Source organism: Paenibacillus sp. J22P218, from assembly GCF_056269195.1.
This window is the reverse complement of the sequence record NZ_JBWDNL010000003.1, coordinates 748,859-799,046: the sequence shown is the minus strand read 5'-3', so window position 1 is coordinate 799,046 and position 50,188 is coordinate 748,859. Positions and strand designations below refer to the sequence as shown.

Here is a 50,188-nt window from a genome sequence, read left to right as displayed (position 1 = left end):
TTTCCCAGTATGTAAGACCCCTTGAAGACGACGAGGTTGATAGGTTCGGGGTGGAAGCACAGCAATGTGTGTAGCTGACGAATACTAATCGGTCGAGGGCTTATCCTAAAAGGCTTATATGGTCCATACAACCTATAGGCAACAGCTAAAGTTCAGCAGCAACATTCTTTCGTATCCAGTTTTCAGGGCGCAATGCCTGTTGTGTCAAGCTGACTAGTGCGGCTTATACGGCATCATTGTAAAGGCGTTTGGCGACGCCATTACCTGACCTTGTGAACGTCCCCGAACGTTCAGAAGAGACAAGCATTCGGGGGACAAGCGTGGCGGTGTAGCTCAGCTGGCTAGAGCGTACGGTTCATACCCGTGAGGTCGGGGGTTCGATCCCCTTCGCCGCTACCATTACCTTTCTTTACTTGCAACGCCTATTGTGGAGGATTAGCTCAGCTGGGAGAGCATCTGCCTTACAAGCAGAGGGTCGGCGGTTCGATCCCGTCATCCTCCACCATCTAAACTCGGAGCTGTGGTGTAGAGGCCTAACATGCCTGCCTGTCACGCAGGAGACCGCGGGTTCGAATCCCGTCAGCTCCGCCATTTTTTTCTTTAAAGTAAGGCTCGGTAGCTCAGTCGGTAGAGCAGAGGACTGAAAATCCTCGTGTCGGCGGTTCGATTCCGTCCCGAGCCACCACTTTATTTTTTTCTGCTTTTGGCAGACAGAAATAATATTGTGGAGGATTAGCGAAGTGGCCAAACGCGGGAGACTGTAAATCTCTTCCTCACGGTTCGGTGGTTCGAATCCATCATCCTCCACCATTTCCTACATCAAGAGCCATTAGCTCAGTTGGTAGAGCACCTGACTTTTAATCAGGGTGTCGAAGGTTCGAGTCCTTCATGGCTCACCATTTTTACCCAAAACAACAAACGCAACCGGAGATCTAAGATCTCCGGTTTTTTGTGTGTTTATTTAACTGTTCTAGAACTGGAGGTTGAATGGAACAATGGCAACTGGTGTTGAATTTCATTTATCCAGGATAAAAGCTTCAGATCTTGCCCTCTTCCCGCAATAATGGAAAGTCCGATCGGTGGGCCGAAGGCTGATGCTATCGGAATAGAGAGCTGAGGCAAGCCCGTTAGTCCGGCAATGGAAGTGAGCTGCAGTGTACGAAGACGCCAGTCGGCAACTTCCGCGTCCGATGCATTCAGTAAAGGAGCAAGTCCTGGCGTTGTAGGGATGATTAGCACCCCGTCGTCGCCAAGCTTCTCTACCAAAGCGGAAGCAAGTGCTCCGCGCAAAAATGTATGCAGTTCATACTCTTCAGTATTCAAGCTTGCAGCCCATGCGAATCGCTCAGTGGTAGCTTTACCGAAGGTGGGTTTCTCATTCTGGATCCACTCACCGTGCGTGCTCCATATTTCAATACCTTGCAGCTTGCGGAATAAGTTCATCCATTCAACAAGGCCATCACGCGAGACACGTACGTTATCATAATGTTGGATTAGTCCGGTAAGCAAAGAGATAGTCGGTTTCAAGTCCTCCCGCATATGCTTATCCGCAAGGGACCAAGCATCTTGCTCCATATAGAGATGCTTAAAACCATTATGGTTACCCGTGTCGAGCAGAAGCGCAGAGCCGACTTGAAGCATTGTAGCGGCATCTGCGGCAAACCAGCCTACCGTATCGAAACTCGGCGCAAGCGGAATGACGCCGTCCATCGATACGGCGCCATGCGTGGGACGAAAACCGAATATGCCGCAATGGGAGGAAGGGACTCGGATAGAGCCCCCTGTATCTGTTCCAAGCGCAAAGTCGGATAGTCCGGCAGCGACGGCTACGGCAGAGCCGGAGGACGAGCCGCCGGGTATTCGGTCAGGCGTTGCCGGGTTAACCGGTGTGCCATAGTGGTCATTCTGACCGCTAAGACTGAACATGAGCTCGTCGGTATGGGTTGTACCTTCTAAGCGTGCGCCATGAGAAAGCAGCGTATCAATAACGGAGGCGTTTTGGCCGGATGGACTATGCGTACGCAGCCAATCCGGATTTCCGGCTCCCGATTTTTCTCCTCGTATAGCGAATATATCTTTCACAGCGAAAGTACGGCCCAGCAAGTGGCCAGAGTTCGACGGTTCAAGAAAGAGTTCTTGGTCGACGTAAGCGCCGAAATGTTTGATCAACAGAAGCCCTCCCTTATTATGAATGAATGAAGCATTATGACGGCAATGGTAAATGGGTGAGCAAGTAGCGACTATCTTTCGTCGTGAAACGGTAACGATCCTGTGCCAACTGGCTTACGAGTACGGCGGATTCGGCATTAAACGGCATTTGGGAAATAATGCGCAGCAGCATATCCATTTCCCGCGGCTCGTAGAAACGCTGAATATAAGCAAGCAGCTGGGCATATTGCAGCATATTGCCGCTCCCCATCGGATTGAAGAAGTCGCTCATGTTATCGCTCCCCATGCCGATACGCACACCGGCATGGGTTAGCTGCTTAACGCGCGTTATGGCTCGAGTAGCGATTGCGGTCGGGCATACCGTAACATGCAGACCAGCTTCTGCGGTGAGAGCGATAGCTTGCTCGGCAAGCTCATCCGATACGTTAGCGAGCGAGTTGCAGTGGATTGCATAGGTTTTGCCGCTCCAGCCTCTGGCTTTTACTTGCTCGGCTAAGTAAGGGAGCAGAAAATGCTCCGGCTTGCCGCTTTCGTCGGTATGAAATTCAACCCAAGGCGCATTGCCTTTTTCCGCCAGTTCGAAAATACGATTGATATGACTGCGTCCATCCTGATCGGACAACGTATGGCCGCCAATGCCGATGCGACTATCCATCGTAAGTGCTTCTGTCAACAAACCGGCGGAATCCGGATAACGATCAAAGCCCTCTTGGTTAAAGGCGGTGATATCGATTATGATATCGTTCTTGTAATGCTCTCTAAGCTCCAGTAACGCTTCTATGCCCTGCAGCCCGACAAGAGGGTCGACGTCTACATGGGTTCGAACATAAGCCGTCCCATAGGAGAGAAGCTGTTGCAGCGCTTGCTCAGCTCGGCTGTAAATGTCTTGCTTCGTAAAGGACGACTTCGCATCCCTCGTCCAGCCTGCCCGTATAGCTACCGGTTCGTCCTTATAGGATCTTTCAGGTACAAGCATCCCTTTATCCAGGTGGGCATGCTCGTTCATAAAACCAGGTATGGTCCATTGTATTGATTGTGTCATGGTCATTGTTATCCTCCTATCCACGTTGCAGAGTAACTATGCTCGAACAACGGCTGCTATCAGATTGGCTCCTTGCGGACCTTGATGCTCCGAGCCAGCCGAGCAAAGGATGGAAGCATCGCCAACGAAACTGCCCACGACTGCGTTTGCAATCGATTTGGCTAAGATGCCGGCATGCATGCTAAGCGCATCGGAATGCATCGTATGCCGCCTGCCTCTAATGTGCGGAAGCGCGTCCGAACCCGCATTGACGAATAGCTGAACGAAGCGAGCGCGGTCTCCTTCGGACAATGTTGGAGCAGCCGAGATGTTCAAGCTCTCGAACGTAGCGAGCAAGCCGTTCAAATCGAAGGCATCCTTCATAACTCCGGAGCCTACGATAAGCGGGCTTTCTGAGTGAGCGGCATTGCCCATGACAATTACTCGTACCGCATATTGCTCGTTGCCTGCGGAAACCGAGGTTTTGACCGAATACAAGGAATGATCGCCGTTAATGCTGGCTTCGGAGATGAGCTCGCGCTTCACTTCCCTCAGCGCGACAGCCGAGCCAAGAGCAGATGCAGCTTTCGACCTTGTTCCGCCGATGCCCCATGGACACTTAATCTCTACGCAATGAACGTCATCGAGCGCTAACGAACCCGCGTCGGCAATTGCAGCGAGCACGGTCTCGCGCGTTAGATCGACTTGCGCTTGCGTACCGATTTCTTCCGCTAACAATGGGCGGCTGGATGCAACACCGAACACGAATCGTTTCTCTTCCGTAGTAACTGCAGATTCTCCCGACCGTTTAACGAACAACGTATAATGCGGGCTCATCAGTCCGCCTGTCTTTCCGATCATCATCATCGGGATGCGTTCGAATATTTCCTCATGCGTCCATCCTAGGTAACGCGACAGCAATACTTGAAACGCTAGCGTCGAGTATCCGCGGGAATAACCGTCACCCTCCGTTTGGGCGATAATGCCTTTAATCTCTTCTGCTTGTAATGCACCCGATTCCAGCAAAGCTTCAAGCCTGCTTACATCACCGGGGTGATCCATCGATAATTTGATCAAATCGCAATACATAGTTAGTTCTCCTCCAATAGCTTTATAAAGTTGTCCGAAGTGGTAACAAATCCAAAATGGCGTTCGATATTGTTCAAGCTTGGTTCGTAAGCATCCTTATAAGCGCATGCCGTAGCATCTCGTATGACGATGACATGATATCCGAGCAAATGCGCATCGCGAACCGTCGATTCGACGCATGTATTCGTATTAATGCCTGTAAAAATCAAAGTCTGAATCGATTGCTGCTGCAGCCTCTCATGTAAATCCGTGCCGACAAAAGCGCTGTAGCGATGCTTCCAAAACACGGTATGTTCATCACCAGGTGTTAGAGGCTCATAAAATTCGCTGCCCCATGTGCCGGTTCGGCAAGTATCGGGATGGTTGGAGGCTCTGCGGCGCTGCACCCAGGCATTGTCGCCGTCATTAGCTTCGTTATGCGACATTCCGATCATCCAGACGGGAATTCCCGCCTGATTGGCAACGCCTCGCAGATGATCGATGACGGGAACGGCCAGGTGATAATCCTCGACCGAGTACCCTCCCTTAGCGAAAGCGCCGTTCTCGTGGACGAAATCATTTTGCATATCGATAATAAATAATGCGGTTGGAAGTTCCATTACGCTCGCAATGGTGTAAGGCTTATTCGTCGATAGCAAGAGCTACACCTCCGTCAGTACGCCTTGCGACTTGAAGACGCCACGAATGTCTTGGACATGGGCCATGAATTCCGGATCAAGCCTCGTATTAATGGAACGCGGACGCGGAAGCCCGATCGAGATGTCGCGAACGACTTCGCCGGGACGCGGCGACATGACGAATACGCGGTCGGAGAGAAACACAGCTTCCTCGATGCTGTGGGTGATGAATACGACCGTAAACTTGAACTTGTTGTACAGCTTCAGCAGGTCGTACATCATTTGCTCGCGGGTTAGTGCGTCGAGTGCGCCGAAAGGTTCATCCATCATGAGCAGCGACGGGTTCTGGATGAGCGCCCGGCAGATGGAAACGCGCTGCCGCATTCCGCCGGACAGTTCGAACGGGTATTTGTCCGCGAAGCCTTCGAGCCCGACCATGCTGAGCAACTCTAATGCTGCGTCGCGGTTCGTGCCTCGTCCGCCGCGATCGAACCAAGTAATGCCATGCATATCGAACGGGAGCAAAATATTGCCGAGTACCGTCCGCCACTCCAGCAGCACATCCTTCTGAAACACGACGGCGTTGCCGGCTTGAGGGCCGTTCATCGGTGTGTCGTTCAACAAAATGCCGCCGCTGGTCGGCTTATCCAGACCGGCGATGAGGTTCATGAGGGTAGACTTGCCGCAGCCGCTTGGGCCGACCACCGAAATGAAGGAAGATGGCTCGATATCGAGCGTAACCTCCTTCAGCGCTTGCACGTTGCCGCTCCTTGTCTTGAACGTTTTCTCTACACGGTCGAGCGTGATTTTTTTGCCTGACATGGGCTACGCCTCCTTTCTAGTTGCCTGGTACCATGGCATGCACCATCTCTCGAGCAAGCCGACGATGCAGTACAAGCCGATACCCATAATGGCAAGAGCGAATATGACGCAAAATTCCATCGTGACGTCGAGCTTGGAGTTGGCGGTAAGCTGCAAATAACCAAGTCCTTTCTCTGATGCGACGAACTCGGCGACGACCGCGCCTACAACGGCCAGCGTGATGCCGACCTTCAGTCCGCCAAAGATGCTCGGGAGCGCCTTTGGGAGACGGAAGTAGGCGAACGTCTGAAACGTGCTTGCCCGCATCGATTTGGCCAAATGAAGCATATCCTTCTCCATCGACTTCATGCCGACGACCGTATTGATGATGATCGGAAAGAAGGAGATCAGGAAAGCGATCAGCACTTTGGTCAGCGTGCCGAAGCCGAACCAGAGAATGAGCAGTGGAGCGAGCGATACCATTGGTACGCAATGAATACCGATCAAGATCGGGAAAAACGATTGAGAGAAGTAGTTCGAATAAACGATGATGATAGCGATCGGAATACCGATGACGACGGCCATGGCGAATCCGAGCAGAATTTCGCCGAGCGTCACGCCCCCGTGCCTTACAAGAACATCGAAGTCCACGAAGAAGCGGTGAAAAATTTGCGTTGGCCGCGGCATTAAATATTCGGGAACCGAGAATAGCAAGCAAACGATTTCCCAAAGTGCAAACAATCCGATGAGTGTGGCAACAACCGATGCGGCGCGGCCGAGTTTAGCATAGTTCATAGTTCTGGTTACCTCCTCGTGCTAGCCTGGCGATTAAGGCTGCGGGGAATATTCATTCGTGAAGTACTCTGCTGCCGGCAACTGTTTCTTGATCAAGCCGCTTTCGAACAGAACGCTCGACGTGTGCGTAATATTTTCCTCGCTGACCCAACCGAAAGGTTTGCCCTCCAGTACTGCCAGTTCGCCGGTGCGCTGAATCTGCATAACCGTAAGCTCTTCGTCCACTGTATCCGGGAACAGCTTCATGGCAATGGCCGCCGCTTCCTCGGGATTGTCGATCGTATACTTGAAGCCTTCATTCACTGCGGCGAGGAAGCGCTTCGCCGTATTCGGGTTGTCGGCCAAAAATTTATTGTTCGCGGCAAGCGTAAGTCCGGCTACGTCAAAGCCGTAATCGGCCAAGTACATCGGCTGTAGCTCTATGCCAAGCTTCTTATTGAACATCGGGAACTCATTCGTGGAAAATACCGCTACCGCATCAACCTCTTTGTTCAAAAATGCCGTGTTGCGCGCGCCGGTTTCCATTTTGACAAGCTTAACCTTGCTGCCGTCCACCTTGTTATGCTCGATGAATTTGTCGTAGAGCGACGTGAAGGTGGAGGAAATAGACGAAGCAATCGATTTGCCTTCGAGATCGGCAGGTGTTTTGATCGGGTTATCGGGATAGGACAATAAGATGATTGGCGAGCGCGACATATAGGAAGCGATGATCTTCACCGGCATGCCCTGTTCGATGCCCTGCATCGGTTCGGCTGTCGACATGACGCCGATGTCTTCTTTATTTTGCGAAAGCACCTGAAGCGTCTGTACCGAGCTTGTGCCTTCTAGCACTTCGACGTCGAGACCGTACTTTTCGAAAATGCCTTTTTCCTTCGTGACGAAGAAAGGAGCGAACTCGCCTTTGAACTTCCAGTTCAAGCGGAGCGTTACTTTCGTTTTCTCCGGTGCGCCTATCGTAATGCCGTTCTCGTCTGCAGAAACTTCGGCTGCAGCTGGGTTAGTTGCCGCAGGCTTCGGCTCATTGCCGGAATTGCCTCCGCATGCCGTTGCAACAAGCATTAGTGCTAGAAGCGGGAGTGCCAATTTAGAAGTCCATCGTCTCATCGTTAATCCCTCCAAATAAATTGTTAGTTTACATCACTTCATATGTGATGTTTATCTATGAGAATCATGTTACTATAGGCGAAATAGCGTAGCTATGTATAAAGTGCACATTATCGAACGATTGAAACTATTCAAAATGAACATCTCGGTTTGTGAATAGGTGAATGCAGGCACTAGTTTGCTATATGAATGTTAAATATACTAACATTAATGATGTGAATGGTTGATCAGTCTTAGGAAGCTTGATTACAGCCTATTGAAGAGGATGTGAAGTCAGATGGCTCGTACGATGCAATTCATTGTCAAGCTTCCCGTCATGGGAAGTTCGAGACTCATGGGAGGCGCTGGCGGCCTCGGCCGCTCCATCGATTCCGTCAATATTATGGATTCGCCCGATATCGCCAACTGGGTAAGGCCGAATCAATTACTGCTCACGACGGCCTATCATTATAAAGACAATCCGGAGGATATGGTGTCGCTCGTACAGCGTCTGCATCAGAGCAATTGCGCCGGTCTGGCCATTAAGATGAAAAGATATATCCTAGCCATTCCCGACATCGTCGTGCAGGAAGCGGATCGTCTTCGCTTTCCGCTTATCGGCCTGCCGCCGACGATGTTGCTGGGCGACGTGCTAAACGAAATTCTGGAGCATCTGCTGAACGAGAAGCAGGTGGATCTGCAGAAGTCGTTCGATTTGCATCGCAAGTTCACGCAGCTGTTCCTTCAAGGAGCGGACTTGTCGGATATCGCACAGACGCTTGTGGCGATCATTAAGAAGCCGATTCTCATATTGAACGAACATGGCGATCCGGCAGGGATATCGGATGCCATCCGGAAGCGATTAGGCGATCCCGAATTTATGCTATCGATCAAAAAAATGCTTTACGCGGCCGACCTGTCCGTCGATAAGCTGTCCACTCTTACGCTGGGCAATGACGAGGTCATTCGGATTTATCCCGTATCGGTGTCAGGGGTTCTCAAAGGATACTTATGCATGCTGGATAAGGAGTCATCCAGTGATGTTTCACTTATGCCGCTGGAGCAAGCGGCTCATATTATCGCTTACGAGCATATGCGCCAAGAAGCGCTTGCGTTAGGCGAGAGAAGGCTGCGGCAGCAATTCGTTGCCGATATGTTGGACAACAAGCTGTCTAAGGAAGAGATATTGGTTCGAGGCAAAAAGTACGGGATGCCGCAGGAGGGGGGCTACCTGGTATGTGTCTGCAAGTCCGATCCGCTACCAGAGGGCCGGTTGCCCTCTAAGCTGGAACAGTCCTCGGAGCGGGAGAAGCGCAGGGGGGAGATCGAGAAGTACTGGGAAGCGAGAGCCATTCAAGCAATCACAGAGCTGAAGGGCGATGACGTCGTCAGTCTGCTCATGCTGCCGGCACAGCCTTTCTCGGCCGTGCAGGAGAAGGAGTGGGTGGCGGTGCTTGCGGAATTGCAGGAACAGATTGCTAAAGGAAACGACCCAAGAAGCTGGAGCTGTTCGTTCGGCGTGAGCAATTATACAGGCCAGTCCGACAAGATCGCCGCTGCTTACCGAGAAGCGGAGCAGGCGCTTGCAAGCGGTTATGCTATGCGAAGCCGCAGGTTCATCCTGACTTACCGAACTCAACAGGTGCAGGAGCTTATCCAGTCTGTACCGGGCACGAAGCTGAACGACTTCTACCTTTCATCTCTTGGCGAGCTCGTAACGGTAAAGTCAGGGGAGCATGAAGACCTGCTAAGGACGATGGATATTTATTTAAATTATAACTGCTCCGTTGCCGATACGGCGAAGCTGCTGTACATTCACCGCAATACGGTGCTGAACCGGATTAGCCGCTGTGAAGCGCTGCTTCATGTATCCATGAAGGATGTCCATGACACGCTGAAGCTTAGAATCGCCCTTCTTATTCATCAATCGCGGATTTCGGAGAAGGAATAATAATCGCATCTTTTATTTTTGCCTCACTGGGGAACAATGGTACAAAAGCTTCTTCCGGAGGGGTTATCGACATGATGTATGGATTAGCGGCATTAATTAGCTTCGCGATCGTTTTTGTTACAATACCGCCGCTTAGGAAGCTCGCGCTTAGACTTGGCTTCGTAGATCGTCCAACGACGCGCAAAATACACCGAAAGCCGATTCCCCTTATGGGTGGGGCGGCTATTTTTGCTGGCTGCGTGGCGACAATGGTGCTGTTCGTCGGATTCACGCCGCTAAGCTGGACGATCATTATCGGAGGCTTCGTGCTCGTCGCTATCGGTCTGCTCGATGATGCATGGAAAGCGAAAGGCCGCGAATTCCCGGTATGGCCGCGCGTAATCATTTATTTGGCTGCGGCGTCTGTACCATCGATTTTTCACATCCAAATGGCAGGCATCGCAAGTCCGATCAACGGCTATTTCTATTCTTTCGACGGTTGGTTCTCATGGCTGGCGACGACGCTATGGGTGTTCGCTCTCATTAATATGATTAACTTCATCGATGGGGTGGATGGGCTTGCGTCAGGCGTTTGCACGCTTTCGTCATTAACATTGCTCGCGGCAGCGCTTATGACGGGGAGACCCGATGCGGCGATGCTCGCCGTTATCGCTGCGGGAGTGTCCATCGGTTTCCTGATTCACAACTTCTATCCGGCGCGTATCTTTATGGGCGATGCGGGAGCGACCTTTCTCGGATATACGCTTGCAGTCATTGCAGTAGATGGCACATTGAAGCGAGCGACATTCATATCGATGCTTGTACCGTTGCTTGCACTAGGACTGCCAATCCTCGACACGTCCTTTGTGATGCTGCGCCGACTTATGAGCGGCAAGGGGCTTCATCATGCGGACAAGCTGCATACGCATCATACATTAATGAAGTGGGGACTGAATCAAGTCCAAACGGTATCGTTCCTATACTTGATTTCAGCGCTTTTCGCTCTGATGTCAATCATCCTTTTGCTCGCTATTGGCTGAACTTGTTTTGCCATTATGGTACAATGACGTTAAAAAGGCGTTTCGATAGCCGTAGAGCGGCATTAGCCGAGGAGATTGGAGAAGAGCAAAAATGAGCACGACAGATTGGTTGAAACCACTGCAGCACATTTTAAATTGTCCGATTCATGTACATACGATTTCTGTTACGGAATGGGTGGAAGTGGTCAAGGCTGCTGATGCGCTTTGGCCGGATGAGCTTAATGCTCAACATCCAGTGGAGGGGCAGCGTGTCGAGAAGCACAATAAGCTGCATTTCGTTGCTGCGTTGTCCGATCATTCCGTCGAGCTGCTCGAGATTGAACCTACCGGGATCAGTCAAGCTGAGAAGGAACTGATTAGCTGGACGCTTCAGCTTGTGCGCGGTGGAGAGGCCGATTCCAAGAAAGCTTTATCCGTCTCTGAGTCCGAGCGGAATGCGCTCAAGCTAAGTGAGTGGATTCAACAGCAGCTTGAGGAGACCGAGCCGGCATATTCGTTGCCGGATCATCTCGTTGTCGGCAGCCGCCTCTTTAATGAAATGATTCCGTTTCTACTCGTAACCGAGCAATCGAATACGAAGCTAACGACGTTCACTGAGCTTGAGAAGCTGCTTCGTTCCTTTTTATCAGACGACGTACTGCTTATTCCGTTGAAAACCCAGGAATGGCTCATATGGGGGCCGATCTCGCTTCTGCGCGACGAGGATTCAGAATCTTTCGACGAGAATGAAGAGGAGACGTTAGAGGACAGCCTGGAGTCGATCTGTTCGGGGCTGCACGAGATGCTTGCCAGCGAGTGGATCGGGGAGTGTCATCTGGCGGTGGCGCAGCCCGCGACGCCGGCCAAGGGTATCGTCGAGACGACGATCCTGCTTCGCGAGACGATTAATCTCGGCCGCAAGTTCCATGTAGGAACGAATATTCATATGCCTTGGATGCTGCAGCTGGAGCGATTGCTTAACGCTATTCCTGAAACTCAGCGGGCGAAGTATTTGGAGCAATCGCTGAAACGGGCCGATATGTTCGTCGAACCCGAGATGCTAAGCACGCTGGAGACGTTCTTCACACTGGACTGCAATGTGAGCGAGACAGCCAAGAAGCTGTACATTCACCGCAATACGCTGCTGTATCGGCTGGATAAGCTGAAGCAGGAGACAGGGCTTGATGTTCGCCAATTTCGCGATGCCGTTCTCGTCAAAATCATATTGCTATTGTACAAAGTTACGAAAAGGAATTAATTTTTTTGTAGAGTATGTGCATAGTCACAAACGCTTACATCGGATAAGATAAGTGCATAACGAAATTTCTTTCTAGGGGGAAACTTATCATGGCAGGCGTACGTTTAGAGAATATCTACAAGAAATACCCGGGTACCGACAAAGCATCGGTTACTGACGTTAACTTAGACATCAAGGACAAAGAGTTCCTCGTATTGGTAGGACCGTCCGGTTGCGGTAAATCGACTACTCTTCGTATGATCGCTGGCTTGGAAGAAATTTCTGAAGGCAAATTGTTCATCGGCGACCGTCTTGTAAACGACGTAGCTCCTAAAGACCGCGACATCGCGATGGTATTCCAATCCTACGCGTTGTACCCGCACATGAACGTTTACCAAAACATGGCGTTCGGCCTTAAACTTCGTAAATTCAAAAAAGCAGACATCGACAAACGCGTTCGTGAAGCTGCTAAAATTCTTGATATTGAGCATTTGCTCGACCGTAAACCAAAAGCTCTTTCCGGTGGTCAACGTCAACGTGTCGCTTTGGGACGCGCAATCGTACGTGAACCGCAAGTATTCTTGATGGATGAGCCGCTTTCCAACTTGGACGCGAAACTTCGTGGACAAATGCGCGCTGAAATCAGCAAACTGACTAAGCGTCTTGAAACAACTACAATCTATGTAACGCATGACCAAATCGAAGCAATGACGATGGGCGACCGTATCGTTGTTATGAAGGACGGTTTCATTCAACAAACCGATTCCCCTGAACAACTTTACAACCACCCTGTTAATATCTTCGTAGCTGGCTTTATCGGCGCTCCTTCGATGAACTTCATCAGCGGAACGTTGTCTGAGCAAGGCGGAACTGTTAAATTCAAAGCTGCTGGCGTGGATGTTGTTGTTCCTGAAGGCAAATCCGCAGCCCTTCGCTCGAAAGGCTACATCGGCAAAGAAGTTATTCTTGGCATTCGTCCAGAAGACCTTCACGAAGAGCCTGTGTTCTTGGAAGCTTCCCCGAACACAATCGTAAATGCAAACATTGAGGTTGCTGAAAACCTTGGTCACGAAATGTACCTGTACCTGAACGGTATCGGCACTGATACAGTTATCGCTCGCGTAGACGGACGTTCCGGCCTTCGTGACGGCGCAAGCGTTAAGCTTGCTCTTGACATGAACAAAGTTCATCTGTTCGACAAAGAGTCCGAATTGAACATTTTCGAAGTTTAATACTTCGATCTAACGAGAGTTGCCTGGATGTATCCAGGCAACTCTTTTTTGTTTATACATGAAAACCGTTTTTGGCGCTTGCGTGTCTAATCAGTATGGATGTCAGCGCTGAAACGTTGCGTTCGGCGTCTTTTTCCTTTACGATGAAGACATTGGAAACATACTTACATATCAGCTTGCTGCAGTTGTCATAAGAGGAGGCCATACGATGGCGAAAAAAGTAAAGGTGTCTGAGCTAGTCCAGCAATTTCAGCTCGAAATCGTCGCTGGAGAAGATGGGCTGAAGCGAGCAATTACGGTTGATGATCTGTACCGACCAGGCCTGGAAATGGCCGGCTATTTTCATTATTATCCGAGCGAGCGCGTGCAATTGCTTGGACGGACGGAAATATCGTTCCTTAGCACGCTGGAGAGCGATGAACGCAAAGATCGTATGGCGTGGCTATGTAACGAGGAGACACCTTGTATTATTTTGACAAGAGGACTTGAAGCGCCTGAGGAGCTGGTGCAGCAATCGAATGAATCGAAGATTCCGGTGCTGCGCAGCAATGTGGCAACAACGATTTTGTCGAGCCGGATTACGGACTTCCTGGAGAAAAAGCTTGCGCCGACAGCGACGATTCATGGCGTTCTTGTTGATGTCTATGGCGTAGGCATGCTTATTACCGGAGGAAGCGGCATCGGTAAGAGCGAGACTGCTCTAGAGCTTGTTAAGCGCGGACATCGGCTTGTAGCCGACGATGCGGTCGAGATTCGGCAGACGTCCGACGGTCAGCTGCATGGCAGCGCGCCGGAGCTTATTCGCCACTTGCTTGAAATTCGCGGACTAGGCATCATCAACGTGATGACGCTGTTCGGGGCGGGCGCGGTAAGAACGCAGAAGCGGATTGGCCTTGTCATTAAGCTTGAGAATTGGCAGCAGGATAAACAATATGATCGTCTTGGACTTGATGAAGAAACGACGCGCATTATCGATACGGATATTCCGCTCGTAACGGTTCCCGTTCGTCCGGGCCGTAACTTAGCGGTCATTATCGAGGTGGCGGCAATGAACTTCCGTTTGAAACGGATGGGTTATAATGCGGCGCTGCAATTCACGAACAAGCTGACCGAAACGATCGCGGACGATATGGACGATTACGATTGATATTGATAACAAAGGAGATAAGCGTGAATGGAGACTTTGCTCATTAACCCGATTGCGTTCTCGATCGGCACTATATCGGTTCATTGGTACGGCATTATTCTGGGCACGGCGGCTTTGGTCGGCCTGCTGCTCGCGGTACAAGAAGGCAAGCGATTCGGCATTAAGCCGGATTTCTTCATGGATCTGCTGCTGCTTGGCGTTCCATCGGCAATTATCGGAGCGCGGATTTATTATGTGGCGTTTACATGGGATGATTATAAGGATAATTTCCTTGATGTGTTCAAAATATGGGAAGGCGGCATCGCTATCTACGGTGCGCTTATAGGCGCGTTCATTTGCGGATATTTTTATTTCCGCGCGAAGGGTTACAACTTCTTGCGGATCGTTGATATTTGCGTACCGTCGCTGCTGGCGGGTCAAATGATCGGACGCTGGGGCAACTTCATGAATCAGGAAGCGTATGGCGGACCGGTTGAAGAGAGCTTCCTGCGGGAGACGCTTCATATCCCTGCATTTATAGTGAACCAAATGAATGTTGATGGCGTATTCCATCATCCGGCGTTTCTTTATGAATCGCTTTGGAGTTTGGTCGGTATCGCAATCCTGTTCATTTTGCGCCGTCAAAGCTTCCTTCGTTCCGGCGAATTGATGGCAGCCTATTTCATCTGGTACTCCATCGGCCGCTTCTTTATTGAGGCGCTCCGTACGGACAGCTTGGGCTTCGCTGGTCCGAAATGGTTGGCATCGTTCATCGATGCGTTATGGTCGCCAATGACCGTAGTATTCGAGGAAGGTTATTTGGACCCGGCTTACGGCAATATTAGAATATCGCAGGCTCTTGCTCTGCTTCTGATCGTGGCCGCGATCATCTTCGTTATTGTTCGCCGCAGATCGGGACTTGCCATTGCCAGTTATTCCGATCCGATCGTATCGAGCAAGCCGGAGAAGGTTGCTCAGGTGAATGATGGCAAGTCGTCTGCCGCAGGGGCGGAAGGCGATAGCGGAATTTCTGGAGCTAAAGGAAAAGAAGAATAGAAGCAGGCCGGCTGTTAGATGCTGGATGTCTGCGAAAGCGGTTTGGGAGGATTGGATAGATGACAGGCAATACACGTACGATGCTATTCGATCTGGACGGCACGATTCTAGACACTAATGAGCTTATTATACGGTCGTTCGTGGAGGCGCTTAAGGGCGTGGCAGTAGAAGGCTTCGGTAGAGAGCATATTATTCCGACGATGGGTGAACCGCTGATTGACCAATTGAGGCGATTCTCCGGCCTTGAGGAAGTATCGCATCTTGTCGATGCTTATCGCGAGATTAACCTTAGGCTGCACGACGATCTTGTTAAACCGTTTGAATACGTAGTCGAAGTATTGCGCAATCTTCATGGAAAAGGGATTCAGATCGGCGTTGTCACGACGAAAATGCGTCTTACAACGGAGAAGGGGCTTAAGTTCGTTGGCATAGACGAATACGTCGATGCCGTCATTACGATTGACGATGTGAAGAATCCGAAGCCGCATCCTGAGCCGGTCAACAAGGCGATTGCGCTGCTTGGCGCCGATCCCGCGACAACGATGATGGTTGGCGACAGCGTCGTCGACATAAAATCTGCGGTAGCGGCTGGCACGGTAGCAGTTGGCGTCGCGTGGTCGCTGAAGGGTGAGAAGCTGCTTAGCGAAGCAGGAGCGCATCATATCATTCATGATATGCGCGATTTGTACGCATTCGTCGGAATGGAGAGCGAGCCGTTTGCGAAACGTTGACCGATACCCGGTCGAAGGGCCGAACGCTCTTTGGCAGGTGTACAAGACGGTAAGCCGCTTGAAGGCGGTACGCAACTTTATATTTATCCAGCTGGCGCGTTATTGTCCAAGCTTGCCGCTCAAAAACTTCATATATCGGCGTGTGCTGGGCATGAAGGTGGGAAAGAAGACGGCCTTCGCCCTTATGGTGATGGTCGACGTATTTTTCCCCGAGCGAATCAAGGTCGGCGACAATTCGATTATTGGGTATAATACAACGATATTGACCCATGAGTATCTGATCAGGGAGTATCGTATTGGCGATGTCGTGATCGGCTCGAACGTGATGATCGGCGCGAATACGACGATATTGCCGGGTGTTGCGATCGGCGATGGCGCGGTGGTGGCAGCAGGATCGCTCGTTCATAAGGATGTGCCGGCAGGAAGCTTCGTCGGCGGCAATCCGATGCGGGAGATTAAGCGAAGCGTTGTCCAGCCCGATATCGCCGACCCTGCGAAGCATATTATTCATTAGCTAGCCGTCTATTGAGCAATGAAAATAGCGTGAGGAACAGCCCCAGGCGGACGAATCCAATTCGTTCGCAGGGGCTTCCTTGTTGTTATAGCTCAGAGTAGGGGAGGGGCTTTTACTGGCTTGACGGAGCGGCGTTTTTCATGCTAATATTACGACTAATATCTTTAATTTGTTAGAATGGTAACATGGTAATGCTGTAATACACTAAAGCGACCGAAGGTGAGAACGGAAATGTCCAAACCAAAAGTATTTGAGAAGCCGATAGGCGTGAAAGATTATTTGCCGGGAGCGGTGGCGAAGCTTCGCCATATTGAGCGCCAGGTGCTCGCCTGCATGCAAGGCTGGGGCTATGAGCAAATTATGACTCCCACGATGGAATATTACGATACAGTAGGCGTTGCCAGCTCGACGTCCGACCAAAAGCTGTTCAAGCTGCTTAACAATCGCGGAACGACGCTTGTGCTGCGCTCCGATATGACGTCGCCGATTGCGCGTGTAGTGGCATCGTTATTGAAGGATGCCGATTTCCCGCTGCGATTGTCGTACCACTCTAATGTATTCCGTGCGATCGAAGAGGAAGCAGGCCGCGAGGCGGAGTTTTTCCAGACGGGCGTGGAATTGGTTGGCGATTCGTCTGCCGAGGCGGACGCTGAGGTCGTAGCGCTTGCTATTGCGTCGTTGAAAGCGGCCGGCGTAGAACGCTTCAAGATTGCCATTGGCCACGTCGGCTTCTTGAATGGTCTATTCGAGGAGACGCTGGCAGGCCGCGAGGAAGCGCAGGAGCAGCTTAAAGCTTGCTTGCTCGGACGCGATTATGTGGGCTACCGCGAGCAATTGCGCAAGCTTGCGCTTGACGAGCCGGTACAGCGCGAGCTGGAGGGCATCCTTAGGCTGCGAGGCGGACAGGAAATATGCGATCAGGCGCTGCAGCTTAGCGGCAATGAGAAGGCGCGCGAGTCGATCAGCCATCTGTGCGAAATTTGGGATGTGTTGAAGGCATATGGCGTATGCGAGCATGTGCTTATAGATCTCACAATGATTGGAGATTTCTCTTATTACACAGGCATGACCTTCGAGGGATATGCAGCCGATCTCGGATTCCCGGTAGCGAGCGGCGGCCGTTACGACAATCTGCTGTCGCAGTTCGGGCGCAAGGCGCCGGCTACGGGCTTCGCGCTGAAGACGACGCGCATTCTAGAGCTGCTCGGCAACGAGGCGGATGAAGCGGTGGAGAGAACGCTGATCGTCTATGATGCGGTGGGGCGCACGGAGGCGCTGGCAAAGGCGCAGAAGCTGCGCGGCGAGGGCGTTAAGGTTGTGACGGAGCGATTGGCTGATGGAGATCATTCGTACGCAAAAGTAAGACTTCCTTCACAATTACACGATAGATTTACGTTCAAGGGTAATGAATATACGGATTACATCGAATTCATTCAGAAAGGGGGCAGCGCCACATGAGCGGAGACAACAAGCAAATATTGAAAGTGGCGATGCCGAAGGGCCGCATCTACAAGCAGGCTTCCAAGCTGTTCCGTGAAGCGGGCTTGCCGATCCCAAGCGACTTCGACGACACGCGCAAGCTCATTATTGAGCTGCCGGAAGCAAAGATGGAGTTCATTATGGCGAAGCCGGTCGATGTGCCGACTTACGTAGAATATGGCGTAGCCGATATCGGCATTGTCGGCAAGGACGTATTGATGGAAGAGAACAAGGATGTCTACGAGTTGCTCGATCTTGGCATTGCGAAATGCCGGATGTCGGTCATCGGCTTGCCGGATTGGAAGCCGACGATTAATCCGCGTGTCGCGACGAAGTATCCGAACGTAGCATCGGCTTACTTCCGCGAGCTTGGTCAACAGGTTGAGGTCATTAAGCTGAACGGCTCGATTGAGCTAGCGCCGCTGATCGGCCTTGCCGATCGGATCGTCGATATGGTGGAAACGGGACAGACGCTGCGCGAGAACGGACTGGTGGAGATGGAATCGATCTTCGGCATTACAAGCCGCTTGATCGCCAACCGGGTCAGCTATCGGATGAAGAACGACAGTATTCAGAACCTATGCGATCTGTTGCAGGAGACGCTTGCGGCGAAGGCTTAATAAAGGCGAGAGTGCGATAGAGAAGCTTTCGGTACAGGATGGTTTAGGCAAGAGAGCGATAGAGAACGTGTGAGGGAAGGAGCGCTACGTATGCGCATTATGAGAGCGGAGCAGTTTGGGTTGAAGCGCGAGGTCGAGTATGGCTCGCCCGAGCAGAACGAGGTCGTTCGGACCATCGTAGAGGCGGTCCGAACGGAAGGAGACGCGGCGCTGCTCAGGTACACGGAGCAGCTTGACCGCGTGAAGCTGGATGCGGCGTCGCTTCGCGTGACGCAGCAGGAGATTGAGGCGGCGTATGATAAGGTCGACGCCGCGTTCCTCACGGCCATCCGCGAGGCGGCCGTGAACATCAGGGTTTTCCACGAGAAGCAGAAGCGCACCTCGTGGATGGATCTGCAGCCGGACGGGACGCTGCTCGGGCAAATTCTGCGACCGCTGAAGCGGGTCGGCGTATACGTGCCCGGTGGGAAGGCGGCTTATCCGTCGTCCGTGCTCATGAACGTCATTCCGGCACAAGTAGCCGGCGTGCCGGAGATCGTGATGGTAACGCCGCCGGCCACTGGCGGCAAGGCAGGCATCGACCCGTATATTCTCGTTGCCGCCGCGGAATCGGGCGTCAAGGAGATGTACCGGGTCGGAGGCGCTCAAGCCATTGCCGCGCTTGCGTACGGCACGGCTTCGATTGCCCCGGTCGATAAAATATGCGGACCGGGCAACATCTACGTGGCGCTGGCGAAGCGCGCCGTATTCGGCGCCGTCGATATCGACAGCATCGCCGGCCCAAGCGAAATCGTCGTCCTTGCCGATGACACGGCGGACTCATCTTACGTCGCTGCCGACCTGCTGTCGCAGGCGGAGCACGACGAGATGTCGTCGGCGATCCTTATTACGCCATCGACGAAGCTGGCCGAGGCTGTCGCCGCTGAAGTCGAGCGCCAGCTCTCCACGCTGCCGCGCGAGGCGATCGCGCGCAGCTCGGTAGACAACTACGGCGCAGCGCTGCTCGTCGACTCGCTGAAGGACGGCATCGACGTCGTCAATCAGCTGGCGCCTGAGCACCTGGAAGTGCTGACGGCCGATCCGATGAGCCTGCTCGGCCTTATTGAGAACGCGGGCGCGATCTTCCTCGGCCCGTACAGCTCGGAGCCGGTCGGCGATTATTTCGCCGGACCGAATCACATCATTCCGACGAACGGCACAGCGCGTTTCTCCTCGCCGGTCAATGTTGACGACTTCCTTAAGAAGTCGAGCTTGATCTACTACAGCAAGGAAGCGCTAATGGCCAATGGCGACAAGATTATCACCCTTGCGCGCCACGAAGGATTAGAAGGACATGCTCGCGCGATCGAGATCCGTTTGGAGAAGGAACGCGGGCTTTAATAGATTAGATTCTAGGAACTAAATCATGCTGCTCAGGAGCAAAACGCCCCAAGCACTAGATCATTAACCAACATAAAAGGAAAGTAGGAATTACAATGGCGGATACTAGAGTGCGTGAGGCGTCGGTCGAGCGCAAAACAAATGAAACGGATATTAAGCTGTCTTTCGCGGTGGACGGCACTGGCGAGACGAAGCTCGAAACGGATGTGCCTTTCCTGAACCATATGCTTGACCTGTTCACGAAGCACGGACAATTCAACCTGCAAGTCGAGGCGCGCGGCGACATCGACATTGACGATCACCACACCGTTGAAGACATCGGCATCTGCCTCGGGCAGACGCTTCGCGAAGCATTGGGCGACAAACGCGGCATTAAACGTTATGCCAGCGTATTCGTTCCGATGGATGAGGCGCTAGCGCAAGTCATTGTCGACGTCAGCAACCGTCCGCACTTTGAATATCGCGCGGAATATCCTTCGGCGCAGGTCGGAAGCTTCTCTACTGAGCTCGTTCACGAGTTCCTGTGGAAGCTGGCGCTTGAATCGCGCATTACGCTGCACGTTATCGTTCACTACGGCAAAAACACGCATCACATGATCGAAGCGGTATTCAAAGCGCTTGGCCGTGCGATCGACGAAGCGACGAGCATTGATCCTCGCGTACAAGGAGTGCCTTCAACGAAGGGAGTGCTGTAAATGATTGCGATTATAGATTATGGCATGGGCAACCTGCATAGCGTGAGCAAAGCGGTTGAACGGCTAGGGTTCGAAGCGGTCATTACCGCTGATCCGCAGCGCATTCTAGAGGCGGACGGCGCGATATTGCCGGGCGTTGGCGCATTCGGCGACGCGATGCAGAATCTGCGCAACACGAAGCTGGATGAGGTGGCGAAGTTCTACGCCGCTTCCGGCAAGCCGATGCTGGGCATCTGCCTCGGCATGCAGCTTCTGTTCAGCGAGAGCGAGGAATACGGCCGGAACGAAGGGTTGAACCTGCTACCGGGTAAGGTTATCCGCTTCCAAGGCGACTACAAAGTGCCGCATATGGGCTGGAACAAGCTGTCGTTCTTGCAAAAGCAATCGCCGCTGTTCGAAGGACTGGAAGAGGGACATGTGTATTTCGTTCACTCCTTCCATGCAAAGCCGGAGCTGGCGAGCGACCTGCTTGCAACGACGGATTACAATCAGCAAGTGACGGCAATCGTCGGACGCGGCAACGTGTACGGGATGCAGTTCCACCCGGAGAAGAGCGGCGATCTCGGCATGAAGCTGCTCGGCAACTTCTTGGCGCTGACTGGCAGCCCGCAGCTGCAGCAGCAAGCGTAACGATGATATAGCGATAGAAGGCCCGGCCTGGGCATATAAAGGAGAGGGCAACATGCTGGCGAAACGAATCATTCCGTGTCTCGACGTGAAGGACGGCCGGGTCGTAAAGGGCGTCAACTTCGTCAATCTGCGCGATGCGGGCGATCCGGTCGAGCTTGCGGCTACTTATGACCGCGAGGGTGCAGACGAGCTTGTATTTCTAGATATATCGGCGTCCGTCGAAGGGCGCGCGACGATGATTGAGGTCGTGAAGCGGACGGCTGGCGAGATTACAATTCCGTTCACGGTAGGCGGCGGCATTTCGCATGTAGACGATATGAAGCGGCTGCTGCGCGCGGGAGCGGACAAGATCGGCATTAATACGGCAGCGGTGAAGAATAAGGCGCTCGTATCGGAAGGCGCGCGCAAGTTCGGCTCGCAATGTATCGTCGTAGCTATCGACGCGAAGTTCAATCCGGAATGGGGCGAATGGGAAGTGTACACGCATGGCGGCCGTCAGACGACGGGCATTCGCGCGCTGGAATGGGCACGCGAAGTCGAGCGTCTCGGCGCGGGGGAAATACTGCTGACAAGTATGGACGCGGACGGAACGAAGGACGGCTTCGACGTGAAGCTGACTCAGGCCGTATCGGATTCGCTTGGCATTCCGGTTATTGCCTCCGGCGGAGCGGGCAAGGTGGAACACTTCAATGAAGTGTTCCAGCGGGCACATGCGGATGCGGCTCTAGCGGCGACAATTTTCCATTATAAAGAAATGACGATTCGCGAGGTTAAGGACGATTTGCGTCTGAAGGGAGTAGAGGTTCGATGACGGTTAACGATTACAACGAGCTGCTTACACAAATCAAATGGGATGCGGCGGGACTGATTCCGGCTGTCGTTCAAGACGCACAGAGCAAGGAAGTGCTCATGCTTGCGTATATGAACGAGGAATCCCTTAAGCTGTCGATAGAATCCGGCGTTACCTGGTATTGGAGCCGCTCGCGCAGCGAGCTTTGGAACAAGGGAGCGACTAGCGGACATACGCAGCGCATCGTCTCGATGTCCTACGACTGCGACGGCGATACGCTGCTGCTTCGCGTGGAGCAGCAAGGTCCGGCTTGCCATACAGGCCGATACAGCTGCTTCTATAATGCGATCGAGGTGCAAGGTGCATCAACTCCAGCCGCTGAACCGACAGAACAAGCAGTTGAGCGCTTCGCCATGCTCGGTCATCTGGAGAGCGTCATCGCGCAGCGAGATGCAGAGCGTCCGGACGGCGCTTATACGACGTACCTGTTCGAGAAGGGCGTTGATAAGATTCTGAAGAAGATCGGTGAAGAAGCTTCAGAAGTCATTATCGCGGCAAAAAATCAAGACAACGACGAGCTGCGCAGTGAAGCGAGCGATTTGATCTTCCATCTGATGGTGCTGCTGCGCGAGCGCAAGCTGCCGCTTGACGACGTCATGCGCGAGCTAAGCGGCCGCGTAGGCAAGCCAACTACGAACAAAATGAGATAGTCCACAGGCTGTCGAATTTCCGAAACGCCCCATTTTACAAAACGAAAGGCCGGAATGCTCATGTTTATCGATTATCATACCCATCATGCCCGCTGCGGCCACGCGGTTGGCGACCTTGAAGAGTACGTGAAGAAGGGCATCGAGATCGGACTTGCGCAGATCGGCCTTTCCGACCATATGCCGCTGCTGCATGTTGACCCCGCAACTTACTTGCCGGAGATGGCGATGCCGATGGAGGAGCTTCCGCGTTATGTCGAGGAATGTCTCGCTCTGAAGGAGAAGTACAAGGGACAGATCGACGTTCGCGTCGGTCTGGAAGGCGATTATATCGAAGGCTGCGAGGAGCAGATCGAAGCGATCGTTAAGGCTTACCCATGGGATTACGTCATCGGCTCCGTTCATTTTCTAGGTGAGTGGGACATTACCGACTTCCGTCAGACGGCGGGCTGGGAAGGGAAAAACAAGCTTGCGGTGTACGAGCAATATTACGATGCGGTTATCAAAGCGGCAGCAACGGGCTTCTACGACTACATCGGCCATATCGACGTCATCAAGCGGTTCGGCTTCAAGCCGGATGAAGATGTGACTCATTTGGAAAATGCAGCGCTTGAAGCTGTCAAGAAGCACGGTCTTGCGATTGAGCTCAATGCATCGGGTCTGCGGACGCCGGCGAAGGAGATGTTCCCAAGCCGCCGTATGCTCGAATATGCCTACGAACTAGGGATCCCTCTGACGATCGGTTCTGATGCGCACCAGCCTGAGAGACTGGGTCAATATTTGGAAGAAGCACGCGCTGTGCTTAAGGAAGTTGGCTATACGCAGCTAGCGACATTTAATTGTCGAAAAATATTGCTGATTGATTTTTGAATTATCGTAAATTCGATGTATAATAGGATTGAATAAGACAAGATTTGTCGAATAATATTCGACAAGCGACAGTACTTGATAAGTAAAATTTATTGGTTTAAGACGCTCAGGAGGGTATCATGGTAAGCGACAAGGTGCGTATATTTTCGGGTTCGTCCAATCCGGTATTGGCTCAAAAAATCAGTGCAGAGCTAGGTCTATCGCTCGGTGCAATTAAGATGTCTCGTTTCAAAAGCGGGGAGATCTACGTTCACTACGAGGAAACGATTCGTAACTGCGACGTATTTCTCGTTCAATCGTTCTCTCATCCGATCAACGAGCATTTTGTAGAATTGCTCGTGATGATCGATGCGGCGAAGCGCGCTTCGGCGAGAACGGTCAACATCATCATGCCTTACTACGGCTATGCTCGTCAGGAACGCAAGGCAGCTCCGCGGGAGCCGATCTCGGCGAAAATGTTGGCCGACGTGCTTACGACAGTTGGCGCGAACCGCGTCATTACGATCGATTTGCATGCTCCGGCGATTCAAGGGTTCTTCAACATTCCGGTTGACCACATGACGGCGCTTGACTTGATCAGCGATTACCTGAAAGCCAAAAACATCAAGAATCCGGTCGTCGTATCGCCGGATGCAGGACGTGCTTCGACGGCGGAGAAGCTGGCTAACTACTTGGACACTTCGTTTGCGATCATGATCAAGAAGCGTCCTGCGCACAACGAATCCTCCATTACGCACGTTATCGGCGACGTAGAAGGTCAAACCCCGATTATTATCGAGGACTTGATCGATACCGGCACGACGATCGTAAATGTGGTGGAGAGTCTTAAGGAGCGCGGCGCGGAAGACGTGTACGTATGTGCGACGCATCCGTTGTTCTCCGGTACTGCTATTGAGCGTTTGGATCATCCATCTATAAAAGAAGTTATCGTAACCGACTCGATTCTATTGCCGGAATCGACGCCGGAACGCTTCAAGGTGCTGTCTGTAGCTCCGCTGCTTGCGGAAGCGACACGGATCATCTTGGAAGGCGGCTCGATCAGCACGTTGTTCAAGAACAACGGCGTCTAATATTCGGCTGGCCTTGCCAATATGCCCAAAAGAATAGGTTTACCGCGAAAAAATCGCGGACGGCTCGTATGCCGTCCGCGATTTTTTCCCACATATTCTTTCGTGTTAGGATAGGCAGCGCTATGGTATAATCTTAGAAAATCGGAAGTAACGGGAGGTGCCTTGCTAGTGAAAGAGAAGAGACTTGTGGCTGTCGATACGCAAACGAAGGTAATACCGATTCAATGGGACGCTACGTTTTTCTTTGAACGGGCTGTTCGTTCGCTGGATCGATTCCATTACGACAAGGCCCTCAAATATTTTCGGCGCGCCGTTGAATACGAACCTGACAATCCTGTAAACCATTGCAATATGGCCGGCATCCTATCGGAGATGGGCAACTATGAGGAATCGAATCGGATCTTAAACATGATTATGGATGAGCTTGATCCGACGATGACGGAATGCTATTTCTACATGGCGAACAATTACGCGAATATGGAACAGTACGAGGCTGCCGAAGGCGCCCTCATTCAATATTTGGAGGAAGACCCCGACGGACAGTTTCTCGATGAAGCGGAAGACATGATGGATCTGCTTCACTATGAGCTGGAGCGCCCGACCCAATTGAAAAACATTAAGTCGCGCGAGGGCATGATTGAACACGATCAAGCGCGGACGCTGCTGGAGGAAGGCAAGTTTACCGAGGCAGTCCGTATCTTAGAACAAATTACGCAGCAGCAGCCTGATTTTCTTGCAGCGAGAAACAATTTGGCGCTCGCTTATTATTACATGGGCATGTTCGATAAGGCGATGGAGACGATTCAAGAGGTGTTAGACCTTGAAGCGGGCAATTTGCATGCGCTTTGCAACCTTGCGATCTTCTACCAGCATGAGGGCGACGAGACCAATCTGCGCCCGCTCGTCGATCTGCTGATTAAGACGGCGCCTTTTCATCAAGAGCATGCGTTTAAACTCGCTACAACTATGGGTATCTTAGGAGAGCATGGCTCTGCGTACCGTCACTTCTCGAGGCTGATTAAGGACGCTGAGCTGCATCAGGATCCATGCTTGTACCATTACGCGGCTGTAGCGTCCTGCAACATCGGAAGGCTGCAGGAGGCTGAACGGCTTTGGAAGCAAGCGATCAAGCTTGACCCGATGTCAGGCATTCCGCAATATTATATGGAGCAGCTGGAGCATATTCGCAGCGGCAAGCAAACGGGGCATGTGAGCTATCATTACCACTTGCCGTTCGAAGAGCAATTCAAGCTATGGGAAAAGTCGTCGGACGGCATTCCCGATCATCTGAAGCGCGACCCGCTCGTACGTTCCTCGTTCTTCTGGGCGTTGCGCCATGGGGATCAGCATACGAAGCTGCAAGTTATTCAGGCGCTTGGCATGATCGCCGACAGCGAGGTCAAGGACGTATTGCGCGCATTCCTGCTGGAGCATGAAGAGGACGATTACTTAAAGCGAATCGCCATATTCGTACTTCGAACAATCGGCGTTCAAGAGCCGCTTCATGTGGTGCTTGAGGGCAAGGACACGGTTATCGAGCCGAACCGGGTGCCTTCGCGTTTGCCGGTATGGGAAGAGAAGTGGCAAGCCGTTGTCGATTTGGCGATGAGTCTCATGAACAAGCATTACGATCTCGTTCAGCAGCATGACCTAATGACTTTATGGGTGGAGTTTTTATCCCGTACGTACCCGGATGTACCGAAGCTGACGAAGCCGGAGGGCTGGGCGGCAGCGCTCGAATATTTAACGGCCAAGATGCATCGCCGCGCGATCTCCTACCATGAGGTGTCGATACGTTACGGTACTTCCATCGCTACGGTGAGCAAGAACGTGAAGACGATCGACGCCGTATGCGGCATCAAAGAAAAGATGAAGTCGATAAGCTCGGTATTTTCCTCGTCTACGGATGTGTAGCCTGTAGGCTGCGCTTGCGTGTTTGAAGGGAACTGAGGCAAAACTATAGATGAGGTGATTCACATGTACAAATCGATTATTATCGGTACCGGCCCTGCCGGTCTGACAGCAGCTATTTACTTGGCGCGCGCCAATATGGAGCCCCTAATTATCGAAGGACCTGAGCCTGGCGGTCAATTGACGACGACGACGGAAGTCGAGAACTTCCCTGGTTTCCCTGAGGGTATTATGGGACCTGAGCTTATGGAAAATATGCGCAAGCAAGCGGAGCGCTTCGGCGCTAAGTTTATTACGGGCTGGGTGAACAGCGTCGATATGTCCGAGCGTCCGTTCAAGCTGCAAGTGGAAGGCCACGGCGAGCTTGTCGGTGAGAGCGTGATTATCTCGACAGGCGCTTCGGCCAAGTACCTTGGCATTCCAGGCGAGAAAGACAACGTCGGACGCGGCGTGAGCACTTGCGCGACATGCGACGGCTTCTTCTTCCGCGGCAAAAAGATTATCGTGGTCGGCGGCGGCGACTCCGCAATGGAGGAAGCGAACTTCCTTACTCGCTTCGCGTCCAACGTTGAGTTGGTTAACCGCCGCGATGAGCTTCGCGCTTCGAAGATCATGCAGGACCGCGCTCGCGAGAACGAGAAAATCAGCTGGAGCTTGAACCGCACGCCGGTTGAAGTCGTAGCTGGCGGCATGGGCGTTACAGGCCTTAAAGTTCGCGATAACGTGACAGGTGAAGAGGATGTTATTGAGACTGACGGCATCTTTATCGCAATCGGCCATACGCCGAACACGAAGTTCCTGAACGGTCAGATCGACACCGACGAGCATGGTTACATTAAAGTGAAGCCGGGCAGCTCCGAGACGAACATCCCAGGCGTATTCGCATGCGGCGACGTGCAGGACAGCAAGTACCGTCAAGCGATTACAGCAGCGGGAAGCGGCTGTATGGCGGCGCTTGACTGCGAACGTTTCCTAGAAGGCAACGTTACGCATGACTGGAGCAAATCCGTTTAAGCTGTACGGTGGCTGCGCGATCGTTATCGGCATCTAAGGGAGAATACAGGCTGTACCGGCTAAGCGCGACGACGATGCTTGGCCTGGTATAGCTTTTTTGTATGAAGCTTGTTTATTGGATGTCTGCAGTAACTTTTGAGTTAATTGGTTCTATTCGTGTTCTATATTGGATATTTGCATTATAGCCTGCCTAATAGGTGAAGAAATGCCTTTTAATCGCGAAAGTTAGTGCAGAGATCCAACATAGCTGCGAGCAAAGGCCAAAAAGCTATTTGTATCCTGCAAATATCCAATATAGCCCACGGAAGGGCTAGGAGACTTCACCTATGAGCGTTAATTATGAGGGAAATTTCATTTATTGAGGTCTTCCAGCTGGGTAATTGCATTCCGTGGAGGATTCTCACCGATTATGTGGGTCGTTCCTTGAGAATAGCCGTATCTTCTTCTTAATAAAAGTTTCTTAATCGCACTCGATAGAAGGCTGAACAGCTTGTTTTACCAGCATTCTACATTGTTGACGACAGCATGAACAACGCTTATAGTGGGTACAGAGAAGTTTAACATTATTGATGAGGTGGACTAGTGATGTCTGAGAAGATTTACGTTGGCGTCGATGTCGGCGGTACTGCAATTAAAGTAGGAATTTGTAATGCGGAGGGACAGCTGCTCCAAACGTACGAAGGGCCGACTGAGACAAGTAAAGGAACGGACACTATCCTTCATAATATCGCGACATACGCGCGCGCAATTGTTGACGAATCGTCTTATGAATGGGAGCAAGTAGACGGCGTAGGCGTAGGCATCGCTGGTTTCCTTGATATTCCTAACGGTATTATTAAATTCGCTCCTAACTTAAAAATCGAGAATGTCGATTTGAAGTCTTTTTTGGAGAAAGAACTGAACAAAACAATTAAAGTTAATAACGACGCGAACGTTGCCGCGCTTGGCGAAGCATGGGGCGGGGCAGGCAAAGGCATCGACCAATGCGTATGTTATACGCTTGGCACGGGCGTTGGCGGCGGCATTATTATAAATGGTAAAATCGTAGAAGGCTTCGCTGGCATGGCGGGCGAGCTTGGTCATATGGCAATCGTTCCTGATCTTGAAGCGATTCAATGCGGCTGCGGCAAGATGGGCTGCCTCGAGACCGTTTCCTCCGCAACGGGTATCATCCGTATGGCGAAGGATGCCGTAGAGCGCGGCGACCGCACATCGTTGTCGCTGGTAGAAGAGATTATGGCGAAGGACGTTATCGATGCTGCCAAAGCAGGCGACGAAGTTGCATCCCGCATCGTAAGCCGTGCTGCTTACTATTTGGGCAAGTCAATGGCGATGATGGCTATTATTCTTAATCCGCAATACTTTATTATTGGCGGCGGCGTATCGAAAGCAGGCGACTTCCTGTTCGATCAAATCCGTGAAGTATTCGAGAAGTACACGCAAGACCAAGCGAAGGAAAATGTGAAGATCGTTGCAGCTACGCTCGGCAACAATGCTGGCGTTGTTGGCGCTGCTGGACTTATTCTCAGAGGCTAGTCATACCATTTAGATACAACAAGAGCTGCGCCGCCCACGGGCGGCTACAGCCCGTTATTCAGATTGCTTTAAATGATAAGAGTAAATAATTTTTGATTCTTATTTATTGGCTTATCATTCACCGCGAAACGAGCTTAGCCGATCATATGCTCGGCAAGCCGTTTACGCTTTGCGAAGTAGGTTTTGCTAACGAAGTAGGTTTGCTTCGCAAACCTTAGCTTATGCTTACGAAGTAGGTTTGCTTCGCAAACCTTAGCTTATGCTTACGAAGTAGGTTTTGCGGTAGCAAAACCTTTTAGGAGGTTGTACTCATGGAGACGGCAGTTACAGTTGCGAAGCTTGTCATTATTACAGGAATGTCCGGCGCGGGCAAAACGATTGCTGTACAGAGCCTCGAGGATCTTGGCTTCTTCTGCGTCGACAACCTGCCGCCTGTGCTCATTCCGAAGTTCGCCGAGCTGATTGATCAATCGAACGGCAAGATCGGCAAGGTAGCGCTCGTGATCGATCTGAGGGGGCGCGAGTTTTTCGACGCTTTGGCCGAATCGCTGGCATTCATTAAAGATCAATTCACGATTGATTGCGAGATTCTATTCCTGGATGCGACCGATGAGGTGCTTGTTCAGCGCTACAAGGAGAGCCGCCGCCGCCATCCGCTTGCGCCGGAAGGCATGCCGCTGGAAGGTATTCGGAACGAACGCCGAATGCTGGAGGATCTGAAGGGCTCGGCCTCGCAGGTGATCGATACGACGATATTGAAACCAGGCCAGTTGAAGGAACGTATTATTACGCGGTTTACGAATTTGGAACAGAATAGTCTCTCCGTGAACGTAACCTCCTTTGGCTTCAAGTATGGCATTCCTATCGATGCCGACCTCATCTACGACGTTCGTTTCCTTCCGAATCCGCATTATATTGAGCATCTGCGTCCGAATACGGGGCAAAATCCGGATGTATACGAATACGTGATGAAGTGGCCGGAAACACAACAATTTCTAACGAAGCTGCTCGACATGCTGCAATTCCTTATTCCGCTCTATCGCAAGGAAGGGAAAAGCCAGGTAGTCATCGGAATCGGCTGTACGGGCGGCAAACATCGCTCTGTCGCGATTGCCGAATATTTGGGACGCATGCTCGGCAGCAGCGATACGGAACGCATTCGTGTCAGCCATCGCGATGCCGATCGTGACAAGCATTGACGGGGTGAGACGATGCAAAGCAGGCATAAAATTATTAGACGCCCGAAAATCGTCGTGATCGGCGGCGGTACGGGGCTCTCTGTCATGCTGCGAGGCTTGAAAGAGAAACCGCTAGATATTACGGCGATCGTGACGGTTGCCGACGACGGAGGAAGCTCCGGCATTTTGCGCAACGAGCTCCAAATCCCTCCGCCGGGCGACATACGCAACGTGCTTATGGCGCTTGCCGATGCGGAACCGCTGCTCACTGAGGTGCTGCAGTATCGGTTCAATAGCGGGACAGGGCTAGTCGGGCACAGCCTAGGCAATCTGATGCTTGCGGCGATGACGGACATATCGGGCGATTTTGTATCGGGTGTGCGTGAGCTTAGCCGAGTCCTTGCTGTTCGCGGTCAGGTGCTTCCCGCCGCCAATCAAGCGATCGTGCTCAAGGCCGAGATGGCAGACGGCTCGATCGTAACGGGGGAATCGATGATCCCTAAGGCGGGTCAGGCGATTAGGCGTGTATTCATTGAGCCAAGCGACGTGGAGGCGCTGCCTGAGGCAGTCGAAGCGATCGAGCAGGCTGACGCCATCCTGGTCGGTCCGGGCAGTTTGTATACGAGTATTATTCCGAATCTGCTCGTGCCGAAGCTGGCTGAAGCGATCGTTAATTCAACGGCTGTTAAGCTGTTTGTCTGTAATGTGATGACGCAGCCAGGGGAGACGGACGATTATTCCGTCAGCGACCATTTGGAAGCAGTCCATAAGCATATTGGACATCATCTGTTCGATTATGTCATTGTGAATGACGGAGAGATTCCGCCGCAGATCGAAAGCAAGTATGCCGAGATGGGTGCTAAAGCGGTACATCTCGACTTGGACGAGGTAACGAGACGCGGCTATCAGGTTATAGCGGACCGTCTTGTGCTGTTCCGAACTTTTTTGAGGCATGATGCCGAACGTTTAAGCCATCATATATATAAACTGGTAGAGAACTGGATGCTTAGAAAGAGGTGATAATCGATGTCTTTTGCGGCACAAACAAAAAAAGAGCTGACCCTTATTGAAGCCGATAGCTGCTGTGAGCGTGCAGAGTTGTCTGCGCTATTACGGATGAACGGCTCTGTCAGCGTATCCAGCCGCAAGGTTGTCCTCGACATCTCGACTGAAAATGCGGCCATCGCCAGAAGAATCTATTCCTTGCTTAAGAAGCATTACGACATGCATGTTGAGCTGCTCGTGCGTAAGAAAATGCGCTTGAAGAAAAATAATGTGTATATCGTTCGGATTCCTTCGGGAGTACAGGAAATACTAAGCGAACTCGGAATCGTGTCAGAGGGTTTCATGTTCTCTAACGGCATCGATAAGGAGATTATTCGTAAGCCATGCTGCAAGCGGTCTTATCTGCGCGGCGCTTTCCTGGCCGGAGGCTCGGTCAACAATCCCGAGGGTTCTTCGTATCATTTGGAAATAGCGTCGATGTACGAGGAGCATTGCGATGCGCTTGTGGAGCTTGCCAATAAGTTCGATCTGAATGCCAGATGTATTGAGCGGAAGAAAGGCTTCATTCTATACATTAAGGAAGGCGAGAAAATCATCGAGCTTCTCAACATCGTCGGCGCCCACCAGGCATTGTTCAAATTCGAGGACGTACGAATTATGCGCGACATGCGCAATTCCGTCAATCGGATCGTCAATTGCGAGACGGCGAATCTGAATAAGACAATTGGAGCGGCCGTACGCCAGATCGATAATATTAAGCTGCTGCAGAAGGAAGTCGGCCTGGACAGTCTTCCTGAGAAGCTGAAAGAAGTAGCCGAGATCAGGCTGCAGCATCCCGATATGAATCTGACCGAGGTCGGCGAAATGCTAAGAGGCAAGGTAAGTAAGTCGGGCGTTAACCATCGATTGCGCAAAATCGACGAACTTGCGGAAAAAATACGAGGTAGTTAGCTTTTCACCTAGTGCAACCGCTGGTATAATGTTATAATAATGCAAAATGAACTTATCACCAAAGATAAGAAGTATAAGTCTAAATCTTATACAAGCTTATATTTCTGCGCTAGACGTCACCGGGTCCGCACAGCTGTTGCTGGCCGGGTCGTTTGACGCTTATGAATGAGTATAATATAGGGGGTATGGTTTCCATGACAAGGCTTCCGGTTGTCGTTCGTCTGAAGACGGGGCTTCATGCAAGACCTGCAGCGTTATTCGTACAAGAAGCGAACAAATTTTCCTCCGAGGTATTTGTAGAGAAAGACGACAAAAAAGTTAATGCGAAATCGATCATGGGCATTATGAGTCTAGCGATCAGCTCCGGCACTGAAGTATCCATAAGTGCAGAAGGTTCGGATGCGGAACAGGCTGTAAACGCTTTAGTCGCTCTTGTTAGCAAAGAGGAACTTGAGAATCAATAATTCATTGGTTACCGATGAAAAAAGCCTCACTCGATCAGTGGATCGGTGTAGGCTTTTTTGCGTTTCAGCGAGGTTATCTACAAGTTATTAGACCAATTGTGGATAACTGTGTATAGAATGTGAATAATACTGTGGATAAAATGAATTGTTGCTACGCTTTGTGGATAGCGAATAAGAAAAAAGGCGATACGAGGGCAAAAACCCTTGTATCGCCTTTTTACTACTTATCCAATTTTCTCGATTACTTTGTCAACAAGGCCGTATTCCTTCGCTTCCGCTGCGCTCATGAAGTAGTCGCGATCCGTATCTTGCTCGATACGGCTAAGCGGTTGACCGCTGCGCTCTGCAAGAATGCCATTGAGATGGTCGCGCATCTTGATGATGCGGCGCGCGCGAATCTCGATGTCGCTCGCTTGTCCTTCTGCGCCGCCTAGCGGCTGGTGAATCATGACTTCGCTGTTCGGAAGCGCGTAACGCTTGCCTTTCGCGCCTGCCGTCAGCAGGAACGCGCCCATCGAAGCGGCCATACCGACACAGATGGTCGATACGTCTGGCTTAATGTATTGCATCGTATCATAGATCGCCATACCGGCTGTAATGGAGCCGCCCGGGCTGTTAATGTAAAGAGAAATGTCCTTCTCGGGATCATCCGCCGCAAGGAACAGCATTTGCGCAATGATGGAATTAGCCACCACGTCGTTTACACCCGATCCAAGAAAAATAATGCGATCCTTCAACAAGCGAGAGTAAATATCATACGCACGCTCTCCGCGATTGCTTTGCTCAATAACCATAGGAACGAAATTCATATCCAACGTAAGCCCCCTCCTTCAAACTGAACGAAATGGTTAAATCGTATTTTCATAATAACGGATGGAAACTCAAAAGTCAAAGATAGTCAGACAAATTATCTGACAAATGATTGGACAAGCAAAAAATGGCCGCTGTATCGGGCTTTGTCGGAAGTGGGACATCGGATGAATGAGACTAAGCGGAGATAAGTGCTAATTAAAAAAGGCCATTCCGAAACAACATTCGGGATGGCCTTAATAGGTATGCGTTATGTAGTTGCTTTAGAAAAGGTGAGTGGCGCGCCCGCTAGGAATCGAACCTAGATCTCAGGCTCCGGAGGCCTACGTCATATCCATTGGACCACGGGCGCAAAAAACAGTAGCAAGGGTGATTATATGATAATAGCGATTAGAAAGCAAGCGGCTTCCGTAAATTAAATTTGTGAAAATCGTGACAGTAATCGCTTTCATTCGATTTCATGCTCTTGCGGCGAGCGGCAATTTCCGATAATATAGGAGGTGGGACTACAAATGTTATAGAGGGACGTTTCGCGTCCCGGTCAATGGAGCTATAGTCTCATATAACGGGTGGAGTGAAGGATAAGATGCGTCAGATCATTGAACTGCAGCAGCAGCTTGTGCCTGATCTTCTAGATGTAATGAGAAAGAGGTATTCGATTCTGCACCAGGTCATGCTGACAGAGCTTATCGGACGCCGCACGCTTGCTACGGCGTTATCGCTTACGGAGCGCGTGCTGCGAACGGAGATTGAGTTTCTGAAGGCGCAAGGCTTGCTCGATGTTCATTCGAGCGGCATTCGAATTACGGATGCAGGCAGAGAGCTTCTGGAGCAGCTGGAACCGGTCTATAAGACGATGTTCGGTCTATCGGAGCTTGAAGATCGAATCCGCACTCGCTTTGGCTTGTCGCAAGTTGTTGTTGTAGCCGGGGATTCCGAGAGCTCGGCGCAGACGAAGCGAGAGCTTGGCCGTGCAAGCGCACAGGTGCTTCGCAAGGTCATGCAGCCCAATGATGTCGTCGCTGTAACAGGCGGAACAACGATTGCCCAAGTTGCGAATCATTTATCAACCTCTACCGCGCTCAAGACCAATTGGTTCGTGCCTGCAAGGGGCGGACTTGGCGAGAGCCTCGACTATCAGGCGAATACGATTGCTTCGACGATGGCGAAGCGCACAGGCGCGCAATACCGCTTGCTTCATGTCCCGGATCATTTGGGCGAGGAAGCATTCTCATCGATCATGCAAGAGCCTAACATTCGTGAGATTGTCGATGTCATTCGAAGCGCCAGAATCGTCGTTCACGGGATCGGGGATGCGATGGTAATGGCTAGACGCAGACGGCTGGAGCCGGACGTCGTGAATGCGATGGCTGCAGAAGGCGCGCTGGCGGAGTCGTTCGGGTTTTATTTTGACCGAAATGGCGATGTGGTGCACAAAATGCAGACGGTAGGATTACGGCTCGAGGATATTGTAAAGACTGAAGTTGTTATAGGTGTCGCAGGAGGCAAGAGTAAAGGCGAAGCGATCGCAGCCGTCATGCGGTTCGGTCATAACGATGTGCTGGTGACGGACGAAGTAGCCGCGCTAGAGATCGTAGCTATAATCGAGCAAGAAGGACATTAAAGAAGTGGTCATGACGTTATTGCCGAACAGGGCAACCTGCTGCAGGCGAAACGTCTTGAAATAAATTGCCTTATCCCAAAAATGCTTAGGAGGAATTAACAATGGTTAAAGTAGGTATTAATGGTTTTGGACGTATCGGCCGTAACGTATTCCGCGCAGCACTGAACAACCCTGATGTACAAATCGTAGCGGTAAACGATCTTACAGACACGAACACGCTGGCTCACCTTCTTAAATATGACACGACTCACGGCACTCTTGACGCAACAGTAGAAGCTAAAGAAGGCGCTTTGATCGTAAACGGCGTTGAAATCAAAGTATTCGCTGAGCGCAACCCGGCTGACCTTCCTTGGGCTTCCGTAGGCGCTGAAATCGTAGTTGAATCGACTGGTATCTTCACAGCTAAAGAAAAAGCTGAGCTTCACCTTCAAGGCGGCGCTAAAAAAGTTATCATCTCCGCTCCAGCTACTAACGAAGACATCACAGTTGTTATGGGCGTTAACGAAGATAAATACGATGCTTCCGCACACACTATTATCTCCAACGCTTCTTGCACAACGAACTGTCTTGCTCCATTCGCAAAAGTATTGAACGACAAATTCGGTATCGTTAAAGGTATGATGACTACTATTCACTCGTACACGAACGACCAATCCGTACTTGACGTTCCACACAAAGACCTGCGCCGCGCTCGCGCTGCTGCAGAAAACATCATTCCTTCGTCGACTGGCGCTGCAAAAGCTGTTTCCCTTGTATTGCCTGAGCTTAAAGGCAAATTGAACGGTATGGCTATGCGCGTACCTACACCTAACGTTTCGGTAACTGACCTTGTTGCTGAACTGAAAGTTAACGTTACGGTTGAAGAAGTTAACGCAGCACTTAAAGATGCTTCCGAAGGCGCTTTGAAAGGCATCTTGAACTACAACGAATTGCCGCTTGTATCGAGCGACTACAATAGCGACCCTGCTTCCTCCACAATCGACGGTCTGTCGACAATGGTTGTTGAAGGCAACATGGTTAAAGTTATTTCCTGGTACGACAACGAGTGGGGCTACTCGAACCGCGTAGTTGATCTTGCTGCTTATATCGCAAGCAAAGGTCTGTAAGGAAAGAAGGCGAACGGGCCGAGGCTCCCTGCACTGCTGGGCGCTTCGGCTCTTAAGTTCGCGCCCTTTTGGGGACTTGGACCTTAAGGGCGTTTCTTCTTGACGAAGGAACGCTCTTTTCTTTTTTTCATACTTAACTTAAGCCGATGCTTCCGATGCTATTTTTGCTCCATTGCATTCCACAGACATTTTAGGAGGGTTCTATCGATGAACAAGAAAAGTGTACGCGACGTAGCTGAACTGGCAGGCAAACGAGTATTTGTACGCGTTGATTTCAACGTGCCGCTCGAGAACGGAAAAATTACGGATGACAAACGGATCCGCGAGACGCTTCCAACGATTAACTTCCTGATCGATAAAGGCGCTAAAGTTATTCTTGCGTCCCACCTTGGCCGTCCGAACGGTCAAGTTGTAGAAGAGCTTCGTCATACGGCTTCCGCAGCGCGTCTGGCTGAGCTTCTAGGCAAACCGGTGACAAAAGCTAACGAAGCAATCGGCGAAGCCGTAGAAGCGCAAGTAGCGGCTTTAAACAACGGCGACGTATTGCTCCTTGAGAACGTTCGCTTCTATGAAGGCGAAGAGAAAAACGATCCGGAACTGGCAAAAGCTTTCGCTAAGCTTGCTGACTTGTTCGTTAACGACGCATTCGGCGCAGCTCACCGCGCGCATGCTTCGACAGAAGGCATTGCACACTTGCTGCCGGCCGTATCCGGTCTTCTGATGGAGAGAGAGCTTGAAGTTCTAGGCAAAGCGCTGAACAACCCTGAGCGTCCTTTCACGGCGATCGTAGGCGGTTCGAAAGTAAAAGACAAAATCGCGGTTATCGACAAAATGCTTGAAATTGCCGACAACATCATCATCGGCGGCGGCTTGTCCTACACCTTCTTCAAGGCGCAAGGCCATGAAATCGGCAAATCGCTCGTAGACAACAGCAAGCTTGATCTAGCGCTTGAGTTCATCGAAAAAGCGAAAAAACTCGGCAAAAACTTCCTGATCCCTGTTGATATCGTAGTAACAGACGACTTCAGCGCAAACGCGAACACAAAAATCGTTGACGTTGACGGCATTCCTGCTGAATGGGAAGGCATCGACATCGGACCTAAGACTCGCGAGCTGTATGCGGACGTTATCAAAAACTCCAAGCTCGTTGTATGGAACGGACCGATGGGCGTATTCGAAATCGAGCCTTTCTCCCACGGCACGCAAGCAGTAGCTCGCGCATGTGCAGAAACATCCGGCTACACGGTTATCGGCGGCGGCGACTCGGCTGCAGCAGCTGAGAAATTCCACCTGGCTGACAAAATGGACTTCATCTCGACGGGCGGCGGCGCTTCCCTTGAGTTCATGGAAGGCAAAGTACTCCCAGGCGTTGTAGCTCTTAACGATAAATAAGATAAATAAGAATAATCCCATTAGGAGGGACCAGCATGAGCAGAAAACCGATTATTGCGGGCAACTGGAAAATGTTCAAGACCGTTTCCGAAGCGGTATCCTTTTTCTCCGAAATTAAAGGCAAAGCAGAAGTAGACGGCGTGGAGAGCGTAATCTGCGCACCATTCACGACGCTTCCTGCCCTTGTTGAAGCAGCGAAAGGCACGTCGATCGCAATCGGCGCGCAAAACGTTCACTTCGAGGACAATGGCGCATTCACAGGCGAGATCAGCGGCGTTATGCTGAAGGATCTTGGCGTGAAATACGTTATTATCGGCCACTCCGAGCGCCGTGCTTATTTCGCGGAATCGGATGAGATCGTGAACAAGAAAGTTCATGCTTCCTTCAAGAACGGCTTGTTGCCGATCGTCTGCGTAGGCGAGAAGCTTGAAGAGCGTGAAGCTGGACAAACGAAAGACGTATGCAAAGTGCAAACCGAAGCGGCATTCCAAGGGCTGTCGGCTGCGCAAGCGGCTGAAGTCGTTATCGCTTACGAGCCAATCTGGGCAATCGGAACAGGCAAATCGTCGACTTCCGAAGACGCGCAAGACGTTATCGGATACATCCGCGGCGTAGTTGCCGGTCTGTATGACCAAGCGACGGCTGATGCGGTTCGCATCCAATACGGCGGCAGCGTGAAACCGAACAATGTAGCGGAATACATGGGCCAAGCGGACATCGACGGCGCGCTTGTCGGCGGCGCAAGCCTTGAGCCTGCTTCTTATATCGCTTTGGTCGAGGGGGCCAAGTAAGATGGCTGCTCCGAAACCTGTAGCATTAATTATTCTTGACGGCTTCGGCCTTCGCGACGACGTAACCGGCAATGCGGTTGCGCAAGCGAATAAGCCGAACTACGATCGTTACTGGTCTACTTATCCGCACACGACGCTGACGGCTTCCGGTGAAGCGGTAGGCTTGCCGGACGGTCAAATGGGCAACTCCGAAGTTGGCCACTTGAACATCGGCGCTGGACGTATCGTATACCAGGATTTGACGCGGATCAGCAAGTCGATTCGTGACCGCGAATTTTTCGAGAACGAAACGATTCTCGGCGCTGTGAACCATGTGAAGAAAAACGGCAAGAAGCTTCATCTCTACGGTTTGCTCTCTGATGGCGGCGTTCATAGCCACATTGAGCACTTGTTCGCCCTGCTGGAGCTGGCGAAGAAGGAAGAACTCGAAGACGTATACATCCATGCTTTCCTCGACGGACGCGATGTATCGCCGGACAGCGCGAAGGGTTACCTGGAGCGCCTGCAAGCGAAGATCGAAGAGGTTGGCGTAGGACGCATCGCGACGGTACAAGGCCGTTATTACGCGATGGACCGCGACAAGCGTTGGGAGCGTACGGAGAAGTCTTACCGCGCTATGGTATACGGCGACGGACCTCAATATACCGATCCGATCAAAGCGGTAGTTGAATCGTATGAGAAATCGGTTTATGATGAATTCGTTATGCCAACGGTTATCGTAGGCGAAGACAATAAGCCGGTCGGTCTTGTGGAGTCCGAGGATGCTGTCATTTTCTTCAATTTCCGTCCTGACCGCGCGATTCAATTGTCGCAAGTATTTACGAACGAGGACTTCCGCGGCTTTGAGCGCGGCGAGAGCCACCCGGTTAACCTTTACTTCGTCTGCTTGACGCTGTTCAGTGAAACCGTAGGCGGCTACGTTGCGTATTCACCGAAGAACCTCGACAACACGCTTGGCGAAGTGCTCGCACAGAACAACAAGAAGCAGCTTCGTACGGCTGAAACCGAGAAATATCCGCATGTCACGTTCTTCTTTAGCGGCGGACGCGATGCGGAGCTTCCGGGCGAGACGCGCGTGCTGATCAACTCGCCTAAGGTCGCGACTTACGACCTGCAGCCTGAGATGAGCGCTTACGAGCTTGCGGAATCGACTGTTCGCGAGATCGAATCCGGTAAACACGATGCGATTATTCTGAACTTCGCGAATCCCGACATGGTCGGTCACTCCGGCATGCTGGAGCCGACGATCAAAGCGGTAGAAGCGACGGATGAATGTCTGGGAAAAGTCGTAGAAGCTGTGCTGGCGCAAGGCGGCGTATGCATTATTACGGCTGACCATGGCAATGCGGATATGGTATTCGACGAGAATGGCCGTCCGTTTACGGCGCATACGACGAATCCGGTTCCATTGATCGTAACGAAAGCGGGCGCAACGCTTCGTGATGGCGGCATTCTAGCCGACATCGCGCCGACGTTCCTTGATCTGAGCGAGCTTAATCAGCCTGCTGAGATGACGGGCTCGACTTTAATCAACAAGTAATGCTTGCTAGTAATCAAATTTAACAAATAAAAAGGAGTGTTTTATCCATGTCTATTATCGTTGACGTATATGCACGCGAAGTTCTTGACTCCCGCGGCAACCCAACTGTTGAAGTAGAAGTATCCCTTGAGTCCGGCGGCAAAGGCCGCGCGATCGTGCCATCCGGCGCATCGACTGGCGCTTACGAAGCTGTTGAGCTTCGCGACGGCGACAAATCCCGTTTCCTCGGCAAAGGTGTACTGAAAGCCGTTGAGAACGTGAACACCATTATCGCTCCTGAAGTAATCGGTCTTGACGCTCTTGATCAAGTAGCAATCGACCGCAAAATGATTCAACTTGACGGTACGCCTAACAAAGCGAAGCTTGGCGCTAACGCGATCCTTGCCGTATCGATGGCAGTAGCTCGCGCTGCAGCTGACGCTCTTGATGTACCTCTTTACACTTACCTTGGCGGATTCAACGCTAAGACGCTTCCTGTACCGATGATGAACATCATCAACGGCGGCGAGCATGCTGACAACAACATCGACGTTCAAGAATTCATGGTTCTTCCTGTCGGTGCTGAAAGCTTCAAAGAAGCGCTTCGTATCGGCGCTGAAATCTTCCACAACCTGAAAGCTGTATTGCATGACAAAGGCCTTAACACGGCTGTAGGCGACGAAGGCGGCTTCGCTCCTAACCTTGGTTCGAACGAAGAAGCAATCACGACAATCATCTCCGCTATCGAGCGCGCAGGCTACAAGCCAGGCGTTGACGTATTCCTCGGTATGGACGTTGCTTCGACTGAATTCTTCAAAGACGGCAAATACGTGCTTGCTGGCGAAGGCAAATCGTTCTCCCCTGCTGAGTTCGTAGACCTGCTTGCTTCGTGGGTAGACAAGTACCCGATCGTATCGATCGAAGACGGCTGCTCCGAAGACGACTGGGATGGTTGGAAACTGCTTACCGAGAAACTTGGAAGCAAAGTTCAACTCGTTGGCGATGACTTGTTCGTAACGAACACAGAGCGTCTGTCCGACGGTATCGAAAAAGGCGTAGGCAACTCGATCCTCGTTAAAGTTAACCAAATCGGTACGCTTACTGAAACATTCGATGCGATCGAAATGGCTAAACGCGCTGGTTACACGGCAGTTATCTCCCACCGTTCCGGTGAGAGCGAAGACAGCACAATCGCTGACATCGCTGTTGCTACAAACGCTGGCCAAATCAAAACAGGCGCTCCGTCCCGTACGGACCGCGTTGCGAAATACAACCAATTGCTTCGCATTGAGGACCAACTTGGTTCGACTGCTCAATACGGCGGCAAAGCAGCATTCTACAACTTGAAAAACTTCAAATAAGACGCTTAAAGCAAGCTTTATAAGCGTAAGAGGGAGACGGCCTTGTGCCGTCTTCTTTTTTTTATGCGCGGATAGTGGTTGTTGCAGGTTATGAACGGCGTCCGAGAAGGGGAATCTAATTTCATACTGATGATGTACAGAGGTGCAGGGAATGGGAATGAAGGATGAGAGAGTGCAAGACAAGCCGGTCATTGGCATGCAAATGTATTCGCTGCGCGATGAGGCGGAAATTGATTTCCTTGGAACGTTAGAGAAGGTTGCGGAGATTGGCTACAAGGCGGTCGAGCTTACCGGGTTTTTCAACGTGCCGGCCAAGGAGCTGAAGAATAAGCTGAAGATTCTTGGTCTGTCGGCGCCATCGGCGCATATCCCGCTGAACTTCAACGATATGCCGAATATGCTCTCGGAGTTCTCGGCGCAGCTCGAGTATGCGAAGGAAGTGGGCTTCGACTTTATCATCACACCGTGGGCACCGCTGCCGGAGGAGCCGTTAATGGATGATGTGAAGCATCTCGTCGATGTGTTCACCAAATGCGGATTGAAGGTGAAGGAGATGGGTATGAAGTACGGCTTCCATAATCATGAGGATGAATTCAAGCTGATTGAAGGCAAGACCGTGCTTGAGCATCTGATGGAGCAAATGCCGAAGGAGCTTATGACGCTCGAGCTGGATCTTGGGTGGGTGCATATGGCCGGGTATGAACCGGATCTTTATATGCACAAGTTCAAAGATCGAATCAAACTAATTCACGCGAAGGACTTCACGGATGGCCGCAAAGATATAGAAGTTGGGCGAGGCAAGGTTGGTTACGACAAGCTGATTCGTACGGCGGACAGCGCTGGTATTGCCTATATTTTTGTTGAGCAAGAGCAGTTTGAGGTAAGTTCGCTTGAAAGCGCGCGTGTGAATTTTGATTATTTCCGAAAATTGGGTTACGTCTAACATCCGGGTACTTGGTTGTCCTATTGTAATCTGTGCCCAGCTATGATAAAATCAGCTTATGTGTTTTTTACGGAGCACCTACGCTGGAGGTGGAATAAATGGAAATCGCTTTGAAAATTGTGCTTGTCATTTTCGCACTTGGCCTTATTGGCGTTGTTTTGCTTCAGAAGGGTAAGAGCGCAGGGTTGTCCGGAGCAATCACGGGCGGAGCTGAGCACTTGTTCGGTAAACAAAAAGCGCGCGGTCTGGATTTGTTCTTGCAGCGCTTGACGATCATTTTGGCAGTTGGATTCTTTGTCCTGGCATTGGTCGTTTCTTACTTCGTACAACAATAATTGAATGATCATGCGGAAAGCAGGGAGATATCCCTGCTTTTTTTGTATTTCTGCTCATTGTCGCGGATGTATGGCTTCCATTTCGTGTATACTACATGGTATATGATAATCTATCAACCTGTTGCAGATTATACTAGAATACTGCGGCAGGCGTATGAGGAGAAATAGCGATAATGACAAATTACGAGCAGGAATTGCTTGATTTCATGAGGGAAACGGCTTATAAGCCCATGACCTACCAAGAGCTTGAGAAGCACTTCGGTATTGAAGGCGCAGAGGAATTCAAGCAATTTCTAAAGCTGCTCAACCAGCTTGAGGATGAGGGGAAGATCGTTCGTACGCGCAATGAGCTGTATGGCGTGCCGGAACGAATGAATCTGCTGAGAGGCAAGCTGCAGGCGCATGCGAAGGGCTTCGGCTTCCTGCTGCCCGACGAGAAGGATCACCCTGATGTCTATATTCATGCGAATGACTTGAAAAGCGCCATGAACGGCGATATATTGCTTGTCCGCATCACGTCGAAGAGCGAGGGCGGCGGACGGATGGAGGGCGAGGTCGTTCGGGTCGTCCAGCGTGCGGTTACGCAAATCGTCGGCACGTTCGAGAATCACGAATCGTATGCGTTCGTTGTGCCTGATGACAAACGGATCAATCGCGATATTTTTATTCCTAAGGGCGGATTTGAAGGTGCGGTTTCGGGGCAGAAAGTCGTCGTGCGAATTGTGTCGTATCCGGAAGGCCGCTCTGCTGCCGAAGGGGAAATTGTCGAAGTGCTCGGGCATAAGGATGACCCGGGCGTCGATATTTTGTCGATTATTCGCAAGCATCAATTGCCGGAGGGTTTCCCGGATGAGGTGATGGCGGAAGCGGACGCGGCTCCGGATGAGATTACGGAGGAAGAGATCGTTCAGCAAGGCAGACGCGATCTTCGCGGTGAGGTTATCGTGACGATTGACGGCGAAGATGCGAAGGACTTGGACGATGCGGTACATGTGAAGCGGCTGGAGAACGGCAATTTCTTGCTCGGCGTGCACATTGCCGATGTCGGCTACTACGTGCGGGAGAAGTCTGAGCTGGATCAGGAAGCGTATCGGCGCGGATGCAGCGTTTATTTGGTGGACCGCGTTATTCCGATGCTGCCGCATCGATTGTCGAATGGCATATGCTCGCTGCATCCTAAAGTCGACCGGCTGACTTTGTCCTGCGAAATGGAATTTGATGCGAAGACGCTGAAGCGTGTAAGGCATGATGTGTTCACGAGCGTCATTCGCACGAAAGAGCGTATGACGTATACGAACGTGAAGAAGCTTCTAACGGCGACCGATGAAGAGCCGCAGACGGAGCTTAAGGAGCGTTATGCGGATCTGCTCGACATGTTCGCGCTTATGGAGCAGCTCGCGATGCGGCTTCGTTCGAAGCGGATGAAGCGCGGCGCAATCGACTTCGATTTCGTGGAGTCGAAGGTTATCGTCGATGAGACGGGCAAGGCTGTCGATATCGTGAAACGGGAACGCTCGGTAGCTGAGCAGATTATCGAGGAATTCATGCTTGTGGCGAACGAGACAGTGGCCGAGCATTTCCACTGGCTGCGCGTGCCGTTCCTATATCGGATCCATGAAGACCCGAATCAGGAGAAGCTTCTTACGTTCATGCAGTTCGCCTCGAACTTCGGCTATGTGGTGAAGGGCAAAGGCAATTCCGTTCATCCTCGTGCGCTGCAGACGTTGCTGGAGGAGATACAAGGGAAGAAGGAAGCAACGGTCATCTCGACGATGATGCTTCGTTCCATGAAGCAGGCGAAGTATGATGCGGAAAGCCTTGGCCACTTCGGTCTCGCTGCTGAATTCTACTCGCACTTCACGTCGCCGATCCGCCGTTATCCCGATCTGGTCATCCACCGTATCATTCGCGAGGTGATCGAGGGCAGCGGACATTTGACGGAAGCGAGGCATGAGGCGCTGACGGCTAGAATGCCGGAAGTTGCGCAGCACTCCTCCGAGCGGGAGCGGGTGGCTGTCGATGCCGAGCGCGACACGGAGCAGCTTAAGAAATGTGAGCTGATGCTCGATAAAGTAGGCGAAGAGTTCGAAGGTATCATTAGCAGCGTAACGAGCTTCGGCATGTTCATCGAGCTGGAGAATACGGTTGAGGGTCTCATTCGATTGAGCGATCTGACGGATGATTATTACCACTTCCACGAGCAGCACATGATTCTCATCGGCGAGCGTACGTCGAAAATCTATCGCATCGGCGATGAAGTGAAGATTCGGATCGCGCGCGTTAGCATGACGGATCATACGATCGACTTCGAGCTCGTCGATATGAAGCCGCGGAGCGGCGCGATGAAGGGCATTGCCGACGCGGGATTCGGCGTCGGCGGACGCGGCGGCAAGAAGCGCGGCGGCTATGGCAGCCGCGGCGAAGGCGGCCGCGGCGGAGACCGCGCAGGCGGAGCGGGCGGTCGCGGTGGTCGCGCCGGCGCGGGGCGCGGAGGCGCAGCCGGAAGTGGAACTGGCGGCCACGGGGGGAACCCGTGGGTGGCGACTGGCGGCGTCCAAGGCGGCAAGCGACGCGGGCGCGGCAGTAACGGGGCAGGCGCTGTAGGAGCAGGTGCTGCGGGTAACGAGCCGGGACGCGAGGAGCGGGCATCGTGGAAGATCCCCGATGGATCTGCAGGTGATCGTCAGGAGTCGCAATCGCGAGGCGATTCTGCTGAAGGCGGCAAAAAGCAGCAAACCGACATGTGGGGCTTGCCGATCCGGGGAGGTCGCAGCAGTTCATCATCAAGCGGCGGCCATTCGGTTGGTTTCAGCAGGAACGGCAGCAGCGGTCAGGGCGGCGGTAAGCGGAAGAACGCGACGTCTGGCGGCGTATTCAATGCCAACCGTTCGAGCGGCAGTCAGCCAGGACCTGATGCTGCCGGCGGCGGTGAAGGCAAGAAGAAACGTAAGAAGAAGAGCGGAGGGGGAGGCGGCAACGCAACAGCTGCCTTCGTCCGGAAGAAGCGTAAATAAGCGATTAAAGGGTTGGCGGCGCACTCGTTCGGGAGGCCTACCGGGTGCGCCGTGTTTTGGACGAATTGGGAAATTATATTTATATTTGGGCTTGTCGCTTGCTTTTTAATTGTGGGAATAGTATACTCAAGTCAATCGATGATATGAACCTGAATTCACATATTGAAAAGGGTGTCATTATAGTCATGAAACCCTTTCCAATGTGTGAATTTTTTGTTTAAAGACAAACCAGGCGCATATTAATATTATTTTTTTGGAGGTTTTACACATGCAACAAGGTACAGTTAAATGGTTTAACGCAGAGAAAGGTTTTGGCTTCATCGAAGTTGAAGGCGGCAACGATGTATTCGTACACTTCTCCGCAATCACTGGCGAAGGCTTCAAAACTCTTGAAGAAGGCCAACGCGTTGAGTTCAACGTTGTTCAAGGCAACCGTGGACCACAAGCAGAAAACGTAGTTAAGCTGTAATAGCTTACTCGTTGAACGGAACCGTCCTTAGCTTTGGCTAAGGACGGTTTTTGTGTATAGAGGGGATTGGCAACTTCTTGCATTCCGCTTACAAAGTTGCTACAATAAATTTCTGAATATAAACATTTTACGCTGCAAAGTTGAGGTGTGACCGGCATGGGCAAGAAAGCCGACGGCAAGCAATTAGCCCAGAATAAGAAAGCTTCCCATGACTACTTCATCGAAGATACGTTTGAAGCGGGAATGGTGCTAACGGGTACAGAGATCAAGTCGCTGCGGGGCGGCAGAGCGAATATAGGCGATGCATTCGCAACGATTCGCAATGGCGAAATATTCATTCACAACATGCATATTAGCCCGTTCGAACAAGGCAACATCCATAATCCTAGCGATCCAACTCGGGCGCGCAAGTTGTTGTTGCATAAGGCTCAGATTCATAAGCTGTTTGGCTTGTCTAAGCAAGAGGGCTATGCCATCGTGCCACTTAAGATTTACTTACGCAACGGATATGCGAAGCTGCTCATCGGTCTAGGTAAAGGTAAGAAACAGTATGACAAGCGCGATACGGCTGCTAAGCGCGATGCACAACGCGATATTCAGCGTGCGCTGCGCGAGAAACAGAAGGTCGCCAGATAGTTGCAGCATTACCATGGATGATCTCAGCCATTGTTGCCAACAACAATGACGAGCATTAGCCGGACATTCGTGTTATACTAAAGCAGTAGCAAAGGCAATACAACGCAAGCTCAACTGATCAATAACGGATCTGCTGGACAATAAGCAGCTGTTGTTGCTCGCTAATCCTGAAGCTTCATTGACGCTAAACGTTTGAGGTTGAATGAATTTCAACTGTCAGCCGTTTATGCCAAGATGGGGGCGTTCTTGGATTCGACGGGGATAGTACGAGCGCGGGTTGCGGGTAGCAGGGAGTCGTCTGCTTCATCAACGCTAAAGCCAATTAAATGGCAAACAACAACAAAACTACGCTTTCGCAGCTTAATAACCTGTGAGCGTGCTCCTACCTAGCATCGCCCATGTGACTAGACTAGGGGCTAACAAGTAGTGGGATACGCCGCTTCGGTCTCCGCCTGGGGTCGACGGAAGAAGATAATCAGGCTGACCCAACGCGTAGTCGGTTACGGGACGACGCTCGGGTGACATCAATACCGTGACTACACCCGTAGAAGCCTGTGTGGCGTGATCTTCGGACAGGGGTTCAAATCCCCTCGCCTCCACCAAAATACCATTAGAAAAAGCACCGTGCTAGGTGCTTTTTTTGTTTGTTCTGTATGGATGAAGGATGGAGAAGCCTGGTAATCACTAGGTTCAGCGAACAATCCCAAGGCTACTGTGAGGTCTTCGGCATGTTACGAAATGATTAATCCGTAGCTCCGCAGGATTCACGAATCATCAGCTTCGGCGTGTGTTGAATGGAGATCTTCTCTGCCGAGCCGTTCATGGCGCTGATCAGTTGCATGACAGCTACACGCCCGAGATACTCGTTATGCTGATCTAATGACGTAAGTCGTGGAACGCTGTACTCACCCTGCTCGAATTGATCACAGCTTACGATGGCAATATCGTCAGGACACTTAAGTCCTAGATCCTGCATCGCCCGAATCGCTCCGATAGCAACCATATCGTTCATCGCGATCAATGCAGTGGGCAGTTGACTGCGTTCCATCTGTAACAACTGCTTCATCGCTTCATACCCATCCGGTGCGTAGTAATCAGAGGTTATTATATGCTCTTGTGCAATAGGCTTATCTAGTGTAGTCATAACCTGCTTGAAGGACTCGATCCGTGCCGATGTAATTCGAATGCCGGGTTCTCCGCCGATAAAGCCAATGCGATCATGTCCCAGAGCGATCAGGTGGTGGACAATAGAGGCAACTCCTTGCTTCAGGCTACGCTCCATAAAGAGACATTCGCATCCTTCGATCACAGTGCCAAGAATAATAACGGGAATGCGTGAATGTAATTGATTGAGGGCTTGAATATAGCTTTCGGGAATATCCTCGCGGTCAATGACTCCGCCTAGAATGAGAACACCATCCACCTGCTTCTCTAGAATCATCCTTATGTAGGATTCCTCCGCCAAAGAAGCATTATCTTGTGCTTTCTTCTGCACGGACATCGTGTTGAATAGAAGTGTTGCATAGTTACTCTTTAGTGCGAAGCGCTGGATTTCCGTAAATAACGAAGCGAAGTATGGATTGGTAATATCGGGCAGCATGATGCCAATATTCTTACTTGTATGGTTAATCATGCCACGCGCATACACACTCGGTGTATATTGATATTCGTCAATGATACGCTGAATCCGCTCGCGCTTCTTTGGAGAGACGGAGGGACTATTATTCAATACGCGCGATACGGTTGATACCGATACGCCGCATTTCTCCGCAATTTCTGATATCGTGATTTTCTTATTTTGTTTCAAGGAAAGGCCACCTTCTATCAGCAATCGAATAGGTTTATTATACTGGAAATGGGCATGAGGAGCAAGTATTTTTGGTAACGATACCATATCATTTTTTTGTTTCTAATAAGGCCGATTTATTAACTGAAATGAGATTTTACTAACAAAATAGTGTGTTGACAGCCCTTTTTATAATTTGCTATGCTTGGTCTGCGAAATAGATTTCAGTCACTTTTGGTATCGATACCAAATTTGTAAGGAGATACACACATGGAAATTCCACAATCGATTATTGCAGTTGACTTAGGCGGGACGAAAATTCTTGTCGGTGAAGTAACTCTGGCGGGTGAGGTGTTGCAAACCAAGTGGTATCCAAGTGATACAACAAGCCAGCATGCCGCATTACAAGGAATCATTCATGCGATCAACGATTTTCTAGTAGGAAGCACCTTGATTGCCCGCGAGCAAATAGCAATTGGCATTGGTGTAGTTGGACGTGTGGATACACATAAAGGAATATGGCACGAGATACAACCTGGCAAGTCGGAGCTCATTAACGTAAGTGAGCAGCTCGAATCGGTTTTTCAAATACCGTGCGGCGTAGATAACGATGTTGCTTGCGCGACACGTGCAGAGCAGACATTGGGTTGGGGACAGCAATCGCGAAACTTTATTTACTTCAACATCGGAACGGGTATTGCGGCAGGAACAGTAGTGGATGGACGCTATGTGGAAGGGAACCAATTCAATGCCGGTGAAGTAGGGCATATGGTCGTTGCGATGGATAGTGATGTGCAGTGTGGATGTGGTCGCAAGGGCTGTGTTGAACGCATCGCTTCAGGCTTAGGCATGCACGAGCGTGTGGTTGACTTGCTTCCAGCATATTCGTCTAGTTCGCTCGAGCTTGTGGAAGGACAGCGGATTGATGTGCAAACGATATTGGAAGCGGCAGAACAAGGAGATGAACTAGCATCGCGTATTGTTGATGATGCATCGCATGCAGCTGCGGCGGCGATAATGAATCTGGTAAGGGTAACGGATCCAGATACGATTGTGCTTGGCGGTAGTGTTGCTCGCAACCCTTACTTCTTCGAGCGAATCAAGCAAGCATTGAATCCGCGTACCATGCGATTTGTCGCAAATGGACTCGTATATACGAAAGTAAAGAGTGAAGAGACGGGACTTGTAGGCGCAGCAATGGTTGGTCTCGAGGCAAGTCGATCAAGAAGATGGGAGGAAATAGCCGATGTTAAGTGAGCAGTTGCAGAGAGATATTAAGCAGTCGGGTTATATCCATCGTCCGCTGCCTAGATACACCGAGCATTCCTTAGAAGCAGCTCAGAAGCAGCTGGAAGTGATCAATTCTCGCATGCTGTATAGTGCGAGTGAAACTAACGCAAGTAAGTGGGCATTCAAAGGTGTTGGCGAAGTGAATGTAGATCCTGACGGGTCGGTGTCTATCACATCGCCCACGGTGATGCCGCATTGGCCGGAAGGCGCGCCAGAGGATGGAGATTACGTTAGCTTCGGTGAGGCGTGGCTAGTACGGCGTTTCGAAGGCGAGAATTGGAAACGCTTCAATCGCATTTCAATCGAGTTGAAAGCTGATTTTCAAGGGACTCCGAACACGTACGTGATGATCAAATTCCGGAATGAAGGCGAAATCCCAATTCCAGATATTT

Annotated in this window: 47 protein-coding genes, 7 tRNA genes, 1 rRNA gene and 1 other RNA gene (1 of these 56 only partly in view); 46 read left to right on the top strand and 10 right to left on the bottom strand. The window is 51.3% G+C overall.

The genetic code is table 11. The features are described from left to right. The 7 genes from AC0YN0_RS18210 to AC0YN0_RS18180 form a co-directional block, all read left to right on the top strand. A 23S ribosomal RNA gene (locus tag AC0YN0_RS18210) occupies positions 1 to 108 on the top strand; the annotation flags it as partial. Positions 109 to 322: 214 nt separating this feature from the next. After that, a tRNA-Met gene (locus AC0YN0_RS18205) sits at positions 323 to 399 on the top strand. 30 nt (positions 400 to 429) lie between these two features. Further along, positions 430 to 505, top strand: a tRNA-Val gene (locus AC0YN0_RS18200). 9 nt (positions 506 to 514) lie between these two features. Then, a tRNA-Asp gene (locus AC0YN0_RS18195) sits at positions 515 to 591 on the top strand. Positions 592 to 609: 18 nt separating this feature from the next. After that, a tRNA-Phe gene (locus AC0YN0_RS18190) sits at positions 610 to 685 on the top strand. 41 nt (positions 686 to 726) lie between these two features. Then, positions 727 to 810 (top strand) — tRNA-Tyr (locus tag AC0YN0_RS18185). 13 nt (positions 811 to 823) lie between these two features. Continuing rightward, a tRNA-Lys gene (locus tag AC0YN0_RS18180) sits at positions 824 to 899 on the top strand. A 58-nt stretch (positions 900 to 957) separates the two neighbouring features. Here the strand turns inward: AC0YN0_RS18180 and AC0YN0_RS18175 are convergent. From AC0YN0_RS18175 to AC0YN0_RS18145, 7 genes are read right to left on the bottom strand one after another with little or no spacing between them, the layout of a single operon-like run. Further along, the gene (locus AC0YN0_RS18175) at positions 958 to 2,169 is read right to left on the bottom strand and encodes an amidase (protein ID WP_475822503.1); all 1,212 of its coding nucleotides are present in this window, start codon (positions 2,167 to 2,169) and stop codon (positions 958 to 960) included. Positions 2,170 to 2,203: 34 nt separating this feature from the next. After that, a complete protein-coding gene (locus AC0YN0_RS18170; RefSeq protein WP_475822502.1) occupies positions 2,204 to 3,211 on the bottom strand; it encodes an amidohydrolase family protein in 1,008 nt (335 codons plus the stop codon). A 36-nt stretch (positions 3,212 to 3,247) separates the two neighbouring features. After that, a complete protein-coding gene (locus tag AC0YN0_RS18165) occupies positions 3,248 to 4,279 on the bottom strand; it encodes a ring-opening amidohydrolase (RefSeq protein ID WP_475822501.1) in 1,032 nt (343 codons plus the stop codon). Positions 4,280 to 4,281: 2 nt separating this feature from the next. Continuing rightward, on the bottom strand, positions 4,282 to 4,917 hold the full coding sequence (locus AC0YN0_RS18160; protein WP_475822500.1) for a cysteine hydrolase family protein: 636 nt from the start codon (positions 4,915 to 4,917) through the stop codon (positions 4,282 to 4,284). Between the two features lie 3 nt (positions 4,918 to 4,920). After that, complete coding sequence (locus AC0YN0_RS18155; RefSeq protein ID WP_475822499.1) at positions 4,921 to 5,718, bottom strand: ABC transporter ATP-binding protein; 798 nt, start codon at positions 5,716 to 5,718, stop codon at positions 4,921 to 4,923. A 3-nt stretch (positions 5,719 to 5,721) separates the two neighbouring features. After that, positions 5,722 to 6,492 (bottom strand): ABC transporter permease, encoded by a 771-nt coding sequence (locus AC0YN0_RS18150; RefSeq protein ID WP_475822498.1) that lies wholly within the window; start codon positions 6,490 to 6,492, stop codon positions 5,722 to 5,724. Between the two features lie 33 nt (positions 6,493 to 6,525). Next, entirely contained in the window at positions 6,526 to 7,596 is a 1,071-nt protein-coding gene (locus AC0YN0_RS18145; protein ID WP_475822497.1) for an ABC transporter substrate-binding protein, read from the bottom strand. A 277-nt stretch (positions 7,597 to 7,873) separates the two neighbouring features. Here AC0YN0_RS18145 and AC0YN0_RS18140 point away from each other — a divergent pair, with 277 nt between their 5' ends. From AC0YN0_RS18140 to AC0YN0_RS18020, 25 genes are all read left to right on the top strand, one after another. Further along, positions 7,874 to 9,526: a PucR family transcriptional regulator gene (locus AC0YN0_RS18140; RefSeq protein ID WP_475822496.1), complete on the top strand. Its 1,653-nt coding sequence runs from the start codon at positions 7,874 to 7,876 to the stop codon at positions 9,524 to 9,526. A gap of 71 nt (positions 9,527 to 9,597) precedes the next feature. Further along, positions 9,598 to 10,545, top strand: coding sequence for an MraY family glycosyltransferase (locus AC0YN0_RS18135; RefSeq protein WP_475822495.1), 948 nt, complete (start codon positions 9,598 to 9,600; stop codon positions 10,543 to 10,545). Positions 10,546 to 10,636: 91 nt separating this feature from the next. After that, entirely contained in the window at positions 10,637 to 11,782 is a 1,146-nt protein-coding gene (locus tag AC0YN0_RS18130; protein WP_475822494.1) for a PucR family transcriptional regulator, read from the top strand. An 89-nt stretch (positions 11,783 to 11,871) separates the two neighbouring features. Next, positions 11,872 to 12,993 carry an ABC transporter ATP-binding protein gene (locus tag AC0YN0_RS18125; RefSeq protein ID WP_442051552.1) on the top strand — a complete coding sequence of 374 codons (1,122 nt, stop codon included), beginning with the start codon at positions 11,872 to 11,874 and terminating at the stop codon, positions 12,991 to 12,993. Positions 12,994 to 13,201: 208 nt separating this feature from the next. Further along, positions 13,202 to 14,140, top strand: coding sequence for an HPr(Ser) kinase/phosphatase (hprK, locus tag AC0YN0_RS18120; RefSeq protein ID WP_475822493.1), 939 nt, complete (start codon positions 13,202 to 13,204; stop codon positions 14,138 to 14,140). A 27-nt stretch (positions 14,141 to 14,167) separates the two neighbouring features. Then, complete coding sequence (gene lgt, locus AC0YN0_RS18115; protein ID WP_475822492.1) at positions 14,168 to 15,175, top strand: prolipoprotein diacylglyceryl transferase; 1,008 nt, start codon at positions 14,168 to 14,170, stop codon at positions 15,173 to 15,175. Positions 15,176 to 15,234: 59 nt separating this feature from the next. Continuing rightward, positions 15,235 to 15,906: a pyrophosphatase PpaX gene (ppaX, locus tag AC0YN0_RS18110; RefSeq protein ID WP_475822491.1), complete on the top strand. Its 672-nt coding sequence runs from the start codon at positions 15,235 to 15,237 to the stop codon at positions 15,904 to 15,906. Next, the gene (locus AC0YN0_RS18105; protein ID WP_475822490.1) at positions 15,893 to 16,420 is read left to right on the top strand and encodes an acyltransferase; all 528 of its coding nucleotides are present in this window, start codon (positions 15,893 to 15,895) and stop codon (positions 16,418 to 16,420) included. Before ppaX ends, AC0YN0_RS18105 begins: the two co-directional genes overlap by 14 nt. Positions 16,421 to 16,651: 231 nt before the next feature. Further along, the gene (locus tag AC0YN0_RS18100) at positions 16,652 to 17,878 is read left to right on the top strand and encodes an ATP phosphoribosyltransferase regulatory subunit (protein WP_475822489.1); all 1,227 of its coding nucleotides are present in this window, start codon (positions 16,652 to 16,654) and stop codon (positions 17,876 to 17,878) included. After that, positions 17,875 to 18,519: an ATP phosphoribosyltransferase gene (gene hisG, locus AC0YN0_RS18095; RefSeq protein ID WP_442051559.1), complete on the top strand. Its 645-nt coding sequence runs from the start codon at positions 17,875 to 17,877 to the stop codon at positions 18,517 to 18,519. The genes AC0YN0_RS18100 and hisG overlap by 4 nt, the downstream gene beginning before the upstream one ends. 90 nt (positions 18,520 to 18,609) lie before the next feature. After that, the gene (gene hisD / locus AC0YN0_RS18090) at positions 18,610 to 19,899 is read left to right on the top strand and encodes a histidinol dehydrogenase (protein ID WP_475822488.1); all 1,290 of its coding nucleotides are present in this window, start codon (positions 18,610 to 18,612) and stop codon (positions 19,897 to 19,899) included. 95 nt (positions 19,900 to 19,994) lie between these two features. Then, the gene (gene hisB, locus AC0YN0_RS18085; protein WP_337104375.1) at positions 19,995 to 20,594 is read left to right on the top strand and encodes an imidazoleglycerol-phosphate dehydratase HisB; all 600 of its coding nucleotides are present in this window, start codon (positions 19,995 to 19,997) and stop codon (positions 20,592 to 20,594) included. After that, positions 20,595 to 21,224 (top strand): imidazole glycerol phosphate synthase subunit HisH, encoded by a 630-nt coding sequence (gene hisH, locus AC0YN0_RS18080; protein ID WP_337104374.1) that lies wholly within the window; start codon positions 20,595 to 20,597, stop codon positions 21,222 to 21,224. It begins immediately after the preceding gene. A gap of 52 nt (positions 21,225 to 21,276) precedes the next feature. Continuing rightward, complete coding sequence (gene hisF, locus AC0YN0_RS18075) at positions 21,277 to 22,035, top strand: imidazole glycerol phosphate synthase subunit HisF (protein ID WP_475822487.1); 759 nt, start codon at positions 21,277 to 21,279, stop codon at positions 22,033 to 22,035. Continuing rightward, positions 22,032 to 22,724 (top strand): bifunctional phosphoribosyl-AMP cyclohydrolase/phosphoribosyl-ATP diphosphatase HisIE, encoded by a 693-nt coding sequence (gene hisIE, locus AC0YN0_RS18070; protein ID WP_475822486.1) that lies wholly within the window; start codon positions 22,032 to 22,034, stop codon positions 22,722 to 22,724. Before hisF ends, hisIE begins: the two co-directional genes overlap by 4 nt. A 60-nt stretch (positions 22,725 to 22,784) precedes the next feature. Continuing rightward, positions 22,785 to 23,591, top strand: a complete 807-nt coding sequence (gene hisJ, locus AC0YN0_RS18065; RefSeq protein ID WP_475822485.1) for a histidinol-phosphatase HisJ — start codon at positions 22,785 to 22,787, stop codon at positions 23,589 to 23,591. A gap of 119 nt (positions 23,592 to 23,710) precedes the next feature. After that, positions 23,711 to 24,661, top strand: coding sequence for a ribose-phosphate diphosphokinase (locus AC0YN0_RS18060; protein WP_337104370.1), 951 nt, complete (start codon positions 23,711 to 23,713; stop codon positions 24,659 to 24,661). A 168-nt stretch (positions 24,662 to 24,829) separates the two neighbouring features. Then, positions 24,830 to 26,575 (top strand): tetratricopeptide repeat protein, encoded by a 1,746-nt coding sequence (locus tag AC0YN0_RS18055; RefSeq protein ID WP_475822484.1) that lies wholly within the window; start codon positions 24,830 to 24,832, stop codon positions 26,573 to 26,575. A gap of 63 nt (positions 26,576 to 26,638) precedes the next feature. Continuing rightward, positions 26,639 to 27,586 carry a thioredoxin-disulfide reductase gene (gene trxB, locus AC0YN0_RS18050; RefSeq protein WP_337104368.1) on the top strand — a complete coding sequence of 316 codons (948 nt, stop codon included), beginning with the start codon at positions 26,639 to 26,641 and terminating at the stop codon, positions 27,584 to 27,586. 585 nt (positions 27,587 to 28,171) lie between these two features. Further along, positions 28,172 to 29,122 (top strand): ROK family glucokinase, encoded by a 951-nt coding sequence (locus AC0YN0_RS18045; RefSeq protein ID WP_475822483.1) that lies wholly within the window; start codon positions 28,172 to 28,174, stop codon positions 29,120 to 29,122. Between the two features lie 92 nt (positions 29,123 to 29,214). Beyond that, entirely contained in the window at positions 29,215 to 29,340 is a 126-nt protein-coding gene (locus AC0YN0_RS18040) for a hypothetical protein (RefSeq protein WP_475822482.1), read from the top strand. A 93-nt stretch (positions 29,341 to 29,433) separates the two neighbouring features. Next, positions 29,434 to 30,321, top strand: coding sequence for an RNase adapter RapZ (rapZ, locus tag AC0YN0_RS18035; protein WP_337103546.1), 888 nt, complete (start codon positions 29,434 to 29,436; stop codon positions 30,319 to 30,321). Positions 30,322 to 30,333: 12 nt separating this feature from the next. Further along, positions 30,334 to 31,320: a gluconeogenesis factor YvcK family protein gene (locus AC0YN0_RS18030; protein WP_442051566.1), complete on the top strand. Its 987-nt coding sequence runs from the start codon at positions 30,334 to 30,336 to the stop codon at positions 31,318 to 31,320. A 6-nt stretch (positions 31,321 to 31,326) separates the two neighbouring features. Next, a complete protein-coding gene (gene whiA, locus AC0YN0_RS18025; protein WP_442051567.1) occupies positions 31,327 to 32,256 on the top strand; it encodes a DNA-binding protein WhiA in 930 nt (309 codons plus the stop codon). A gap of 194 nt (positions 32,257 to 32,450) precedes the next feature. Continuing rightward, positions 32,451 to 32,720, top strand: a complete 270-nt coding sequence (locus AC0YN0_RS18020) for an HPr family phosphocarrier protein (protein WP_028609180.1) — start codon at positions 32,451 to 32,453, stop codon at positions 32,718 to 32,720. Positions 32,721 to 32,944: 224 nt separating this feature from the next. Here AC0YN0_RS18020 and clpP read toward each other — a convergent pair whose 3' ends face one another. Further along, complete coding sequence (gene clpP / locus AC0YN0_RS18015; RefSeq protein WP_337103554.1) at positions 32,945 to 33,529, bottom strand: ATP-dependent Clp endopeptidase proteolytic subunit ClpP; 585 nt, start codon at positions 33,527 to 33,529, stop codon at positions 32,945 to 32,947. Positions 33,530 to 33,807: 278 nt separating this feature from the next. After that, a tRNA-Arg gene (locus AC0YN0_RS18010) sits at positions 33,808 to 33,882 on the bottom strand. A 234-nt stretch (positions 33,883 to 34,116) separates the two neighbouring features. On the opposite strand from AC0YN0_RS18010, the gene AC0YN0_RS18005 reads away from it, so the two are divergent. From AC0YN0_RS18005 to ssrA, 12 genes are all read left to right on the top strand, one after another. After that, positions 34,117 to 35,154 carry a sugar-binding transcriptional regulator gene (locus AC0YN0_RS18005; RefSeq protein WP_475822481.1) on the top strand — a complete coding sequence of 346 codons (1,038 nt, stop codon included), beginning with the start codon at positions 34,117 to 34,119 and terminating at the stop codon, positions 35,152 to 35,154. A 101-nt stretch (positions 35,155 to 35,255) separates the two neighbouring features. Continuing rightward, a complete protein-coding gene (gene gap, locus AC0YN0_RS18000; protein ID WP_307207893.1) occupies positions 35,256 to 36,260 on the top strand; it encodes a type I glyceraldehyde-3-phosphate dehydrogenase in 1,005 nt (334 codons plus the stop codon). A 207-nt stretch (positions 36,261 to 36,467) separates the two neighbouring features. Beyond that, positions 36,468 to 37,652, top strand: a complete 1,185-nt coding sequence (locus tag AC0YN0_RS17995; RefSeq protein WP_475822480.1) for a phosphoglycerate kinase — start codon at positions 36,468 to 36,470, stop codon at positions 37,650 to 37,652. A 35-nt stretch (positions 37,653 to 37,687) separates the two neighbouring features. After that, a complete protein-coding gene (gene tpiA, locus AC0YN0_RS17990) occupies positions 37,688 to 38,443 on the top strand; it encodes a triose-phosphate isomerase (protein ID WP_442051569.1) in 756 nt (251 codons plus the stop codon). A gap of 1 nt (position 38,444) precedes the next feature. Next, a complete protein-coding gene (gpmI, locus tag AC0YN0_RS17985) occupies positions 38,445 to 39,983 on the top strand; it encodes a 2,3-bisphosphoglycerate-independent phosphoglycerate mutase (RefSeq protein ID WP_475822479.1) in 1,539 nt (512 codons plus the stop codon). 47 nt (positions 39,984 to 40,030) lie between these two features. Next, positions 40,031 to 41,323 carry a phosphopyruvate hydratase gene (gene eno, locus AC0YN0_RS17980; protein ID WP_442051571.1) on the top strand — a complete coding sequence of 431 codons (1,293 nt, stop codon included), beginning with the start codon at positions 40,031 to 40,033 and terminating at the stop codon, positions 41,321 to 41,323. A gap of 157 nt (positions 41,324 to 41,480) precedes the next feature. Beyond that, complete coding sequence (locus AC0YN0_RS17975) at positions 41,481 to 42,266, top strand: sugar phosphate isomerase/epimerase family protein (protein ID WP_475822478.1); 786 nt, start codon at positions 41,481 to 41,483, stop codon at positions 42,264 to 42,266. A 98-nt stretch (positions 42,267 to 42,364) separates the two neighbouring features. After that, on the top strand, positions 42,365 to 42,601 hold the full coding sequence (secG, locus tag AC0YN0_RS17970) for a preprotein translocase subunit SecG (protein ID WP_337103538.1): 237 nt from the start codon (positions 42,365 to 42,367) through the stop codon (positions 42,599 to 42,601). Between the two features lie 173 nt (positions 42,602 to 42,774). After that, the gene (gene rnr / locus AC0YN0_RS17965; protein WP_475822477.1) at positions 42,775 to 45,615 is read left to right on the top strand and encodes a ribonuclease R; all 2,841 of its coding nucleotides are present in this window, start codon (positions 42,775 to 42,777) and stop codon (positions 45,613 to 45,615) included. Positions 45,616 to 45,883: 268 nt separating this feature from the next. Further along, complete coding sequence (locus tag AC0YN0_RS17960) at positions 45,884 to 46,084, top strand: cold-shock protein (protein ID WP_028609190.1); 201 nt, start codon at positions 45,884 to 45,886, stop codon at positions 46,082 to 46,084. Between the two features lie 156 nt (positions 46,085 to 46,240). Beyond that, entirely contained in the window at positions 46,241 to 46,720 is a 480-nt protein-coding gene (gene smpB, locus AC0YN0_RS17955; protein ID WP_475822476.1) for an SsrA-binding protein SmpB, read from the top strand. Between the two features lie 236 nt (positions 46,721 to 46,956). Then, positions 46,957 to 47,322, top strand: a transfer-messenger RNA (tmRNA) gene (gene ssrA, locus AC0YN0_RS17950). Between the two features lie 140 nt (positions 47,323 to 47,462). Here the strand turns inward: ssrA and AC0YN0_RS17945 are convergent. Then, entirely contained in the window at positions 47,463 to 48,527 is a 1,065-nt protein-coding gene (locus AC0YN0_RS17945) for a LacI family DNA-binding transcriptional regulator (RefSeq protein WP_475822475.1), read from the bottom strand. 249 nt (positions 48,528 to 48,776) lie between these two features. On the opposite strand from AC0YN0_RS17945, the gene AC0YN0_RS17940 reads away from it, so the two are divergent. Together AC0YN0_RS17940 and AC0YN0_RS17935 are read left to right on the top strand one after the other, a co-directional pair. Beyond that, positions 48,777 to 49,763, top strand: coding sequence for an ROK family protein (locus tag AC0YN0_RS17940; RefSeq protein ID WP_475822474.1), 987 nt, complete (start codon positions 48,777 to 48,779; stop codon positions 49,761 to 49,763). Continuing rightward, positions 49,753 to 50,188, top strand: partial view of a glycoside hydrolase family 9 protein gene (locus tag AC0YN0_RS17935; protein WP_475822473.1) — the beginning only. Its footprint extends 1,970 nt past the window's final position; 436 of the gene's 2,406 nt are visible here — the first part of the coding sequence; its start codon is at positions 49,753 to 49,755; its stop codon lies off the right edge, out of view. The genes AC0YN0_RS17940 and AC0YN0_RS17935 overlap by 11 nt, the downstream gene beginning before the upstream one ends.

Coding starts and splice junctions, on each gene's coding strand:
- AC0YN0_RS18170 (WP_475822502.1), bottom strand. CDS start 3,211: ATGACACAATCAATACAATGGACCATACCTGGTTTTATGAACGAGCAT.
- AC0YN0_RS18165 (WP_475822501.1), bottom strand. CDS start 4,279: ATGTATTGCGATTTGATCAAATTATCGATGGATCACCCCGGTGATGTA.
- AC0YN0_RS18155 (WP_475822499.1), bottom strand. CDS start 5,718: ATGTCAGGCAAAAAAATCACGCTCGACCGTGTAGAGAAAACGTTCAAG.
- AC0YN0_RS18150 (WP_475822498.1), bottom strand. CDS start 6,492: ATGAACTATGCTAAACTCGGCCGCGCCGCATCGGTTGTTGCCACACTC.
- AC0YN0_RS18145 (WP_475822497.1), bottom strand. CDS start 7,596: ATGAGACGATGGACTTCTAAATTGGCACTCCCGCTTCTAGCACTAATG.
- AC0YN0_RS18140 (WP_475822496.1), top strand. CDS start 7,874: ATGGCTCGTACGATGCAATTCATTGTCAAGCTTCCCGTCATGGGAAGT.
- AC0YN0_RS18135 (WP_475822495.1), top strand. CDS start 9,598: ATGATGTATGGATTAGCGGCATTAATTAGCTTCGCGATCGTTTTTGTT.
- AC0YN0_RS18130 (WP_475822494.1), top strand. CDS start 10,637: ATGAGCACGACAGATTGGTTGAAACCACTGCAGCACATTTTAAATTGT.
- AC0YN0_RS18125 (WP_442051552.1), top strand. CDS start 11,872: ATGGCAGGCGTACGTTTAGAGAATATCTACAAGAAATACCCGGGTACC.
- hprK (WP_475822493.1), top strand. CDS start 13,202: ATGGCGAAAAAAGTAAAGGTGTCTGAGCTAGTCCAGCAATTTCAGCTC.
- lgt (WP_475822492.1), top strand. CDS start 14,168: ATGGAGACTTTGCTCATTAACCCGATTGCGTTCTCGATCGGCACTATA.
- ppaX (WP_475822491.1), top strand. CDS start 15,235: ATGACAGGCAATACACGTACGATGCTATTCGATCTGGACGGCACGATT.
- AC0YN0_RS18100 (WP_475822489.1), top strand. CDS start 16,652: ATGTCCAAACCAAAAGTATTTGAGAAGCCGATAGGCGTGAAAGATTAT.
- hisG (WP_442051559.1), top strand. CDS start 17,875: ATGAGCGGAGACAACAAGCAAATATTGAAAGTGGCGATGCCGAAGGGC.
- hisD (WP_475822488.1), top strand. CDS start 18,610: ATGCGCATTATGAGAGCGGAGCAGTTTGGGTTGAAGCGCGAGGTCGAG.
- hisB (WP_337104375.1), top strand. CDS start 19,995: ATGGCGGATACTAGAGTGCGTGAGGCGTCGGTCGAGCGCAAAACAAAT.
- hisH (WP_337104374.1), top strand. CDS start 20,595: ATGATTGCGATTATAGATTATGGCATGGGCAACCTGCATAGCGTGAGC.
- hisF (WP_475822487.1), top strand. CDS start 21,277: ATGCTGGCGAAACGAATCATTCCGTGTCTCGACGTGAAGGACGGCCGG.
- hisIE (WP_475822486.1), top strand. CDS start 22,032: ATGACGGTTAACGATTACAACGAGCTGCTTACACAAATCAAATGGGAT.
- hisJ (WP_475822485.1), top strand. CDS start 22,785: ATGTTTATCGATTATCATACCCATCATGCCCGCTGCGGCCACGCGGTT.
- AC0YN0_RS18060 (WP_337104370.1), top strand. CDS start 23,711: ATGGTAAGCGACAAGGTGCGTATATTTTCGGGTTCGTCCAATCCGGTA.
- trxB (WP_337104368.1), top strand. CDS start 26,639: ATGTACAAATCGATTATTATCGGTACCGGCCCTGCCGGTCTGACAGCA.
- AC0YN0_RS18045 (WP_475822483.1), top strand. CDS start 28,172: ATGTCTGAGAAGATTTACGTTGGCGTCGATGTCGGCGGTACTGCAATT.
- rapZ (WP_337103546.1), top strand. CDS start 29,434: ATGGAGACGGCAGTTACAGTTGCGAAGCTTGTCATTATTACAGGAATG.
- AC0YN0_RS18030 (WP_442051566.1), top strand. CDS start 30,334: ATGCAAAGCAGGCATAAAATTATTAGACGCCCGAAAATCGTCGTGATC.
- whiA (WP_442051567.1), top strand. CDS start 31,327: ATGTCTTTTGCGGCACAAACAAAAAAAGAGCTGACCCTTATTGAAGCC.
- AC0YN0_RS18020 (WP_028609180.1), top strand. CDS start 32,451: ATGACAAGGCTTCCGGTTGTCGTTCGTCTGAAGACGGGGCTTCATGCA.
- clpP (WP_337103554.1), bottom strand. CDS start 33,529: ATGAATTTCGTTCCTATGGTTATTGAGCAAAGCAATCGCGGAGAGCGT.
- AC0YN0_RS18005 (WP_475822481.1), top strand. CDS start 34,117: ATGCGTCAGATCATTGAACTGCAGCAGCAGCTTGTGCCTGATCTTCTA.
- gap (WP_307207893.1), top strand. CDS start 35,256: ATGGTTAAAGTAGGTATTAATGGTTTTGGACGTATCGGCCGTAACGTA.
- AC0YN0_RS17995 (WP_475822480.1), top strand. CDS start 36,468: ATGAACAAGAAAAGTGTACGCGACGTAGCTGAACTGGCAGGCAAACGA.
- tpiA (WP_442051569.1), top strand. CDS start 37,688: ATGAGCAGAAAACCGATTATTGCGGGCAACTGGAAAATGTTCAAGACC.
- gpmI (WP_475822479.1), top strand. CDS start 38,445: ATGGCTGCTCCGAAACCTGTAGCATTAATTATTCTTGACGGCTTCGGC.
- eno (WP_442051571.1), top strand. CDS start 40,031: ATGTCTATTATCGTTGACGTATATGCACGCGAAGTTCTTGACTCCCGC.
- AC0YN0_RS17975 (WP_475822478.1), top strand. CDS start 41,481: ATGAAGGATGAGAGAGTGCAAGACAAGCCGGTCATTGGCATGCAAATG.
- secG (WP_337103538.1), top strand. CDS start 42,365: ATGGAAATCGCTTTGAAAATTGTGCTTGTCATTTTCGCACTTGGCCTT.
- rnr (WP_475822477.1), top strand. CDS start 42,775: ATGACAAATTACGAGCAGGAATTGCTTGATTTCATGAGGGAAACGGCT.
- AC0YN0_RS17960 (WP_028609190.1), top strand. CDS start 45,884: ATGCAACAAGGTACAGTTAAATGGTTTAACGCAGAGAAAGGTTTTGGC.
- smpB (WP_475822476.1), top strand. CDS start 46,241: ATGGGCAAGAAAGCCGACGGCAAGCAATTAGCCCAGAATAAGAAAGCT.
- AC0YN0_RS17940 (WP_475822474.1), top strand. CDS start 48,777: ATGGAAATTCCACAATCGATTATTGCAGTTGACTTAGGCGGGACGAAA.